Source organism: Pseudomonas sp. MF6755, assembly GCF_016405635.1.
GTDB classification, from domain to species: Bacteria; Pseudomonadota; Gammaproteobacteria; order Pseudomonadales; family Pseudomonadaceae; genus Aquipseudomonas; species Aquipseudomonas haemolytica.
Window position 1 is genome coordinate 170,835 of the sequence record NZ_JAEKDA010000007.1, and the last position, 57,671, is coordinate 228,505.

The following is a 57,671-nucleotide window of genomic DNA, read 5'->3' on the forward strand; positions in this document are numbered from 1 at the left end:
AACTGCTCTTCACACTTTGCCACTACCGCGGCGGTGAACAGCGTCTCCTTGTCGGTGAAATGGCTGTAGACCGTGAGTTTCGATACGCCGGCCGCAAGGGCGACGGCATCCATGCTGGTGTTCGCGTAACCCTTGCTCAAGAACAGGGATTTCGCGGCTTCGAGGATTGCCTGGCGTTTTGCCATGTCCTTGGGACGCCCGGGGCTTGCGGTGTTCACAGGATTGTCGGACATTTTCACCTTTAATACTGGACTGTCGAGTTTGGTATTAATAACATACCGGCCAGTATAATTATTCCTAGCTCTATTTGCGAAAGGTCCTTCAGCATGCGCAGCGCTTTCCTGCCCCTTGCTTTGCCTGTCAGCCTGGTCTTCCTATTGGCCGCCTGCGGCCATGAAGAAGCGACCCAGACCACCGTCCGCCCAGCCATGGTGGTGCAACCGCAGCCCTCGGCACAGGCGGTGGACAGCTATCCCGGCGAGGTGCGTGCCCGTTATGAGCCGGACCTGGCCTTTCGCATTGGCGGCAAAGTCAGCAAGCGCCTGGTGGAGGAGGGTGAGCGGGTCAAGGCCAACCAGCCACTGGCCGAACTCGACCCCCAGGACGTGCGCCTGCAATTGGAGGCCTCCCGCGCCCAAGTGGCCGGGGCCGAGGCCAATTTGAGCCTGGTGCGCGCAGAGCGTGATCGCTACAAAACCCTGATGGACCGTCAGATGGTCAGCCGGTCACAGTACGACAATTCCGAAAACCTCTACCGAGCGGGCGAAGCACGCTTGAAGCAGATCAAGGCCGAGTTCGACGTATCGAGCAACCAGGCCGGCTATGCCGTGCTGCGCGCGCCTCAGGACGGTGTGGTCGCCAAGCGTGCCGTTGAAGTGGGTCAGGTGGTCTCTGCTGGCCAGACGGTGTTCACCCTGGCCACCGACGGCGAGCGCGAAGTACTGATCAGCCTGCCCGAACAAGGCTTTGGCCGCTTCAAGATCGGCCAACCGGTGTCGGTGGAATTGTGGAGCCAGCCGGATCAACGTTTCGCCGGGCGCATCCGTGAGCTGTCACCCGCCGCCGACCCGAAATCACGCACCTTCGCCGCACGCGTGGCCTTCACCGGCGGCAAAGTCCCCGCTGAACTGGGTCAAAGTGCCCGTGTGTTCATACAAGCTGACGGCGTCATTCCTCTCTCGGTGCCGCTGTCTGCCCTCAGTGCCGAGAACGGTGCGTCCTACGTCTGGTGTGTGCAACCGGACAACACGCTTAAGCGTACTCCGGTGCGCATTGGTGCCTTCAGTGAAAAAAACGTGCCGGTACTGGAAGGCTTGGCCGCTACTGACTGGGTGGTTGCCGCGGGCGTGCATGTACTCCATGAGGGCCAGCAAGTACGCCCGGTGGATCGCTCGAACCGTGTCGTGAATCTGGCGGCCAAGGAGTAGTCCCCATGGGTTTCAATCTCTCCGAATGGGCGTTGCGTAATCGCCAGATCGTACTGTTCCTGATGATTCTGCTTGCTGTGGTTGGCACCTTGTCCTACACCAAGCTGGGGCAAAGCGAAGACCCTCCCTTTACCTTCAAGGCCATGGTGATCAAGACCAACTGGCCCGGCGCCACGGCCCAGGAAGTGTCACGCCAGGTTACCGAGCGCATTGAGAAAAAACTGATGGAGACCGGCGAGTACGAGCGCATCGTGTCCTTCTCGCGCCCCGGTGAGTCCCAGGTCACTTTCATGGCTCGCGATTCGATGCCCTCGGCGCGGATTCCTGAACTGTGGTACCAGGTGCGCAAGAAAATCAGCGACATCCGCCAGACCTTGCCACCGGATATCCAGGGGCCGTTTTTCAACGATGAATTCGGCACTACGTTCGGCAATATCTACGCCCTGACGGGTGACGGCTTTGACTATGCGGTGCTCAAGGACTACGCCGACCGCATCCAGATTCAACTGCAACGGGTGCCAGATGTAGGCAAGGTCGAGCTGCTTGGTCTGCAGGACGAGAAGATCTGGATCGAGCTGTCCAACCTCAAGCTCGCCACCCTTGGCCTGCCTTTGGCCGCGGTACAACAGGCGTTACAGGAACAAAATGCCGTCTCGACTGCCGGCTTCTTTGAAACACCCACCGAGCGCGTGCAGTTGCGCGTTTCGGGTAACTTCAAAACCGTGGAGCAGATCCGTGACTTCCCGATTCGCGTGGGTGATCGCACCTTGCGCATCGGTGATGTGGCCGACATCCATCGTGGCTTCAACGACCCGCCGGCACCGCGCATGCGCTACATGGGCGCAGACGCCATCGGCTTGGCTGTGGCCATGCGCGACGGTGGCGACATCCTGGTACTTGGCAAGGCCCTTGAAGGTGAGTTCGCACGCCTGCAGAAGAACCTTCCTGCCGGGATGGAACTGCGCAAGGTGTCGGACCAACCGGCAGCGGTGAAGACCAGCGTCGGCGAATTCGTCCAGGTACTCGCCGAGGCATTGGCGATTGTATTGCTGGTGAGTTTTTTCTCCCTTGGTGTGCGCACCGGCATGGTAGTCGCCCTGGCGATTCCGCTGGTGCTGGCGATGACCTTTGCCACCATGTATTACCTCGGCATCGGCCTGCACAAGATCTCCCTCGGTGCCTTGGTCCTGGCCTTGGGCTTGCTGGTTGACGACGCGATCATCGCCGTTGAAATGATGGCGATCAAAATGGAGCAGGGCTACGACCGTCTCAAGGCCGCGAGCTTCGCCTGGACCAGCACCGCGTTCCCCATGCTCACTGGTACATTGATCACGGCGGCGGGCTTCCTGCCAATTGCCACCGCGCAATCGAGCACTGGCGAATACACCCGCTCGATCTTCCAGGTGGTGACCATCGCCTTGCTGGCTTCCTGGGTGGCCGCCGTGGTGTTCGTACCCTACCTGGGGGAAAAACTCCTGCCGGACTTGGCGAAGATTCATGCCGCCAAGCACGGCACCGATGGCCCGGATCCCTACGGCACGCCGTTCTACCAGCGCGTAAGACGTTTGGTGGAGTGGTGCGTACATCGGCGTAAGACGGTCATCGTCCTGACCCTGCTGTTGTTTATCGGTTCGGTCGCGTTGTTCCGCTTCGTGCCGCAACAGTTCTTCCCGGCGTCCGGGCGCCTTGAGCTGATGGTCGACCTGAAACTGGCCGAAGGCTCCTCCCTGAGCAATACCGCCGAGCAGGTCAAACGCCTGGAGGCGATGCTCAAGGAACACGCTGGCATCGACAACTACGTGGCTTATGTGGGTACCGGCTCGCCGCGATTCTACCTGCCTCTGGACCAGCAATTGCCGGCCGCCAGCTTTGCGCAATTCGTGGTGCTGGCCAAGACCATCGAGCAGCGTGAAAGCCTGCGCACCTGGCTGATCGAAACCCTCAACGAGCAATTCCCTGAGCTGCGCTCGCGGGTCACCCGCCTGGAGAACGGCCCGCCCGTTGGCTACCCGGTGCAGTTCCGCGTGACCGGCGAGCACATTGAAGAAGTACGCGCCCTGGCACGCAAAGTGGCGGCCAAGGTTCGCCAGAACGCCCATGTGGTCAACGTGCACCTGGACTGGGAAGAGCCGAGCAAAATCGTCTACCTGAATATCGACCAGGACCGGGCGCGCGCCCTTGGTGTAAGCACCGCCAACCTGTCGAAATTCCTGCAGAGCTCCCTGACCGGTTCCAGCGTCAGCCAGTACCGGGAGGACAACGAATTGATCGAGATTCTCCTGCGCGGCACTGTTCACGAACGTACCGAGTTGTCGCTGCTGCCGAGCCTGGCCGTGCCCACCGACAACGGCAAAAGTGTGGCGCTGTCGCAGATTGCCACCCTCGAATATGGTTTCGAAGAAGGCATCATCTGGCACCGCAACCGCCTGCCCACGGTGACCGTGCGCGCCGATATCTACGGCAAGGAACAACCGGCAACATTGGTACAGCAAATCCTGCCGACGCTCGCAGATGTGCGTGCTGAACTGCCGGATGGCTACCTGCTTGAAGTCGGTGGCACCGTTGAAGACTCTGCGCGTGGGCAGAACTCGGTGAAGGCCGGCGTGCCGCTGTTTATCGTGGTGGTGCTGACCTTGCTGATGCTGCAACTGCGCAGCTTTTCACGCACGGCAATGGTCTTTCTTACCGCGCCGTTGGGGTTGATCGGCGTCACCTTGTTCCTGCTGGTGTTCCGCCAACCTTTCGGCTTCGTTGCCATGCTCGGCACCATCGCGTTGTCGGGGATGATCATGCGCAACTCGGTGATCCTGGTGGATCAGATCGAACAGGACATCAAGGCCGGCCTTGCGCCGTGGCAGGCGATTATCGAAGCCACCGTCCGGCGCTTTCGCCCGATTGTGCTGACCGCTCTGGCGGCCGTATTGGCGATGATTCCACTGTCGCGCAGCGTGTTCTTCGGGCCCATGGCCGTGGCGATCATGGGCGGGTTGATTGTGGCGACGGCGTTAACGCTTCTGTTCCTGCCCGCCCTGTACGCTGCATGGTTCCGAGTGAAGAAGGGCGTCGCGTAATCGCGTTGCCCACGTTCAGACAACACCTCTTGTTACTTACATGAAGATGCAAAGGCCGTGCGCCACGGCAGGAACGAACTGCGCTGGAACTCCACTTACCTGTGCCTGCCCAGCAGGCACATGGGAAGGGCTCACCCAATCGGTGGTCCGTTTGAAGCAAGTTTTCAGGGAGTTTTTATGTTTCTGTTGTCTGCAATTGCAAGTTTCAAGGGCGCGTTCCTAGGGTCTTTACTCGGCAATCTCCTGACGAGCCAGAAGGGTGATCGTTCGGCCTTTGATAGCCCCGGACACCACCGACCAAGTTCAGGTCACCATCGTCCTGTTCGCCCGGGTTTTTCGCAGACACGGTCAGGCGTTCGTGGCCATCAATATTCCCATCACGCCTACGCTAATGACGATTTACCGCATGTTTATCGTGGGCAGACACCACTCACGTCATTCTACAGATAGGGCGCGGGTCTCCCGCTTACACAAGGACCTTCTTGATTTGCGTGCCGTTTCGTACGCGGGATAGGAACCTTTTTTATCAAAATACCACACAAGGATTACCCGGCCTGAAGCTACTGGCGTATGGAGCACGGTGAGCCGGGTTTTGGTGTCAATCTAATTCGTAAGGAGTGTGTATGATTTTAAATTTACTGACGCTACCGGCACAGGTGATGGGCTCGATGATGGGCTCTATGATGGGGTCGATGATGGGGCACGGTTCTAAACACGGTGGCGGTAGCTGCAACCAGCCCGTCAATGTCAATATCAACAACGACAACAATAACCTCAACAGCAATTCGAGTTCGTCCGTTGCTCAAAACAGCAACGTTTCGTCGGGCCGGCACATTCACTATTGAGTATGTTTGTCAGCGAAAGGTAGTGAGTCGTGAGTACTGGTCATGAGTGTCGGGTACTTAGGCTTGGCAAAAAAAACGCCCTGAATAGAGTCAGGGCGTTTTCAATTTTCAACGTTGCGCTTACCCGCAAGGGTCAGAGGGCGCCAAATACTTTCTTGGCCAGGCTCGTAGCCGCCGCTGCCGGATTCTTGCGAATCGTCTCTTCCTGCTGTGCAATCATCTTGAACAAACCATCCAGCGCCTGTTCGGTCACGTAGTTTTCGACGTTGGCGCTCTTGGCATCCACAGCGCCGAAGGCTGCTGCCTTGCCGGCCAGGGCGTTGTACTGCTGGGCGACGCCGACCTTGTCGGTGGCGGCCTTGACGATGGGCAGGAACTTGGCGCGGATTTCTTCGCGGCTGCTTTTGTTCAGGTATTGGGTGGCGGAGTCCTGGCCACCGCTGAGAATACCCTTGGCATCGGTCACACTCATGTTTTTCACGGCGTTGACCAGGATCGGCTGGGCCTGGGTCACGGCGGTTTCCGCCGCCTTGTTCATGCTGGTTTCCAGCTGCGTGACCTGGTCACCCATACCGAACATTTTCAGTTTGTCGGCGACTTTGCCAAGTTTGCCCGGCAGGCCGATTTTCACGTCCGGGTTGTCGCTGAAACCACCGGGCTTACCCAGTTGTTTCACGGCTATCTGTGCACCTTGGGTCAAGGCATCCTTGAGGCCACCGCTGGCGTCGCCCTGGGACAGGTTGCCAAGATCCAGGGCCATAGCGTTGGCACCGAACAGCAGGCCGGCACACAGGACGGTGAGGCGAATAGATTTGCGGAGCATGGGCGCTTCCTTATGACGTGAAATTATCAGTGTGCGACTGCATCAACCCGCAGGCGCATCGGTTGTGGATCCTGGCCATTGAGCTGCACGGTGTGCCGTTCGGTCGTGATAAACATTAGCTTGCCGTCCAGTTCGATGCGAGCGCTGACCGAGTAGGTGTGGCCAGGTTTGACCTGGGCCGGGTCGTAGCTCAGGTGAAATGGCAGCGGCACCTGGCCTTTGACCGGGCCTTTCTGTTCGGTCAGGGTCACGGCCGGCGCGTCCATCAGGGACACGTCTTGCAGGCTGACGCTCAACGTGGCGGTAGGCGGCAGGGCGATACGTTGCAGGTAGAACACTTCGCCGTCGAGGCTGGCCTTCGGTGTTGGGGTCATCGAGTGGCAGGCTCCGAGCAGGGCGGTCAGGCCCAGGAGGATGATCTTTTTCATGGTGCAGCTCCTTTTCAACGGCGCCGGAATCCGCCCGACGCCTCATTCAATCTAGCGGTTTTCTTCAGGGCTGGCGGCATCCGGTTCGGTCGGTGCCTCGGCTGCGCCATCCACTCGGTGCAAGGCCACCTGGCGGATCGACAGGCGGATATCGGCCGGCAGCACGCGTTTGGCGGCGCCTTCCGCCAGCTCGCCGAGCAGATCGTGATAGCCCAGCTTGCCGGCTTCATCGCGGCGCAGCACATCCTGCTCCAGCAACGTCTGAATAAAATGTCGGAAAAGACTCTTGTCGAAGAATTCCGGGGCATTGAGGCCATGCAGGATCGACAGGCGTTGGGCCATGATCGTGCACAGGTCTTCCAGCTCTTCGGCGCTGATGCTGTTGCGGCCACTGTTGAGCAACAGCGAGATCGCCATGTAGAAGCGTTGCAGGGTCTGGGCGATGCTCTTGGACAGCAGCGTCAACAGCACAAACTGCCGCGAACTTGGCGCCGGGCGCAGGTACACGGCGTTTTCGAAACGCAGCAGGCCTTGTTCGACGAACGCGTCCAGCCATTGATCGACCACCGCGTCCAACTCCTCCAGCGACCAGCGGATAAACAGCTCCGATTGCAGGTACGGGTAGAGCGCACGGGTGTAGCGCAGGATCTGCTCGCGGCTCATCCGCGAGCTGCTCTGGAAGAAGCTCGCCAGCAACGCCGGCAGGGCGAAGATGTGCAGCACGTTGTTGCGGTAGTAGGTCATCAGGACAGCGTTCTGCTCGTCCAGGTAGACAATCTTGCCCAGGGCATCGCTCTGTTCCGACAGCAGCTTCATGTCCTTGACGTGGTTGATCAGCGCCAGACCATCGCCTTCCGGCAGGGTGGTGTGGGGCGAGTAGGGCACGCGGCGTAACAGCGCCAGGTACAGGTCCAACTGGCGCGCCATGGCTTGTTCATCCAGGGCCAGGCGGGTGGTCGACAGCAGAGCCAGGGCCACCAGGTTCACCGGGTTGACCGCCGCGGCTTCGTTCAAGTGCCGCGCCACCTGCTCGCCAAGACGGTTGGTGGTTTCGTTGAGCCAGGCCGGCTTGTAGTTCGGGCCCAGCTCTTGGGCGCGCCAGTCCGGTTGCTCGGCGTCAAGGAATTCGGCCAGCTTGATCGGCTCGCCGAAGTTGACCGCGACCTGGCCAAAGCGCTGTTTGAGCGCGCCGATCACTTTGAAAATATCGAAGATCGATTCTTTCTTCTTGCTCGCGCCACGCAGTTCGCCCAGGTAGGTGCGGCCTTCGAGCACGCGCTCATAGCCGATATACACCGGCACGAACACGATCGGCATGCGCGAGGAGCGCAAGAAACTGCGCAGGGTGATCGCCAGCATCCCGGTTTTCGGTTGCAGCATGCGCCCGGTGCGCGAGCGGCCGCCTTCGACGAAGTACTCCACCGGGAAACCCTTGGTGAACAGGGTGTGCAGGTATTCGTTGAACACCGAGGTGTACAGCGGGTTGCCCTTGAAGGTGCGGCGCATGAAAAACGCACCGCCACGGCGCAGCAGGCTACCGATCACCGGCATGTTGAGGTTGATGCCGGCGGCGATGTGCGGCGGGGTCAGGCCGTTCTTGAACAGCAGGTACGACAGCAGCAGGTAGTCGATATGACTGCGGTGGCAAGGCACGTAGATCACCTCGTAGCCTTGGGCCACCTTCTGCACGCCTTCGATGTTATTGACCTTGATACCGTCGTAGATCTTGTTCCAGAACCAGCTCAGCACCACTTCCAGGAAGCGGATCGCGGTGTAGGTGTAGTCCGAGGCGATCTCGTTGCCATAGCGCAGGGCCTGGGCCTTGGCTTTTTCCGGGGTGATCTTTTCCCGTTCGGCTTCATCCAGGATGGCCTGGCGCACCAAAGGCATATTGACCAGGCCCTTCACCAGGTTGCGCCGGTGGGACAGGTCGGGGCCGATGACCGCGGTCTTCAAGTTACGAAAGTGCACACGCAGGATGCGCTGGGCCATGCGCACGGTGCGTTCGTGGCCTTTATTGTGCTCGATCAATTCACGCAGGTTGATAGGCGCGGAGAATTGCACCCGGGTCTTGCGCCCCAGGATCAGGATGCTCAACAACCGGCGTAGACGCCCGGTGACGGCCCAGCTGTCGGCAAATAGCAGTTTCCAGGGGCTGGACTCGCTTGCAGGGGACTGCCCCCAGAACACGCTGACCGGAATGATTTGTGCATTCTCTTCGGCGTGGTCGGCAAGGGTGTTGACCAGGCGGGTCAGGGTGGGCGGCGCACCGCGCTTGTCCTGGCGGCCGAGCCAGTCTGGATCCGGCGTGAGGTAGAAGAACGCCGCGGGCTCCAGCAACGGCCCTACCGATACCGGCAGCACCGGGCGCGGCAGGCCGGCCTTGGTGCACTCGGCATCGACCACGGCCAACTCGGTGAGGGAGGGTGATTGCAGGACGTAGAAAACCGGCCGGCTGCGGTCCAGGTTAAGGGTTAGGGACGACTGGTTGATCGTCTCGGAGCGAACCCAGAGGTACAACAGTCGGCGCAAGGTGCCAAACACCAGACGGCGGAACGGGGAGCGGGTCATAGGCGAACTGCTTCAAGTGGAAAAAACCGAGCAGGCGCTCGGGCGGGTAGTGTGCCGTATTCGCCGAAAATCGGCAAAAAAGCAGCGATGTAAACTTGAGTTGATGGTTTTTGAGCCTGTCTTATACTCGGCAGTTCAAATAAGCGACTCAACAATAAAAAACCAGTGGGAGTGAACTGATGGCAACGCGCGAAACCGGCAATGTGAAGTGGTTCAACGATGCAAAGGGCTACGGCTTTATCCAGCGTGAAGACGGCAAGGATGTGTTTGTGCACTACCGCGCCATTCGCGGTGACGGCCACCGCTCGCTGGCCGAGGGTCAGCAGGTGGAATACGCCGTGGTGACGGGCGAGAAGGGGTTGCAGGCGGAGGATGTGGTCGGTTTGTAAGTTCAGCACTGAACCCATGTGGTAGGGGGCTTGCTCCCGATGGCGGAGTATCAGGCAATGTATTCAGTGCCTGACACAACGCTATCGGGAGCAAGCCCCCTCCCACATTTGATTGGGTTCGCAATTCAGGATCAGGCAGTTTTCCAGGTGATCTGCTCTTCACCGTCTTCACTGATGCGAATCCAGGTGTCAGCACTTTCCTCACCTTCTTCCTCAACCCACGTCCCCGGCGCGCAGCGCACTTCGACGTTCAGCGCGGCAAACGCGGCGCGGGCGCAGGCGATGTCGTCTTCCCACGGGGTCTGGTCGCTGTCCAGGAACAGGCTGTTCCACTTGCCGACGGCTTTCGGCAGCCAGGTAACCGGCACGCTGCCAGCCTTGCACTTGTAGGTCTGGCCTTGCTGGACCCAGTCAGTGCATTGGCCCAGGGCGGCGCCCAGCCAGGCGGCGATGGCCTTGTAGTCGACGTCGGCGTCTTTCAGGTAAATCTCAATATCGGGTTGGCGCATGGATGTTCCTCGTTGCGGGATTCGAAAATCCATTCGCGGATGCTTGAAAGTCAGTTATTGAAGCACGAAATAATCGTAGCGCATCGACACCGTGACCTGCAGCGGCTCAGGCGCCTCGATCACCTCGCTACGGCGCTCGGCACTGGCACGCCAGCCGTGGGGCGTCATCGCCAGCAGGTTGGCGCGGTCCTTGGGGTCGGCCAGGCTCAGGGTGAATTCCAGGGTTTCACTGTGCGCAAGGCTCATGCCGTCCGGCACCAGGGCCAGGTGTTTGTCGTCGGTGTACTCGCGTACTTCGTCGTACAGGCGCTCGCGCAGCTCCATCAGGTGGCCGCTGGTCGGGCCGACCTTCATCAAGCCGCCGCCGGGGCTGAGCAGGCGCTTGGCCTCTTGCCAGTCCAACGGGCTGAACACGCTCGCGAGGAACTGGCAACTGGCATCGGCCAATGGCACGCGGGCCATGCTGGCAATCAACCAGGTCAGCGCCGGGTTGCGCTTGCATGCGCGCTTGACGGCCTCCTTGGAGATATCCAGGGCATAACCATCGGCCTGGGGCAGGGCGTCGGCGATTTGCGCGGTGTAGTAACCCTCGCCACAACCGATGTCCATCCAGCGCTGCGGTGCGCGTTCGCCAGCCAGTTCGGCCAGGCGCTTGGCTACCGGCGCATAGTGCCCGGCGTTGAGAAAGTCGCGGCGCGCCTCGACCATGGCCAGGTTGTCGCCAGGGTCGCGGCTGTTCTTGTGCTGCACCGGCAACAGGTTCAGGTAACCCTGGCGCGCGCGGTCGAAACGGTGCCCGACCGGGCACGCCACGCCATTGTCCACCGCGTTCAGCGGTGCGCTGCAAATGGGGCAGGCAAGCATCAGGCGAGCAACTTGATCAGGGTCTGGTAATAGATTTCGGTCAACACATCGAGGTCGCTGGCCAGGATGCGCTCGTTGACCTGGTGGATCGTCGCATTGACCGGGCCCAGTTCGACCACTTGTGTGCCCAACGTGGCGATGAAGCGCCCATCGGAGGTACCGCCGCTGGTAGACGCCTTGGTCTCACGCCCGGTGATTGCCTTGATGCTGGCCGACACCGCATCCAGCAGAGCACCCGGCTCGGTGAGGAACGGCAAGCCCGACAGTGCCCACTCCACATGCCAATCCAGGCCATGTTTATCCAGGATTGCCGCAACCCGCTGTTGCAGGCCCTCGACGGTGGACTCGGTGGAGAAGCGGAAGTTGAACACCGCCGTCAGGTCACCGGGGATCACGTTGGTGGCGCCGGTACCGGAATTGAGGTTGGAGATCTGGAAACTGGTCGGCGGGAAGAAGGCGTTGCCGTCATCCCAATGCTCGGCGGCCAGTTCGGCCAGGGCCGGTGCGGCCAGGTGGATCGGGTTTTTCGCCAGGTGCGGGTAGGCCACGTGGCCCTGCACACCACGCACGGTCAAGGTGGCGCCGAGGGAGCCGCGACGGCCGTTCTTGACCACGTCGCCCACCAGAGTCGTGCTCGATGGTTCGCCGACGATGCACCAGTCCAGGCGTTCCTTGCGCGCGGCCAGGCGTTCGATCACCGCCTTGGTGCCGTGGTGCGCCGGGCCTTCTTCGTCGCTGGTGATCAGGAAGGCGACCGAACCCTTGTGGTCCGGGTAGTCGCTGACGAAGCGTTCCGCGGCCACCAGCATCGCCGCCAGGCTGCCTTTCATGTCTGCCGCACCGCGGCCGCAGAGCATGCCGTTTTCATCGATCAACGCATCGAACGGGTCGTTCTGCCAGGCCTGCACCGGGCCGGTGGGTACCACATCGGTGTGACCCGCGAAGCACAGCACCGGGCCTTCGTGCTTGCCGTGGGTGGCCCAGAAATTGTCCACATCGAAGATGCGCATAGGTTCCAGCGCAAAACCGGCGTCGCCCAGGCGCTGCATCATCAGCTTCTGGCAATCGGCGTCGACCGGCGTCACTGAGGGGCGACGGATCAGGTCGATAGCGAGTTGAAGGGTCGGCGAAAGGTCGGCGTGGGCCGTCATGGGAAAACTCCGGAAAGCGTGTGGTAGGCGCAGGACGAATATGAAACACAAAACAATTCAATGTGGGAGCTGGGCTTGCGCCAAGTGTCATAAAACGGCCGTTATCTTATAGCAAAACGGCGGCCAGAGGCCGCCGTTTAGTGCATTGCGCAAGTTTTTACACCGTAGTGACAGGCTCCGCCTTCGCTACCGGTTTGGGCAGCGACGACAGGAACGCCATGATCAGCGCAGCCACGTACGGCAGCGATTGCACCAGCAGCATCACCACCCAGAAGCGTATGTCATTGCTAGGCAGGCCCTGTACCAGGTAGATCCCCAGCGCCGCGCCCCACAACAGCAGCATGATGAACATTTCTTCGCGGGCTTCGGAGATCGCCACCCAGAAGCCGTGGTTATCCGCATTTTTCGGTGTACGAAAGAACGGAATACTGGTGGTGAAGAAGCCATACAACACCGCTTTGGCGATGGTGTGGGACAACGCCAGCCCCGCCAGGGCCGCACAGAACGCATCTTTCAAGTTCACGCCTACCGCGCGACGGTAGAGGAAGATGATTTTGCCGACCTTGAACACAAACAACGCCAAGGGTGGGATGGCGAAAATCAGCAACGGTGGGTCGACCCGGGTCGGCACGATGATCATCGCTGCGGACCACAACAGGGCACCGACGGTGAAGAAAATGTTCATGCCATCCGCCACCCACGGCAACCAGCCGGCGAGGAAGTGGTAACGCTGGCCACGGGTCAGCTCGGTGTCCTTGCCACGTATCAGGCTGGCGGTGTGACGCTTGATGATCTGGATAGCGCCATAGGCCCAGCGGAAACGCTGCTTCTTGAAGTCGATAAAGGTATCGGGCATCAAGCCCTTACCGTAGCTGTCGTGGTAATACGCCGCCGACAGGCCTTTCTCGAACACGCGCAGGCCCAGTTCGGCGTCTTCACAGATGCACCAGTCAGCCCAGCCGAGTTCTTCGAGCACCGAACGACGGGTCATGGTCATGGTGCCGTGCTGGATGATCGCGTCACGGTCGTTGCGGGTGACCATGCCGATATGGAAGAAGCCTTTGTATTCGGCATAGCAGAGCTTCTTGAAGGTGCTTTCGTTCTGGTCGCGATAATCCTGGGGCGACTGCACCACGGCGATTTTCGGGTCGGCGAAGTGCGGCACCATGTGCTTGAGCCAGTTCGGCGATACGCAGTAGTCCGAGTCGATCACCGCGATCACTTCGGCATCCTTGGCGGTGTGCGGGATCAGGTAGTTCAACGCGCCGCCCTTGAAGCCAGCCAGGGGCGCGACGTGGAAGAACTTGAAGCGCGGGCCCAGGGTCTCGCAGTAATCACGCACCGGTTCCCACACTGCCGGGTCCTTGGTGTTGTTGTCGATGATCAGGACTTCGTAGTCCGGGTAATCGAGGGCGGCCAGGGCGTCGAGGGTCTGTTTGACCATCTCTGGCGGCTCGTTGTAGCACGGCACATGGATCGACACTTTCGGGCGGTAGTCCGAGTCGCCTTCCACCGGCAGGAATTCACGCCGGCGCTTGTGAGTCCACACCGCTTCTGCCAGTTCGTGGGCTTCAGTCAGCAAGACGATAAACACGCCAAGGGCGCCGAGTGCCAGCAAGATACCGACGGTCACGCTGAACCATGTGCTGTATTGCTGGCTGTAGTCGTAGCCGATCCAGACCAGCACCGACCCACACAGAAATGCAATAAACGTCAGGAAGGTACGGCCGCGCTGGCGCAGGGCCGAGCCGTCGATCATCAACAGGGTCAGGGACAGCAGCGCAAGCACCACCGAACCAATGGCCAGCACCCGCCACTGCGGGATCGCCACCACCGGTCCTTCAAAGTTGAATTTCTGCTGGCGTGCGGCGTTGAACACCCCCCAATACGCGCCCGCCGAGCCTTCGTCGCTGACCTTCCACGGCTGGTCAAAGGCTTCGATCACGAAGTAGTTGTAACCCTGGCGGTTGAGCTTGTTCACTAGCGTACGCAGGTAAATCGCCTGGTCTGCCGGGGATGATTCATTACCACCGCGCATACGGCCGTTGCTCGGCCAGCCAACTTCCGACAGCAGCAGCGGCTTCTTCGGGAACGCTTTCTTCAGTTCTTTGGCGCGGTCGATTACGTACTGGCCGGCCTTGTCCATGGGAATGAATTCCCAGAACGGCAGGATGTGCGCGGCGATCAGGTCGACGTGATTGGCCAGTTGCGGGTTGTGCTCCCAGATGTGCCATTGCTCGGAGGTGGTCACCGGCACTTTCACGGCGGCGCGTACGCGGTCGAGCAGTACGATCAGGTCTTCGGGGGTGATTTCTTCACGGAACAACGCTTCGTTGCCGACCACTACACGCACAACGCTGCGGGAGTTGTTGGCAATCTCGATGGCGCGCTGGATTTCCCGCTCGTTGCGCTCCAGGTCCGGGCTGATCCAGATCCCCAGCGTCACGCGCAGACCGAATTCTTCGGCCAGCTTGGGGATATCGCCCAGGGTACCGTCGACCGAGTAGGTACGGATGTTGTCCGTCAGCTTGCTCATGATCGCCAGGTCCTGACGCATCTGCTCGTCAGTCGGGAACTGGTTTTTCTGCGGGTACTGGCCTTGCTGGAACGGCGAGTAGGAAAAACCGGAGATCTGTTCAGGCCAGTTGGGGGTCGTGACCGGGCGGTTGATCAGCGCCCAGAAGCCGGTGAACAGCGCGGCAATTGCCAGCACTACTACCAGGTTGAGTCCAAATTTACGCGATGACATAGCTATTTCGGGTTCCAAAAGGTGTGGAACGAAAAGAGGTGCCGGCCTACGCCGAACGGCGCGCATCCTACACTGGCCTTTCACTGAGCGTACAGCAAGCCGAGAAAAACCCGACTTTGGGCAGTGCAACTCGTCGTAAGTTCTCTTACTTGTAGCTTGTAGCTTAAAACTTGTCGCTGCGTAGTCCTATAATGCGCGCCGGTTTTTGGGGTAATGATCATGAGTACAGAAGATCCGCGGTTTGCAGGCGTCGCCCGCTTGTACGGCATTGAAGGCCTGGAGCGCTTGAAGGCGGCCCATGTGGCAATTGTCGGCGTCGGTGGCGTGGGCTCCTGGGCGGCGGAAGCAATGGCCCGTTGCGGGGTGGGCGAGATTTCGCTGTTTGACCTGGACGATGTCTGCGTCAGCAACAGCAACCGCCAGTTGCACGCGCTGGACAGCACCGTGGGCAAGCCCAAGGTCGAAGTGATGGCCGAGCGCCTGCGCGCGATCAACCCCGATTGCACAGTGCATGCAGTGGCGGACTTCGTCACCCGCGACACCATGGCCGAGTACATCACCCCGAACATCGATTGCGTGATCGACTGCATCGACGCGGTCAACGCCAAGGCGGCGCTGATTGCCTGGTGCAAGCGCCGCAAGATCCAGATCATCACCACCGGCGGCGCCGGCGGGCAGATTGACCCGACGCTGATCCAGGTCTGCGACCTGAACCGCACCTTCAATGACCCGCTGGCCTCGAAAGTGCGCTCCACACTGCGGCGTGACTACGGCTTCTCGCGCACGGTGACCCGCCATTACAGCGTGCCCTGCGTGTTTTCAACCGAGCAACTGCGCTACCCCAAGCCCGATGGCAGCATTTGTTTGCAGAAGAGTTTTGTCGGCGATGGGGTGAAGCTTGACTGTGCGGGAGGGTTTGGCGCAGTGATGATGGTGACCGCCACGTTCGGCATGGTGGCGGCGACCAAGGCGGTGGACAAGATTGTGGCTGGAGTGCGCAGGCCTTCGGAGCGGGTCAAGCCCACCTAGATCCCACTGCCGAACACAGATCCAAGTGTGGGAGGGGGCTTGCTCCCGATTACGGTGTGTCAGTCGGCTTATTCAGTGACTGACACTCTGCAATCGGGAGCAAGCCCCCTCCCACATTTAGTTGTGTGTACGGCTTAGTTCGCGCATGCGCTGCAGGACTGCATTCAGGCCATTGCTGCGTGACGGGGAGAGTTGGCGGGACAGCCCCAACTGTGCAAACCAGTCAGGCAGGTCAACCGCCTGCAACTCAGCCGCCGACAACCCGTTGACCCGCGCCAACAACAGCGCTACCAACCCACGAATCATCCGCGCCTCGCTGCTGGCGGCGAACTGCCAATGACCGTCCTGCAAGCGCCCCACCAACCACACCAGGCTTTCGCAGCCTTGTACCAGGTTGGCGTCGACCTTTTCGTCATCCGCCAAGACGGGCAGCCGCTCGCCCCATTGCATCAGCAGGCGGGCGCGCTGTTCCCAGCTGGAGACGGCCTGAAATGCTTCCAGTGCCGCCACTGCGTCAACTGGCAAGCTCATCGCAACATGTCCAGCGCCTGGTCCAACGCTTCAAAAAAGCGCTCCAGGTCATCGGAATCGTTGTACAGCGCCAGGGACACGCGAATCGCCCCGGATAAGTGCATCGCCTTGAGCAGTGGCATCGCGCAATGGTGCCCGGCCCGCACGGCAATGCCTTGTTCGGTCAACAGGTGGGCCAGGTCGGCATTGTGCACGCCGTCCACCACGAAGCTGACCAATGCCACTTGCGGCGAGCCGAGTACGCGTACGCCATTGCGTGCTTTCAGCCCACGCAACAGGTAGTCGTGCAGCGCCGCTTCATGGGCGATGACGGCGGGTTGATCCAGTGAATTCAGGTAGTCCAGGGTCGCGCCCAGACCGATGACGCTGGCAATCGGCGGAGTGCCGGCTTCGAAGCCCAGGGGCGCGGGGCGGAAACTGGCGCTCTGGTAATCCGCCTGTTGCACCATCTCTCCGCCGAACTGCCAGTGGCGCAGGTGATGCAGCATCTCGTTGCGCCCATACAGCACGCCGACGCCGTCCGGGCCGTAGAGTTTATGGCTGGAAAATACATAGAAGTCGCAGCCCAGGGCCTGTACGTCATGGCGGCCATGCACGATGCCCTGGGCGCCATCCACCACAGTGAGGGCGCCATGTGCCTGGGCCATTGCCAGCAAGGCTTCCAGCGGCTGCCAGGCGCCGAGCACATTGGACAACTGGCTCACAGCCAACAGGCGCGTGCGCGGGCCGATCAAGGTGGCCGCAGCTTCAAGATCGATCACACCGTCATCGCCCAAGGGCAATACCACCAGCGAGAGCGCGCGGCGTTTGGCCAGTTGCTGCCAGGGCAGCAGGTTGGCGTGGTGTTCCAGGGCGCTGATGGCAATCTCATCGCCCGCATTGAATAAGTGTTCCAGGCCGTAGGCCAGGAGGTTCAGCGCAGAGGTAGCGCCATGGGTAAACACGATCTGCCCGTTATCACCTGCGTTCAACCACTGCGCGACCTTGCTGCGACTATCTTCAAAGGCCTGGGTCGCATGGGCCCCGGGCAAATGCTGGGCGCGGTGCACATTGGCTGCGCCATTGGCGTAGTAATGGCTGATGGCATCCAACAGGGCTTGGGGTTTTTGCGTGGTGGCGGCGTTGTCCAGATAGGTCTGGTCCTGCCGTTGCAGGGTGGCGATGGCCGGGAAATCGGCGCGCCAGGGGGAGGGCACAAGCATGGTGATCAAGACTCGTATAAGCGAGCCGCCCCGAAGGCGCGGCCCGCTAGTGGCATCGAGTGGCTGCTTAGTTGTGAGCGTGCAGCGCTTCGTTCAGTTCGATGGCCGATTTGTGGGTTTTGCACTCCACGGCACCGGTCTCGGAGTTACGGCGGAACAGCAGGTCCGGTTGACCCGCCAGCTCGCGTGCCTTGACCACCTTGACCAGTTGGTTCTGTTCGTCGAGCAGGGCAACCTTGGTGCCGGCGGTGATGTACAGGCCCGACTCCACGGTGTTGCGGTCGCCCAATGGAATACCGGTACCGGCGTTGGCACCGATCAGGCAGCCTTCGCCCACCTTGATCACGATATTGCCGCCGCCCGACAGGGTGCCCATGGTGGAGCAACCGCCGCCCAGGTCCGAGCCCTTGCCGACGAATACGCCTGCCGATACACGGCCCTCGATCATGCCCGGGCCTTCGGTGCCGGCGTTGAAGTTGATGAAACCTTCGTGCATCACGGTAGTGCCTTCGCCCACGTAGGCGCCCAGGCGGATACGCGCAGCGTCAGCGATACGCACGCCGGCCGGTACCACGTAGTCGGTCATTTTCGGGAACTTGTCCACCGAGAACACTTCCAGCAACTCGCCACGCAGGCGCGCTTCGAGTTGGCGTTCAGCCAGTTCGGCGATGTCGATGGCGCCCTGGCTGGTCCAGGCCACGTTCGGCAATTGCGGGAACACACCCGCCAAGTTCAGGCCGTGGGGCTTGACCAGACGGTGGGACAGCAGGTGCAGCTTGAGGTAGGCCTCAGGTGTGGAGGTCAGTGCGGCGTCTTCGGCCAACAGTGTGGCAACCAGTGGCGTGTGGCTTTCGGCCAGGCGATTCAGCAGCGCGGCTTGGGTGGCGTCGACGTTCTTGAGTGCATCCGCCAGCTGCAGTGCCTGGCTGATGGTGAACGTGATCGCCTGGTTACCTTCGGTGTAACCGAGGATCGGCGCGACGGCGGCCACGATCTCGGCCGACGGGTTGAGCAACGGTTGTGCGTAAAACACTTCCAGCCAAGCACCTTGGCGGTTCTGAGTGCCGACGCCGAAGCCCAGGCTGAACAGGGAATTGGACATGCTTTTACCTCTACAAAAATGGAAGGCTGGCCTACTTGAGAGCCGCCGAATAACTTTCTGGCTTGAAGCCAATCAGGGTTCTGTCACCGAGATCGAGCACCGGGCGCTTGATCATCGAGGGTTGTGCGAGCATCAATTCAATGGCTTTCGACTGATCGAGATCGGCTTTGCGTTCGTCTTCGAGTTTGCGAAAGGTGGTGCCCGCACGGTTCAAAACCACCTGCCAACCGTGCTCGTTGCACCATTGGGTCAAGTGTTCGCGGTCGATACCGGCCGTTTTGTAGTCATGGAACTCATAGCTCACCGCGTGCTCATCGAGCCAGGTGCGCGCCTTTTTCATGGTGTCGCAGGCTTTGATGCCGAAAAGGTGCAAGGTTTTGCTTGAAGCGGTCAAGGAATTGCCCCCCTTTGGACGAATGAAAAATGAAAGATCACGGATTATGCCACGACCAGCAGGTTTCGGCGCCGCTCGTCAGCATCGTGCGACTTTTGTGCAAAAGCCAGCGCGTAACATAAGCGGATAACATAGCCGGGTAATATGGCACTTCAACGGCAAGTTGTTGCCTCAAGTGTGTCGTTGCAAGTCGATTGTCCGGGAAACCCGCGTTATGCAAACCGCCTACACCGTTCTTATCCTGCTGATGCTGGTCAGCGTTTCGCGCCTTGTCGGGCGAGTCATTCCTCTGCCGCTGCCCTTGGTGCAGATTGCCGCCGGCGCCTTGTTGGCCTGGCCCACGCTGGGGCTGCACGTGGCGTTGGACCCGGAGCTGTTCCTGTTTTTGTTCCTGCCTCCGCTGCTGTTTTCCGATGGTTGGCGCATGCCCAAGCGTGAATTGTGGCAATTGCGCGGGCCAATCCTGACGTTGGCGGTGGGGCTGGTGTTGTTCACCGTAGTGGGCGCCGGCTACTTCATTCATTGGATATTACCGACGATCCCGTTACCGGTCGCCTTCGCCCTGGCAGCGGTTTTATCACCGACGGATGCCGTCGCGGTGTCGGCCATTTCCCAGAATCGTTTGCCCAAGCCGCTGATGCATATGCTTCAGGGCGAGGCGTTGATGAATGACGCGTCGGGCCTGGTGACCTTCAAGTTCGCCCTGGCGGCAGCGTTGACCGGCGTATTTTCCCTGGCGGATGCCAGCCTGACTTTTGTGCTGGTTGCCGTGGGTGGTCTGGCGGTGGGCGTGGCGCTGAGCTGGCTGGTGGGACGTTTGCGCGCCTGGATGATCGCGCGGGGCTGGGATGATCCAGCGACCCATGTGGTACTCATGTTATTGCTGCCCTTTGCTGCCTACGTATTGGCTGAACGCCTGGGCGCGTCGGGCATTCTCTCAGCGGTGGCGGCGGGCATGATGCAAAGCTGGCTCGATCTGTTGCCACGCCAGACCAGTACGCGCTTGCTCAACCGCAGTGTCTGGTCGTTGCTGGAGTTTGCCTTCAATGGCCTGATCTTCCTGCTGCTTGGCCTGCAACTGCCGGACATCATCAAGGCCGTGGTCAGCCATGAAACCACGCTGTGGCCCACCCTGTTGTATCGCTGCCTGGACGTGGTGGCGATCTTTCTGGTGCTGGTGGTATTGCGCTTTATCTGGGTGCAGAGCATCTGGCGACTGTCGGGGCTACTGCGCAGGCTGCGTGGGAAAAACGCGTTGACGCTGGTGCCGACTGCCCGTTCCTGCTGGTTACTGACCGTCGGCGGTGTGCGCGGTGCGGTGACCTTGGCGGGTGTCATGTCGGTGCCTTTGCTGCTGGCGCCGGGGCAGGATTTTCCTGAACGCGATCTACTGATCTTTATCGCGGCCGGCGTGATCTTGTTGTCACTGGTTGCCGCCTGTATCGCGCTGCCGCTGTTGTTGCGGGGCGTTGAAAAGAGCCCGGATGAAAAGCGCCACAACGAGGTGCGAGAGGCGTGGAAAAAGACCGCCGTGGCGGCGATTCATGCGCTTGAGGCCGAAGAGCCTGCCGAAGCTGAAACCCCTGACGCCGCCCAGGCTGCATTGGCTACTGAGCTGAAGGCCCGGCTGATGTCGGAATACCGCCATCAACTGGAGGTCTTCAACGATTCGGCAGAAGCCCAGGCGCTGGCGCTGCAACTGGATCAATTGGAGCGCAAGCTGCGGCTCAAGGCCCTGCGTGCACAGCGGCTGGAGCTTTATCGTTTGAGTCGCCAGCATCAGATCGGCGACGACGTACTTCGCGAAGTATTGGCGGACCTGGATATGAGTGAAGCGAACTTGGGAAGTATCAAGTAGTTTGGGTATTGACCATGGCGCGGATGGCGGTGTCTAACAGTTTTCCCAAGGGTGAATTATCCGCTGGATAAAGTGCCTGCATGAAACGCTTGTCTCCCTCGGACAGGTTTGTATTACGTTCGATAGGCTGGCCGTTGCTCAGTCTGGACACGGGGAAGCCGTAGTGCATGATGGATTTCACATCATAGGGGGAGGTTGTTACTTGATCGCGCGGCAAGGTCTGAATGATCGCGATATCCGCCTCCCATGGAAATCTTCCGCGTAATTCAAACTCTTCGTAAATATTGTTTTTATCGAGTTGCAGGGTTCGGTCGGGATGCTGGTGTTCATGTTTCAAGCCTAACCCATGGCCGAACTCATGCTGGATCTGGGCAGCAACTTCTGTCGGCGAACCGTTGAAGCCAATGCTCATGGTGGGTTTAGCGAGTGGGACGTACTTTGCATCGGTGCCTACCTTCGACCATCCCGAGCTGGCGTTGTTGTCTGCAGTTATCCTGAGGTCACCGTGAGGACCGTCAGTAAACTTGAAGTAGAGGTTGGTATAGGGCGCCCATTGGTTAATGTTGTGTTTTACCAGGTCTTTCTGGTCGTTGGTCATGTTCAATAACGCGATATTCAACACCGCATGTTGAGGCCAGGTTTTTTCCCCAAACGCTACGCCGCGTTTATTTCGGCTCAGCAGTGGAAGTGGTTCTTCGAGAGATTGATCAATGGTGGCGTGCAAAGCCTGGTGCGGTACGAAAAGTGGGGAGGTATTGAATAACATCAATTTTCACCAAAGCGTTCAGGGCAGATGCGCTTAGGTGGGGGGCGGTTGAATTTCTGTTCCTGCTGATGAGTTGCAAGATGCATCTGTAACAGCCGCCCCCACGGGGTGGGAGCGGCATGCCCGTCAAGCGCGGCGCTGGATGAAGTCGCGAATCCGTTCCGCGGCTTCCACGCATTCGGCCAACGGCGCAACCAAGGCCATGCGCACACGCCCCGCGCCAGGGTTGAAACCGTCCACTTCCCGCGACAGGTACGAGCCCGGCACCACGGTCACGTGTTCCTCCACGAACAAGTCCCGGCAGAAGGTGGCATCGTCGCCATTCACGTTCGGCCACAAATAAAAACCACCGTCCGGGCTCTGTACATCCAGCACTGGTTTGAGGATGGCTAGCACTGCGTCGAACTTCTCTCGGTACAGGTCACGGTTGGCTTGTACGTGGGCCTCATCCTGCCAGGCGGCGATGCTGGCAAGTTGGGTTTGTACCGGCATCGCGCAGCCGTGGTAAGTGCGATACAGCAGGAATGCCTTGAGAATATCGGCATCGCCGGCCACGAAGCCGGAGCGCAGGCCCGGCAGATTGGAGCGCTTGGACAGGCTGTGGAATACCACGCAACGCTTGAAGTCCTGGCGGCCCAGTTCGACACAAGCACTGAGCAGGCCGGGCGGTGGGGTTTGCTCATCGAAGTAGAGTTCGCTGTAGCACTCGTCGGCGGCGATCACGAAGTCGTATTCGTCGGCCAGGGCAATGAGTTTTTTCAAAGTGTCGACCGGGATCAGCGCGCCAGTCGGGTTGCCTGGGGAACACAGGAACAGGATCTGGCAACGTTTCCAGATATCTGGCGAGACCGCCTCGAAATCCGGGTTGAAGCCATTGGTATCCAGGCACGGCAGGTAGTGCGGCTTGGCCCCGGCCAGGAACGCAGCGCCTTCGTAGATTTGGTAGAACGGGTTCGGGCTTATCACCAGCGCATCGTCGCTGCGATTGACCACGGTTTGGGTAAAGGCGAACAGGGCTTCGCGGGTGCCGTTGACCGGAAGGATATTGCGCGCCGGGTCCAGCCAGCCCTTGGGTACGTTGAAGCGACGTTCACACCAGGCACCGATGGACTCGCGCAGTGCCGGGATGCCCAGGGTGGTCGGGTACACAGCCATCTGGTCGAGGTTGTCAGCCAGCGCCTTGGCCACGAATGCCGGGGATTTGTGCTTCGGCTCGCCAATGGACAGTGCGATCGGGCGTTTGTCCGGGTTTGGCGTGACGCTGCCGAGCAGGGCGCGCAGTTTCTCGAACGGGTAGGGTTGCAGTTGGTTCAGGGCGTTGTTCATCGCAAATCTCGTCAAATTCGGTTGAAAGCATGCGGTCTGTTAGGCAAAGCAATTCAAATGTAGGAGCGGGCTTGCTCGCGAATGCGGTGCATCAGTCAATGTATGTGTGGCTGACACACTGCTTTCGCGAGCAAGCCCGCTCCCACACAAGCCCACTCCACAGTGAAATCAGGTGTTCATATAGTCAGGCGCGACAGCTCGACGCCGGGCTCCTGGGTCACGCTCAATTGCTGGACGATGGCGTCCTGCAAGCGTCGGCACAGCTCCGGGTCGGACAATGGTTGGTTGTCGGCATCGGTAATAAAGAACACGTCTTCCACCCGCTCGCCGAGGGTCGCAATCTTGGCGTTCTGCAATGACAGATCGAACTCCAGGAATATCCCGCCGATGCGTGCCAGCAGCCCTGGGCGATCCGGCGCGCTGAGCTCCAGCACCGTCACCGGGCGCTGGGCGTCGTTGGAAATGGTCACCTGAGGCGCAAAGGCAAAATGCTTGAGCTGGCGCGGCACCCGGCGCTGGATGATGGTTGGATAGTCGTCCGGGTTGCGCAGGGCTTCGGTCAGGCCTTCGCGGATCTTTTTCACTCGCACGGGGTTGTCGCCAATCGAGTCGCCGTCAGTGTCGAGCACGATGTAGGTGTCGAGGGTGAACTGGCTGCTGGAGGTAATGACCCGGGCGTCGTGGATGTTCAGGTTGAGCTGGTCCATGGCTGCCACGGTCACGGCGAAGAAGTCGTGCTGGTCCGGCGCATAGATGAAGATCTGCGTGCCGCCTTCGAATTCGCGCTGGGTGGTTTCCTTGATCAGCACCAGTGGGCCGCCATCGGCTGGTTGCTGCAGGATCGCGTCGCTGTGCCAGGCCACGTCGCCGGCGGTGTGGCGCAGGAAATAATCGTCACCCAGTTGCGACCAGAGTTGTTCGACGTCGTCCGGGTCGTTGCCGCCGCGCACCAGAATATCCAGGGCCGCGCTTTGGGTGCGGCGGATCTGCTCTTCGCGGTCCACCGGGTTCTCCAGGCCACGACGCAGGGCGCGCTTGGTCTCGGTGTACAACTGGCGCAACAGGCTGGCACGCCAGGAGTTCCACAACGTGGGGTTGGTGGCGTTGATGTCGGAGACGGTCAGCACGTACAGGTAGTCGAGACGGGTTTCATCACCGACGATTCCAGCAAAGTCGTGAATCACCTGCGGGTCAGACAAGTCCTTGCGCTGGGCGGTGGTCGACATCACCAGGTGGTTCTGCACCAGCCAGACAATCAGGCTGCTATCCCACTGGGGCAGCTGATGGCGCTGGCAGAAGGCTTCAGCGTCCACCGCGCCGATTTCCGAGTGATCACCATGCCGGCCCTTGCCGATATCGTGATACAGACCTGCCAGGTAGATCAGCTCAGGCTTGGGCAACCTGGCCATCAACTTACTGGCCAGCGGGAATTTCTCTGACACCTGGGTGTACTGCAATTTACGCAGGTGCTTGATCAGGTTCAGGGTGTGGGCATCGACAGTGTAGATGTGGAACAGGTCGTGTTGCATTTGCCCGACGATGAAGCCGAACTCCGGCAGGTAGCGCCCGAGAATGCCGTAGCGGTTCATGCGCCGCAGGTTGCGATGGATGCCGATGCGGCACTTGAACAGTTCGATAAACAGGCTGGTATTGCGGATATCGTTGCGAAAGGCGTCATCGATCAGATGACGGTTTTCCCGCAGCAGGCGGATAGTGTCGGCGCGCACGCCTTTGATTTCCGGCTGCTGGGCCATTAATACGAAGATTTCCAGCATGGCGAACGGGGTGCGGCGGAACACGTTGTCGTTGCGTGCCTCGATATAGCCGTCGTGCAGTTGGAAGCGCGCATTGATCGGCTGCGGCGGCGCTTCGTCTTCGGGGGCCAGGATCACCTCCTCGAAGTGCTGAATGATCAGGTCGCTGAGCTGGGCAATGCTCATGACCACCCGGTAATACTGCTGCATGAAGCTTTCGATGCTGGTCTTCGCATCTTCACCCTCGAAACCCAGCAGGGTGGCGATGGAGCGCTGGTGATCGAACAGCAGGCGGTCTTCGGAGCGCCCGGCGAGCATGTGCAGGGCGTAGCGTACCTTCCACAGGAACTCCTGGGACGAGGCCAGCAGGGCGTTTTCGCTCTCTACGAGGAAGCCTTCACCGGCCAGGGCGCGCAGGTTCAACGTGCCGTATTGGCGGCGCGCCACCCACAAAATCGTCTGGATATCCCGCAACCCGCCAGGGGAGCCTTTGACGTTGGGTTCCAGGTTGTATTCGGTGTCGTTGTACTTGTGGTGTCGCGCCTTCTGTTCGGCGCGCTTGGCCAGGAAAAAATCCTTGCTCGGCCACATGTGTGCGGTGCTGGTGACCTCAAGCATGCGCTGGCGCAGGCGCTCGGGGCCGGCGATGGTACGGCTTTCCATCAGGTTGGTGATGACCGTCAGGTCGGCGCGGGCCTCTTCGGCGCATTCGTCTACCGAGCGTACGCTTTGGCCGACTTCCAGGCCGATGTCCCACAGCAGCGTTAGAAAGCGCTCGATGGAATCGCGAAAGATCTCATGGTCGGCGCCGCCCAGCAGTATCAGCAGGTCGATGTCGGAGTAAGGGTGCAGTTCGCCGCGACCGTAGCCGCCGACGGCCACCAGGGCGATATCGGCGTCTGCACTCCAGCTGAACTGTTCCCAGGCCTTTTGCAGGATGTTATCGACGAACCAGGCACGGTCCTCGATCAGGCGACGGATGTCCCGGCCACTGCGAAACCGCGCGTCGAGCACCTCGCGGGCTTGGCGGATGGCCTTCTTGAAAGCGGCGATGGGGCTCGCTTTCAGTGCCAACTCGGCCTGGAACTGGCCACGGTCGAAGAGTTCGGGATCCACCTGGGGCATCGATCGGCTTTCCTTTTTATCTAATAGTCAGACACAACACAATTTGGGAAAACCAGCACAGCTTTTACGCAGAGACGCGCGGGATCGTGTCGTCGGCGCGCAGGGTGAAGATCTCGTAGCCTGTCTCGGTGACCAGCAGGGTGTGTTCCCACTGGGCCGAAAGCTTGCGGTCCTTGGTGATGGCGGTCCAGCCGTCGCCCAGTACCTTGGTGTCGGCCTTGCCCTGGTTGATCATCGGCTCGATGGTGAAGGTCATGCCGGCCTTGAGTTCCATGCCGGTACCGGCCTTGCCGTAGTGCAGGATCTGCGGTTCTTCGTGAAACACCTTGCCGATGCCGTGGCCGCAGAACTCGCGCACCACCGAGAAGCCGTTCTTTTCAGCGTGCTTCTGGATCACTTCACCGATGTCACCCAGGCGGCAGCCGGGCTTGACGATCTCGATGGCCTTGTACATGCATTCCTGGGTGACCTGGGAGAGGCGCTCGGCCCAGACCGGCACGTTGCCGACGTGGAACATGCGGCTGGTGTCGCCGTGATAACCATCCTTGATCACAGTGACGTCGATATTCAGGGTGTCGCCGTCTTTCAGTGGCTTGTCACCCGGAATCCCGTGGCAGACCACGTGGTTGATCGACGTGCAGATCGACTTGGGGAAGCCTTTGTAGTTCAGGGGGGCAGGGATGGCTTTTTGCACGTCGACGATATAGTCGTGGCAGATACGGTCCAGTGCTTCGGTGGTGACACCTGGCTTGACGTGTTCGGCAATCATTTCCAGCACGTCGGCAGCCAGTTTGCCGGCAACGCGCATGCCTGCGATGTCTTCGGCGGTTTTCAAGGTAACGGTCATACAGGCTCTCTCTAGCGCGACGCGCTGAAATCAATACGGTTCACGGGGGCGCGACAAAGGGTTACAAAATTCGCGCAAGTCCCAAAAAACGCGATTCTAACAGACGATGGCGTCAAATCATGAGCGTCTGGTAATCGCTTCTCTCTATAAGGTAGAGGCATGTTGGCTCTATTCAAGGGCTCAGGCAAAGGCGGCGGGCGGCAAATGTGATTGCGGGTTTCGTTTTTGTCGATGCTGTGGTATAAAATGCGCCGCTTTCCGGGGATACCCCGCAAAGCTTAAATCCACACACGTGTCGACACGATGACCTGGGTGCCGGAGGCCTTGATGCCGCTGGTTGGTCATTGGGATACGTGGAGGCCAAACCCGACTTATTAAGGAACTATCATGTCCCAAGTCAACATGCGCGATATGCTGAAGGCCGGTGTGCACTTCGGTCACCAGACCCGTTACTGGAACCCGAAAATGGGTAAGTACATTTTCGGCGCGCGTAACAAGATTCACATTATCAACCTTGAAAAAACCCTGCCAATGTTCAACGAAGCTCTGACTTTCGTAGAGCGCCTGGCCCAGGGCAAAAACAAGATCCTGTTCGTCGGCACCAAGCGTTCCGCTGGCAAGATCGTTGCTGAAGAAGCAGCACGTTGCGGTTCGCCGTACGTCGATCACCGCTGGTTGGGCGGCATGCTGACCAACTTCAAAACCATCCGTGCTTCCATCAAGCGTCTGCGTGACCTTGAAGTGCAAGCCGAAGACGGTACTTTCGCCAAGCTGACCAAGAAAGAAGCGCTGATGCGCTCCCGTGACCTGGAAAAGCTCGATCGTTCCCTGGGTGGTATCAAGGACATGGGCGGTCTGCCTGACGCACTGTTCGTAATCGACGTTGATCACGAGCGCATCGCGATCACCGAAGCCAACAAGCTGGGCATCCCGGTTATCGGCGTAGTCGATACCAACAGCAGCCCGGAAGGCGTTGACTACATCATCCCAGGCAACGATGACGCAATCCGCGCTATCCAGCTGTACATGGGTTCGATGGCTGACGCTGTAATCCGTGGCCGCAACCACGTTGCTGGTGGTACCGAGCAGTTCGTTGAAGAAGCTCCGGTAGCTGCCGCTGAGTAACTGACGCCCTGGCGTTGACTCAGTAAGCAAAAAGGGGGCTTGGCCCCCTTTTTGCCACCTCGAAAACCATTTGTCGGCAGCGCAGCTACATCATTTGTAACGTGCAGCGGCCTACAACGGATATTCGGGAAGAATTGATCGCCCGTTTGATCGGGTGGAATGGTTGAAAACCTATCCAAGAGGATTTTGAAATGGCAGAGATTACTGCAGCGTTGGTTAAAGAACTGCGTGAGCGTACCGGCGAAGGCATGATGGATTGCAAAAAGGCCTTGACCAAGGCCGGCGGCGACATCGAAAAAGCCATCGACGACATGCGTGCCTCGGGCGCCATCAAGGCTGCCAAGAAAGCCGGCAACGTCGCTGCTGAAGGCGCTATCGCTCTGGTTGAAGACGGTAAAGCCGCCGTTCTGCTGGAAGTGAATTCGCAGACCGACTTCCTCGCTCTGCAAGACGACTTCAAGGCATTCGTTGCTGCCAGCGTCAAGAAAGCATTCGACGAGAAGCTGACCACCGTTGAGCCGCTGATCGAAGCTCAAGAAGCGGATCGCCTGGTACTGGTCGGCAAGGTTGGCGAAAACGTCAACATCCGTCGCCTGACTCGCGTTGAAGGTGATGTTGTTGGTGGCTACCTGCACGGCAACAAGATCGGTGTAGCGGTTGTTCTGAAGGGCGGCGACGTAGAGCTGGCCAAAGACATCGCTATGCACGTTGCTGCAAGCAACCCTGAGTTCCTGCTGCCTTCGGAAGTTTCCGAAGAAGCAATCGAACGCGAAAAAGCTGTGTTCCTGAGCCTGAACGCCGACAAGATCGCCGGCAAGCCAGAAAACATCGTTGAAAACATGATCAAAGGCCGTATCAGCAAGTTCCTGGCTGAAGCGAGCCTGGTTGAACAGGCGTTCGTCAAGAACCCTGAAGTCAAGGTTGGCGAGCTGGCCAAGAAAGCCGGTGCTGAAATCGTTTCCTTCACCTACTACAAAGTAGGCGACGGCATCGAGAAGCCGGTCGACAACTTCGCTGAAGAAGTTGCTGCCCAGCTGGCTGCCGCCAAGCAATAAGACAGTTCCAAACTGTCGCCGAAAGAGGCTGCCCGCTCACGCGCGCAGCCTCTTTTCAAATGGGAAGGCCAATTTTATTTGGTTTCCTCTCGGAACTGGCTTACAAAGCCGTGTTCCGATGGCGCTGTGATAGCGTCCAGCTAGAGTGAACGCAAGCCGTAAACGGCTCGCCAAGAATTTTTAAAAAATACGCCGCAGGAGAGATTCGCAATGGCTCAGCAGGGCAGTGGTTATCAGGCTCGCTATAAACGCATTCTACTCAAGCTCAGCGGCGAGGCCCTGATGGGCTCGGAAGAGTTCGGGATCGACCCCAAGGTGCTTGACCGCATGGCGCTTGAAGTCGGCCAATTGGTCGGTATCGGTGTGCAGGTCGGCCTGGTGATCGGTGGCGGTAACCTGTTCCGCGGTGCAGCACTGAGTGCGGCCGGCATGGATCGAGTCACCGGCGACCACATGGGCATGCTGGCCACTGTGATGAACGCCTTGGCCATGCGCGATGCGCTGGAGCGTGCCAACATCTCGGCCATCGTGATGTCGGCTATTTCCATGGTGGGCGTGACCGATCACTATGATCGCCGCAAAGCCATGCGCCACTTGAACGCCAAGGAAGTGGTGATCTTTGCCGCCGGCACTGGTAACCCGTTCTTTACCACCGACTCGGCTGCGTGCCTGCGCGCTATCGAAATCGATGCCGACGTGGTGCTGAAGGCGACCAAGGTGGATGGCGTATACACTGCAGACCCATTCAAAGACCCGCATGCCGAGAAGTTCGATCATCTGACCTACGATGAAGTGCTGGATCGCAAGCTGGGTGTGATGGACCTGACGGCTATCTGCCTGTGCCGCGACCACAAAATGCCGCTGCGCGTATTTAACATGAACAAGCCCGGCGCCCTGCTGAATATCGTACACGGCGGCGCGGAAGGGACTCTGATCGAGGAAGGCCAACAATGATCAATGAAATCAAGAAAGACGCCCAGGCGCGTATGCAAAAATCCCTGGAATCCCTGAGCCACGCATTTGGCCAGATCCGTACCGGCAAGGCGCACCCGAGCATCCTGGGCAGCGTGATGGTGCCTTACTACGGTTCCGACACCCCGCTGAGTGGCGTGGCCAACGTGACTGTTAAGGATTCGCGCACCCTGCAGGTCGTGGCCTTCGAGCGAAATATGCTCGCGGCGGTCGACAAGGCGATTCAGAGCGCTGGTCTGAACCTCAACCCGACCAACCTGGGTGAGTTGTTGCTGATCTCCATGCCTGCTCTCACCGAAGAAACCCGTAAGGGCTTCACCAAGCAGGCGCGCAGTGCCGCTGAAGATGCGCGCGTTGCCGTGCGTAACATCCGTCGTGACGCGCTGGGTGACTTGAAGAAGCTGGTCAAGGACAAGGAAATCAGCGAAGACGAAGAGCGTCGTGCCGTCGCTGATATCGACAAGCTGACCAAGGACGCCGAAGCGCAGATCACCAAGGCGACCGAAGAAAAAGAAAAGGACCTGATGGCCGTATAAGGGGTCAGGACGCCTTCATGGAAAAGACCAAGCAGACTGTGCCCTCCGTGGTGCCGCGCCATGTCGCGATCATCATGGATGGGAATAATCGCTGGGCGAAAAAACGCTTTATGCCGGGTGTCGCCGGGCATAAAGCGGGTGTTGACGCGGTAAGGGCAGTGATTGAGGTGTGCGCTGAAGCCAAGGTCGAAGTCTTGACCTTGTTCGCGTTCTCCAGCGAGAACTGGCAGCGACCCGCCGATGAAGTCAGTGCCTTGATGGACCTGTTCTTCAAGGCGCTGCGTCGTGAGGCCAAGCGCCTCAATGACAACAACATCAGTCTGCGCATCATTGGTGATCGCTCGCGGTTCCATCCGGAACTGCAAGCGGCCATGCGCGAAGCCGAGGCCATTACTGCAGGCAGTAACCGTTTTGTGTTGCAGATCGCAGCCAACTACGGTGGCCAGTGGGACATTGCCCAAGCCGCGCAGCGCCTTGCCCGCGAAGTGCAAGCCGGTCATCTGCGACCGGACGACATCACGCCCGAACTGTTGCAAACCTGCCTGGTGACCGGCGACCTGCCGTTGCCGGACTTGTGCATTCGTACCGGTGGCGAGCATCGCATCAGCAATTTCCTGCTGTGGCAGATGGCGTACACCGAGTTGTACTTCTCCGACCTGTTCTGGCCGGACTTCAAACACGATGCCATGCGCAATGCGCTGGCCGATTTCGCTTCCCGTCAGCGTCGCTTCGGTAAAACGAGCGAGCAGATCGAAGCTGGAGCCCGGGTTTAAATGCTTAAACAACGAATCATCACGGCACTGATCCTGCTGCCGATTGCCTTGTGCGGTTTCTTCCTGCTCGAAGGTTCCGGCTTTGCGCTGTTCATCGGCCTGGTCGTGACCCTGGGTGCCTGGGAATGGGCGCGCCTGGCGGGTCTGAGCAGCCAATTACCGCGCGTGGCGTATGCCGCAGTGGTCGCGCTGTTGTTGTTCCTGATGTACATCCTGCCGGATATCGCACCCTGGGTACTGGGCGCGGCGGTGCTGTGGTGGGCGTTGGCGACATTCCTGGTGTTGACCTATCCGCGCACCAGCGGCCAATGGTCAAGCGTGGCCTGCAAGCTGGTGATCGGCTTGCTGGTCCTGCTGCCGGCCTGGCAAGGGTTGGTGGAGATCAAGCGTTACCCCATCGGCAACGAATTGATCCTGGCGGTGATGGTGCTGGTGTGGGGCGCAGATATTGGGGCCTACTTCTCGGGCCGTGCCTTTGGCAAGCGCAAGCTGGCGCCGGCAGTCAGCCCAGGCAAGAGCTGGGAAGGCGTATACGGCGGCTTGGCATTGACGCTGCTGATCACATTGGGGGTCGGTGTGGTACGTGACTGGTCGGTAAAAGAGATCTTCCTGGCCTTGCTGGGTACAGCTATTGTCGTGTTCATCTCGGTGGTGGGTGACCTTACCGAGAGCATGTTCAAGCGCCAGGCGGGGATCAAGGACAGCAGTAACCTGCTGCCAGGGCATGGTGGTGTGCTGGATCGTATCGACAGCCTTACTGCTGCGCTGCCGATCTTTGCCGTGCTGCTGTGGATGACTGCTTCGTGAGCCGCCTGCAGCAGGTCACCGTGTTGGGTGCGACCGGCTCGGTCGGGTTGAGTACCCTGGATGTCATCGCCCGTCACCCGGATCGTTATCAAGTTTTCGCCCTGACCGGCTTCACGCGTTTGCGCGAGTTGCTCGCCTTGTGCGTGCGCCACGCACCGCGCTTTGCCGTAGTGCCGGAGGCCGCGGTGGCCCGTGGGCTGCAGGACGATCTGCGGGCTGCCGGGCTGGCCACTCAGGTGTTGGTGGGGGAGGCGGGGTTGTGCCAGGTCTCGGCCGATCCGGACGTGGATACCGTGGTGGCGGCGATTGTCGGTGCAGCGGGCTTGCGTCCGACCCTGGCAGCAGTCGATGCCGGCAAGAAAATCCTGCTGGCCAATAAAGAAGCCCTGGTCATGTCCGGTGCACTCTTTATGCAAGCGGTGCGCAGGAGCGGTGCGGTGCTGCTGCCTCTCGACAGTGAGCACAACGCAATCTTCCAGTGCATGCCCGGTGATTTTGCCCGCGGCTTGAGCCAGGTCGGCGTGCGCCGGATTCTGCTGACGGCGTCTGGTGGTCCATTCCGGCAGACTCCGTTGGCTGAGTTGGAACACGTGTCTCCCGATCAGGCGTGCGCCCACCCGAACTGGTCCATGGGGCGAAAAATCTCCGTGGATTCGGCGAGCATGATGAACAAGGGCCTGGAGCTGATCGAGGCATGCTGGTTGTTCGATGCACGGCCTGACCAGGTTGAGGTGGTGATCCACCCGCAAAGCGTGATCCACTCTCTGGTCGATTATGTGGACGGTTCGGTGTTGGCGCAGTTGGGTAACCCGGATATGCGCACGCCGATTGCGAACGCCTTGGCCTGGCCGGAGCGGATTGATTCCGGCGTTGCGCCATTGGACCTGTTTGCAATTGCGCGACTGGACTTCGAAGCCCCGGACGAGCAGCGCTTTCCATGCCTGCGCCTGGCGCGGCAAACGACCGAAGCGGGTAACAGCGCACCGGCGATGCTCAATGCGGCCAATGAAGTGGCCGTGGCAGCGTTTCTCGAACGGCGCATCCGCTTTCCGCAGATCGCGAGTATCATCGAGGACGTTCTGAATCTTGAGCCCGTTGTGGCGGTGAATGACCTGGGTGCAGTGTTCGAGGCTGATACCAAGGCCCGGGCCCTGGCCGAGCAATGGCTGGGCCGCAACACGCGTTAGGCTGTGGGCAGCTTCGAGCCTTCAGGCATTGGATTGAAATGCGGAGAAATTAGATGAGTGCGCTCTACATGATTGTCGGCACCCTGGTTGCTCTGGGTGTGCTGGTTACCTTCCACGAATTCGGCCACTTCTGGGTGGCGCGTCGTTGCGGCGTCAAGGTATTGCGCTTTTCCGTCGGTTTCGGCATGCCATTGCTGCGCTGGCATGACCGTCGTGGCACCGAGTTCGTGATCGCCGCCATCCCGTTGGGTGGCTACGTCAAGATGCTTGATGAGCGCGAAGGCGAAGTGCCTGCCGACCAATTGGACCAGTCTTTCAATCGCAAGACCGTTCGTCAGCGTATCGCCATCGTGGCGGCGGGCCCGATCGCCAACTTCCTGCTAGCGATAGTGTTCTTCTGGGTCCTGGCCATGATGGGCAGCCAGCAGGTGCGTCCGGTCATTGGTGCGGTCGAGACGGACAGCATCGCGGCCAAGGCTGGCTTGAGCGCCGGCCAGGAAATTGTTTCCATTGATGGCGAGCCAACCACGGGGTGGGGCGCTGTCAACTTGCAGTTGGTGCGTCGCCTGGGTGAAAGCGGCACTGTCAACGTGGTGGTGCGTGACCAGGATTCCAGTGCCGAAACCCCGCGTGCATTGGCCCTGGACCATTGGCTCAAAGGCGCCGATGAGCCTGACCCGATCAAATCCCTGGGTATTCGTCCTTGGCGGCCGGCCTTGCCGCCGGTGCTGGCCGAGCTGGATCCGAAAGGCCCGGCCCAGGCCGCTGGCCTGAAAACCGGTGATCGCCTGCTGGCCCTCGATGGCCAGGCGCTGGGTGACTGGCAGCAAGTGGTCGACCTGGTACGTGTACGTCCTGATACCAAGATTGTGCTGAAAGTTGAGCGCGAGGGTGCTCAAATTGACGTCCCTGTGACCTTGTCGGTTCGAGGGGAAGCCAAGGCGGCTGGGGGTTACCTGGGTGCGGGGGTCAAAGGTGTCGAGTGGCCGCCATCGATGGTGCGAGAGGTCAGTTTCGGGCCTTTGGCAGCAATTGGCGAGGGTGCGAAACGCACTTGGACCATGAGCGTGCTGACCCTCGAATCCCTCAAGAAAATGTTGTTCGGTGAGCTCTCGGTAAAAAACTTGAGTGGACCGATAACCATTGCTAAAGTGGCGGGCGCTTCTGCCCAGTCGGGTGTCGCGGATTTCCTGAATTTCCTGGCTTATCTGAGTATTAGCCTTGGGGTTCTGAATTTGCTGCCTATTCCAGTATTGGATGGGGGGCATCTGTTGTTTTATCTGGTCGAGTGGGTGCGTGGTCGCCCCTTGTCGGATCGGGTGCAGGGTTGGGGGATACAGATCGGTATCAGTTTGGTGGTCGGAGTGATGTTGTTAGCTCTGGTCAACGATCTGGGACGACTGTAACGCTTCGCTGAATTGCGAATCTGCCGCATTTTGCGGCAGTTTGTTTATTGCCAGTTGGAATAAGAAAGGACTTCATGAAACGTCTGCTGCTAACTGCGGTTCTCACCGTATTGATGATCGCCGAAGTTCACGCCGAGTCCTTCACTATCTCCGATATTCGTGTCAACGGCCTCCAGCGGGTTTCCGCCGGTAGCGTCTTTGGTGCCTTGCCGTTGAACGTCGGGGAACAGGCGGATGATCGTCGCCTGGTGGAATCCACTCGTGCGCTGTTCAAAACCGGGTTCTTTCAAGATATCCAGCTGGGTCGCGAAGGCAACGTCCTGGTCATCACGGTCGTCGAGCGACCTTCCGTCGCCAGTATCGCGATCGAAGGTAACAAGGCTATCTCCACTGAAGATCTCATGAAGGGCCTGAAGCAGTCCGGCCTGGCCGAGGGCGAGATCTTCCAGCGCGCTACCCTTGAAGGTGTGCGTAACGAGCTGCAACGCCAGTACGTTGCCCAGGGCCGCTACTCCGCGACCGTGGAAACCGAAGTGATCCCGCAGCCTCGTAACCGTGTTGGCCTCAAGGTCAACATCAACGAAGGCACCGTGGCAGCCATCCAGCATATCAACGTGGTGGGCAACACCAAGTTCGCTGATGACGACCTGATCGACCTGTTCGAACTCAAGACCACCAACTGGTTGTCGTTCTTCAAGAACGATGACAAGTACGCCCGTGAGAAACTCTCCGGTGACCTTGAACGCCTGCGCTCCTACTACCTGGACCGTGGCTACATCAACATGGACATCGCTTCGACCCAGGTGTCCATCACCCCGGACAAGAAGCACGTCTACATCACAGTCAACGTCAACGAAGGCGAGAAGTACAAGGTTCGTGACGTCAAGCTGAGCGGCGACCTCAAAGTCCCTGAAGACCAGGTCAAGTCCCTGTTGCTGGTACAGAAGGACCAGGTGTTCTCGCGCAAGCTGATGACCACGACTTCCGAGCTGATCACCCGTCGCCTGGGTAACGAAGGCTATACCTTCGCCAACGTCAACGGCGTACCGACCCCGAATGATGAAGACCACACCGTGGACATCACCTTCGTCGTCGACCCGGGCAAACGCGCCTACGTAAACCGCATCAACTTCCGTGGCAACACCAAGTCTGCGGACGAAGTGCTGCGTCGTGAAATGCGGCAGATGGAAGGTGGCTGGGCTTCGACCTACCTGATCGACCAGTCCAAGACCCGTCTTGAACGCCTGGGCTTCTTCAAGGAAGTCAACGTCGAAACCCCTGCCGTACCGGGTGTGGATGACCAGGTTGACGTGAACTACGCCGTTGAAGAGCAAGCCTCGGGTTCGATCACCGCCAGCGTCGGTTTCGCACAGAGTGCCGGCCTGATCCTCGGTGGCTCGATCACCCAGAACAACTTCCTCGGTACCGGTAACAAGGTTTCCATCGGCCTGACCCGAAGCGAATACCAGAGCCGCTATAACTTCGGTTATGTCGACCCCTACTGGACTGCTGACGGTGTAAGCCTGGGCTACAACGCCTTCTACCGCACCACCGACTACAAAGACCTCGATGTTGACGTTGCAAGCTATGCGATCGACAGCCTGGGTGTGGGCGCCAACATCGGTTACCCGATCAGCGAGACCTCGCGCCTGACCTTTGGTATTACCGCGCAACAGGATGAGATCAAGACCGGTGTCTACACCGTGGACGAGATTTTCGACTTTACCCGTCGTGAAGGTGACAAGTTCCTGAACTTCAAGGCCTCTGCCGGCTGGTCCGAGTCGACCCTGAACAAAGGTGTGCTGGCGACCCGTGGTCATTCCCAAAGCCTGACTGCGGAAGTCACCACGCCGGGCAGCGACCTGTCGTTCTTCAAGCTCGACTACCGTGGCCAGTTGTTCCAGCCGTTGAGCGATAACTACACCATGCGCCTGCACACAGAGCTGGGTTATGGCGACGGTTATGGTTCGACTGATGGCTTGCCGTTCTATGAAAACTACTATGCTGGTGGTTTCAACTCGGTACGTGGTTTCAAGGACAGCACGTTGGGTCCTCGTGGTACCCCAAGCCGTGGTGTTGACCAAACCGGTAACGTCGGTACTCGCCGGGATGATGACAACGACCCGCTGCCGTTCGGTGGTAACGTGCTGATCCAGGGTGGTGCAGAGATCCTGTTCCCACTGCCATTCGTCAAGGATCAGCGTTCCCTGCGGACCTCGGTCTTCTGGGACGTGGGTAACGTGTTCGACTCCAAGTGTGAGCAGATCAAGAACCCGAGTGGCTTGAAGTCCAATACCCAGTGCAACGACGTGAGCCTCAGCAACCTGGCCAGCTCCGTGGGTGTGGGTGTGACCTGGGTGACTGCGCTGGGCCCGTTGAGCTTTGCTCTGGCCATGCCGATCAAGAAACCGGATAACGCTGAAACCCAGATTTTCCAATTCTCCCTCGGCCAGACGTTCTAAGCGTCTGACCTAAGATAACGACAACGGATTCTGTAGGAGTACATCGTGCGTAAGTTGACTCAATTGGTCCTGCTGGCCACTGTGCTGGTAACCACCCCGGCCTTCGCCGAAATGAAAATCGCCGTCCTGAACTATCAGATGGCCCTGCTGGAATCCGACGCGGCCAAGCGTTACGCCGTGGATGCCGAGAAGAAGTTCGGTCCGCAATTGACCAAGCTCAAGACTTTGGAAAGCAGCGCCAAGGGCATCCAGGATCGTCTGGTAGCCGGTGGCGACAAGATGCAGCAAGGCGAGCGCGAGCGTCTGGAGCTTGAGTTCAAGCAAAAGGCCCGTGACTACCAGTTCCAATCCAAGGAATTGAACGAAGCCAAGGCTGTTGCCGACCGTGAAATGCTCAAGCAGCTCAAGCCTAAGCTTGACAGTGCTGTGGAAGAAGTCATCAAGAAGGGTGCCTTTGACCTGGTGTTCGAGCGTGGCGCCGTAATTGACGTCAAGCCTCAATACGACATCACCCGCCAGGTGATCGAGCGCATGAACCAGCTGAAGTAAACCATGACCGCGACTATCAAGCTCGGCGAGTTGGCCGAGTTCCTGGGGGCCACCTTGCGTGGCTCCAAGGAGAAAGAAATCACTGGGCTAGCCACCTTGCAGGAGGCTGGCCCAGCTCAGTTGAGCTTCCTCGCAAACCCTCAATACCGTAAATACCTGGTCGATTGCCAGGCCGCAGCCGTGTTGCTGAAGGCCGCTGACGCCGAAGGGTTTATCGGGGATGCGCTGGTGGTGGCCGATCCGTATCTGTCGTACGCCAAGGCGTCGCACCTGTTCGATCCCAAGCCGAAAGCGGCTGGCGGTATCCATCCGTCTGCCGTGATCGCCGATGATGCCCAGGTTGACCCTGCGGCCAGCATCGGGGCATTTGCCGTGATCGAGAGTGGTGCGCGTATTGGCGCTGGTGTCACCGTGGGCGCCCACTGCTTTATCGGCGCCCGCTGCGAGATCGGCGCCGATGGCTGGCTTGCCCCGCGGGTGACCCTCTACCACGATGTGCGTATTGGTCAGCGTGTGGTCATTCAGTCAGGTGCTGTGATCGGCGGTGAAGGCTTTGGCTTTGCCAACTCCAAGGGTATCTGGCACAAGATTGCCCAGGTCGGCGGCGTATTGATCGGCGACGACGTGGAAATCGGCGTAAACACCGCTGTTGACCGCGGGGCCCTGGCCGATACCGTGATTGGTAACGGCGTGAAGCTCGATAACCAGATCCAGATCGCCCATAACGTGCAGATTGGCGATCACACCGCCATGGCGGCCTGTGTGGGGATCTCCGGCAGCACCAGGATCGGCAAGCATTGTATGCTTGCCGGTGGCGTTGGGCTGGTGGGGCATATCGACATTTGCGACAACGTCTTCATCACCGGTATGACCATGGTGACCCACTCGATTACCGAGCCCGGGGCCTACTCGTCCGGTACCGCCATGCAACCTGCGGCTGAATGGCGCAAGAGTGCGGCGCGTTTGCGCAAGATCGACGACATGGCACGACGCATCAAACAGCTGGAAAAGCGTGTTGGGGACGTGACCCCTGGCGGTAATGCTTCATCAGAAGGCTGATACCATTTCCATATCAAGTGTGCACAGCCGCTAGACTGCCCCCTTGATTTGCTAGCGGGGCGTGCTTTTAGTTCGCCCGCCCCCAATCTTTATTACAGGCTTCCCCCCGAAATGATGGACATCAACGAGATTCGCGAATACCTGCCTCACCGTTACCCGTTCCTGCTGGTGGACCGGGTAGTGGACCTCAATGTCGAGGAAAAGCGCATTCGTGCCTACAAGAATGTCAGCATCAACGAACCATTCTTCAACGGTCACTTCCCCGCGCATCCAATTATGCCGGGCGTGTTGATCATCGAAGCGATGGCCCAGGCTGCCGGTATCCTTGGTTTCAAAATGCTCGACCTCAAGCCTGCCGATGGCACGCTTTACTATTTCGTGGGCTCCGACAAGCTGCGCTTCCGCAGCCCGGTCACGCCAGGTGACCAGTTGATCCTGGAAGCCAAGTTCATCAGTTGCAAGCGCCAGATCTGGAAGTTCGAATGCCAGGCGTCGGTGGATGGCAAGCCGGTGTGCTCTGCCGAGATCATCTGTGCGGAACGCAAACTATGAGTTTGATTGACCCTCGCGCAATCATCGATCCGTCGGCCGTATTGGCCGACGACGTTGAGGTCGGCCCTTGGTCGATCGTCGGCGCAGGTGTGGAAATCGGCGAGGGGACTGTCATCGGGCCACACGTGATCCTCAAGGGTCCGACCCGCATTGGCAAACACAATCGTATCTACCAGTTTTCCTCGGTAGGCGAAGACACCCCGGACATGAAGTACAAGGGTGAAGAAACACGCCTGGTAATCGGTGACCACAACATCATCCGTGAAGGCGTCACCATTCACCGCGGCACCGTGCAGGATCGCGCGGAAACCACCTTGGGTGACCACAATCTGGTCATGGCCTATGCGCACATCGGTCATGACAGCGTGATCGGCAACCATTGCATCCTGGTCAATAACACCGCGTTGGCTGGCCATGTACATGTTGACGACTGGGCGATCCTGTCCGGTTTCACCCTGGTGCATCAGTACTGCCATATCGGCGCCCACAGCTTTTCCGGCATGGGCACCGCCATCGGCAAGGATGTCCCTGCATTCGTTACGGTGTTCGGCAACCCTGCCGAAGCTCGTAGCATGAACTTCGAGGGCATGCGCCGACGCGGTTTCAGCGAAGATGCAATCCATGCCCTGCGCCGTGCCTACAAGACGGTTTACCGTCAGGGGCTGACGGTTGAGCAGGCCCTGACCGAGCTGACCGAACCCGCGACGCTGTTCCCGGAAGTCGCGGTGTTCCGTGACTCTATCCAGGCATCGACTCGCGGCATCACCCGCTGATCATGGCCAATCTGCGTATTGCGCTCGTGGCCGGTGAAGCTTCCGGCGATATCCTGGGTGCTGGCCTGATGCGGGCCCTCAAGGCCCAGCATCCAGCGGTGGAATTTATCGGGGTCGGTGGCCCATTGATGCAGGCCGAAGGTCTTACTTCCTACTTTCCCATGGAGCGCTTGTCGGTCATGGGCTTGGTGGAGGTCTTGGGGCGTCTGCGTGAACTGCTCGCTCGCCGTAAGCTGCTGATCAAGACGCTGATCGAAGAAGAGCCCGATGTCTTTATTGGGATCGACGCGCCAGACTTCACCCTCAATATCGAACTCAAGTTGCGTCAGGCCGGAATCAAGACCGTGCACTACGTCAGCCCATCCGTGTGGGCATGGCGGCAGAAGCGCGTGCTGAAGATCCGTGAAGGCTGTGACCTGATGTTGACCCTGCTACCGTTCGAAGCCCGGTTCTATGAAGAGAAGGGCGTGCCGGTGCGGTTTGTCGGCCATACCCTGGCCGATGCCATTCCATTGCAAGCTGATCGTGGCGCTGCGCGTGCCGAATTGGGTTTTCCCGATGGCCCGTTGGTGGCGTTGATGCCGGGCAGTCGCGGCGGTGAGGTCGGACGTTTGGGGGCACTGTTTTTTGATGCGGCCGAACGTCTGCAAGCGCAAAAACCGGGTGTACGCTTTGTGCTGCCGTGTGCCAACCCACAACGTCGCGCACAGATCGAAACCCTGCTGGAAGGTCGCAACCTGCCGCTGACCCTGCTCGACGGCCAGTCCCACCTGGCCCTGGCTGCCTGCGATGCGGTGTTGATCGCGTCGGGCACCGCGACCCTGGAGGCCCTGCTGTACAAGCGCCCCATGGTCGTCGCTTATCGCTTGGCGCCACTGACCTTCTGGATTCTCAAGCGTATGGTCAAGAGCCCGTACATTTCCCTGCCCAATCTGCTGGCCCAGCGTCTGTTGGTGCCGGAGTTGTTGCAGGACGATGCAACGCCCGAAGCGCTTGCGCAAACTCTATTACCCTTGATCGACGGCGGCGAAGAGCAGACCCGTGGTTTCGATGACATTCACCGCACCCTGCGTCGCGATGCCTCGAACCAGGCGGCCGACGCCGTGCTGACATTGATCGGCCATAAACAGGAAGCCTTATGACCACGCAAATGGGCCTGGATTTCAGCCTGGTTGCCCAAGCCCATGAGCTGGTGGCCGGCGTTGACGAAGTAGGGCGCGGCCCTTTGTGTGGCGCGGTGGTGACGGCGGCGGTGATCCTTGACCCGAACCGTCCGATCCTGGGCCTCAATGATTCGAAAAAACTCACCGAAGCCCGTCGCGAAAAGCTCTACGACGAAATCTGTGAAAAAGCCCTGAGCTGGCATATCGCCCGTGCAGAAGTCGAGGAAATCGACGAGCTGAACATTCTGCATGCGACCATGCTTGCCATGCAGCGCGCCGTTGAGGGCCTGCATATCACGCCGAAATTGGCGATGATCGATGGCAACCGTTGCCCCAGGCTGGCGATGCCGGCGGAAGCGGTGGTCAAGGGGGATAGCAAGGTGCCTGCCATTGCGGCTGCCTCGATCCTGGCCAAGGTCAGCCGAGACCGCGAAATGGCCGCATTCGAGTTGATCTACCCTGGATACGGCATCGGCGGGCATAAAGGCTACCCGACGCCCGTTCATCTGGAAGCCCTGGCGCGTCTCGGGCCAACCCCGATCCACCGGCGCTCGTTCGCCCCGGTGCGCCAGGCTTACGAGCTGCGCGAGAGCCTCAGCGAGGTGTAGTCGCGAGGCTGATGTTTTGCTCGAGGCCCGGTACAATCCGGGCCTTGTTGTCTCCACGTTTCTAGACAGGATCACTATGCCGGCTTCATTCGTTCATCTGCGCCTGCACACTGAATACTCCCTGGTCGACGGCCTGGTACGGATCAAACCACTGGTCAAAACCCTGGTGGGCATGAACATGCCTGCGGTGGCGGTTACCGATCAGAACAACATGTGCTCCCTGGTCAAGTTCTACAAGAACGCCATGGGCGCCGGCATCAAGCCGATCTGTGGCGCCGACCTGTGGCTGTCCAACAAAGACCCGGATAACCCCCTGAGCCGTATCAGCCTGCTGGCGATGAACGGCGTGGGTTACCGCAACCTTACCGAACTGATTTCCCGTGGCTTTATCGACGGCCAGCGCAACGGCTCGATCATCATCGAGCGCGAGTGGGTTGCGCAAGCCAGCGAAGGCGTGATCATGCTCTCGGCGGCCAAAGAGGGTGAAATCGGTATCGCGCTGCTGGGCGGTAACCCCCAGGAAGCCGAAGTGCTGGCCCGCGAGTGGATGCAGGTTTTTCCGGACCGCTTCTACCTGGAAGTGCAGCGCACCAATCGCCCCAACGATGAAGAGCACCTGCACGCGGCGGTGGCCCTGGCCGACAAGTTGGGTGCGCCGCTGGTGGCGACCAACGATGTGCGCTTTATCAAGAAAGAAGACTTCGAAGCCCACGAGACCCGCGTGTGCATCGGTGAAGGCCGGGCCCTGGATGACCCGCGTCGCTCGAAAAATTACAGCGAAGAGCAGTACCTCAAAAGCGCCGAGGAAATGGCGGAGTTGTTCAGCGACTTGCCCGAGGCCCTGGAAAACTCCGTCGAAATCGCCAAGCGCTGCAATATTGAAGTGAAGCTGGGCAAGCACTTCCTGCCCAACTTCCCGATTCCCGATGGCATGACCATCGATGAGTACTTCCGCAAGGTGTCGTTCGATGGCCTGGAAGAACGCCTCAGCGTCCTGTTGCCCAAGGACACCACCGAAGATTACGAAGCCAAGCGTCAGGTGTATGTCGATCGGTTGAATTTCGAGCTGGATATCATTATTCAGATGGGGTTCCCGGGCTACTTCCTGATCGTAATGGACTTTATCCAGTGGGCCAAAAGCAACGGCGTGCCGGTAGGCCCGGGCCGGGGGTCAGGTGCTGGCTCGCTGGTGGCCTATGTACAGAAGATTACCGACCTTGACCCGCTGGAATATGACCTGCTGTTCGAACGGTTCCTGAACCCGGAACGGGTATCCATGCCCGACTTCGACGTCGACTTCTGCATGGACGGCCGTGATCGGGTCATCGAATACGTGGCCGAGAAATACGGCCGAAACGCTGTAAGCCAGATCATCACCTTCGGTTCGATGGCCGCCAAGGCGGTAATCCGTGACGTGGCGCGGGTGCAGGGCAAGTCCTACGGTCTGGCGGATCGCCTGTCGAAGATGATCCCGTTCGAAGTCGGCATGACCCTGGAAAAAGCCTACGAGCAGGAAGAGATCCTGCGCGACTTCATCAAGGTCGATGAAGAAGCCGCGGAAATCTGGGACATGGCGCGCAAGCTTGAAGGCGTGGTGCGTAACGTCGGTAAACACGCCGGTGGCGTAGTTATCGCCCCAACCAAGCTGACCGACTTTTCGCCGATCTATTGCGATGAAGAAGGCGGCGGCCTGGTTACCCAGTTCGACAAGGACGACGTGGAGGCGGCCGGCCTGGTGAAGTTCGACTTCCTGGGCCTTCGGACCCTGACCATCATCGACTGGGCACTCAAGACCATCAACCGCGACCGCGCCAAGGTCGGCGAAGAACCGCTGGATATTGCGTTTATCCCGCTGGACGACAAACCGACCTACAGCCTGTTGCAAAAAGCCGAAACCACGGCGGTGTTCCAGCTTGAATCCCGGGGCATGAAGGAGCTGATCAAAAAGCTCAAGCCCGACTGCCTGGAAGACTTGATCGCACTGGTGGCCCTGTTCCGTCCGGGCCCGCTGCAATCAGGCATGGTGGATGACTTCATCAACCGTAAGCACGGCCGCGCCGAACTGGCTTACCCGCACTCCGACTACCAGTACGAGGGCCTGAAGCCCGTATTGGCACCGACCTACGGCATCATCCTGTATCAGGAACAGGTGATGCAGATTGCCCAGGTGATGGCTGGCTACACCCTTGGTGGTGCGGATATGCTGCGTCGCGCCATGGGTAAGAAAAAGCCCGAGGAAATGGCCAAGCAGCGTGGCGGTTTCATTGAGGGCTGTGCGACTAACAATATCGACGCCGACCTGGCGGGTAATATTTTCGACCTGGTGGAGAAATTCGCCGGTTATGGCTTCAACAAATCCCACTCCGCCGCCTACGGCCTGGTGTCGTACCAGACCGCCTGGCTGAAAGCCCACTATCCGGCGCCGTTCATGGCCGCGGTACTCTCGGCGGATATGCACAACACCGACAAGGTCGTGACCTTGATCGAGGAAGTGCGCACCATGAAACTGCGCCTCGACGCGCCGGACGTGAACGCCTCGGAGTTCAAGTTCACGGTGAACGACGAAGGCCGCATCATCTATGGCCTCGGCGCGATCAAGGGCGTGGGCGAAGGCCCGGTGGAAGCCATCACCGAGGCGCGCCAGGACGGGCCGTTCAAGGATCTGTTCGACTTCTGTGCCCGGGTTGACCTCAAGCGCATCAACAAGCGCACCCTCGATGGCTTGATTCGCAGCGGCGCACTCGACCGGCTCGGCCCGTATTTCCATGATGAACCGAAGGCTTACCAGGCCAATATCGACCGCAACCGCGCGGTGTTGCTCACCGCCATGGAAGAGGCGATCAAGGCCGCCGAACAGACCGCCCGGACCCATGACAGCGGCCACGCCGACCTGTTTGGCGGGTTGTTCGTCGAAGAAGATGCGGATGTCTACGCCAACCATCGCAAGGCCAAGGAACTGACCCTCAAGGAACGCCTCAAGGGTGAGAAAGACACCTTGGGTCTTTACCTCACCGGTCACCCGATTGACGAGTACGAAGGCGAGATCCGGCGGTTTGCCCGCCAGCGCATCATCGACCTGAAGCCGGCGCGGGATACCCAGACCGTCGCCGGCATGATCATCGCCCTGCGGGTGATGAAAAATAAGAAGGGCGACAAGATGGGCTTTATCACCCTGGATGACCGCTCGGGGCGTATCGAGGCTTCGCTGTTTGCCGACGCCTTCCACTCTGCCCAGTCGCTGCTGCAGACCGACGCCATGGTGGTGGTGGAAGGGGAGGTCAGCAACGACGATTTCTCCGGCGGCCTGCGCCTGCGCATCAAGCGGGTGATGAGCATGGAAGATGCCCGCACCAACCTGGCCGAAAGCCTGCGCTTGAAGGTCAAGACCGAAGCGCTCAAGGGCGATCAGCTACGCTGGTTGGGTGACCTGCTCAAACGCCACCGTGGCGCATGCCCGGTGACCATGGAGTACACCGGCAGTGAAGCCAAGGCCATGTTGCAGTTTGGCGAGACGTGGCGAATTGATCCTGCTGATGGCTTGATTCAAGCTTTGCGTGACCAGTTCGGGCGAGACAACGTCTTCCTCCAATACCGCTGAACGGTCAGAACGCCTGACCTCGGCTAAACATTTAATCTCGACCTAAACGCGCCTCTCCCTTAAGGTAGGGCGCGAATAGACAACCGGCTGGCCAGGCACCCCTTGGCCGTCGACCCAAGACGGACGCTTATGAACCCGAATTTTCTTGATTTCGAACAGCCGATCGCTGACCTGCAAGCCAAGATCGAAGAACTGCGCCTGGTCGGCAATGACAATTCGCTGAACATCGGCGATGAGATCGCTCGCCTGCAAGACAAGAGCAGTACGCTCACCGAAGACATCTTCGGCAAGCTGACCAGCTGGCAGATCGCGCGCCTGGCTCGCCACCCGCGCCGTCCGTACACCCTGGACTACATCGAGCATATCTTTACCGAGTTCGACGAGTTGCACGGCGACCGCCACTTCTCCGACGACGCGGCCATCGTGGGCGGTATTGCTCGCCTGGACGACCAGCCGGTGATGGTGATCGGTCACCAGAAAGGCCGTGAAGTGCGCGAGAAAGTACGCCGCAACTTCGGCATGCCGCGTCCGGAAGGCTACCGCAAGGCTTGCCGCCTGATGGAAATGGCCGAACGCTTCAAGATGCCGATCCTGACCTTCATCGACACCCCAGGTGCCTACCCAGGCATCGACGCCGAAGAGCGTAACCAGAGTGAAGCGATTGCCTGGAACCTGCGCGTCATGGCCCGCCTGAAAACCCCGATCATTGCCACCGTAATCGGCGAAGGTGGTTCCGGTGGTGCACTGGCCATTGGTGTCTGCGACCAGTTGAACATGCTGCAGTACTCGACCTACGCGGTGATCTCGCCGGAAGGTTGCGCCTCGATCCTGTGGAAAACCGCCGAAAAAGCGCCGGATGCTGCTGAAGCCATGGGTATCACTGCCGATCGCCTCAAAGGCCTGGGTATTGTGGATAAAGTTATCGCCGAACCACTGGGCGGCGCTCACCGTGATCCGGCTGCAGCTGCCGCGACCATCCGTGCTGAGCTGGGCTCGCAACTGGCGATGCTCAAGAAGCTGGATAGCGAAGCGCTACTGGCCCGTCGTTACGAGCGCCTGATGAGCTACGGTCTCTAAAGTCGACGCCGTAACTCAATGTGGGAGGGGGCTTGCTCCCGATAGCAGTGGATCAGTCACCCGATGCAGTGACTGACACTCAGCAATCGGGAGTAAGCCCCCTCCCACATTTGCTTTGTGTATGCTCGGCCCACGTATTCCAGATTTGCGGCGGTGACATCTGATGAAACCGGCTCTACCCGCCAGACTCCTGAAAACCTTGGCCCCTTGGCGCAATGCCCCCGCCTGGCATATCGCATTCTCCGGTGGCCTCGATTCCACCGTGCTGCTGCACCTTCTGGCTTCCCTGGCAAACACCGAAACCCTGCCGCCCATCAGCGCTGTGCATGTCCATCATGGGCTGCAAGCGGCCGCTGACGCCTGGCCCAGTCATTGCCAAGCGTTATGTGACAGCCTGGGCATACCTTTGCAGGTTTTGCGTGTACAGGTGCAACCCGGTGCCAGCCTGGAGCGGGCTGCGCGTAACGCACGTTACCAGGCGTTTACCGAGGTGATCGGGGCGGGGGAGGTGCTGCTCACCGCCCAGCATCGCGACGATCAAGCCGAAACCCTGCTGTTCCGCCTGTTGCGCGGCGCCGGAGTGCGTGGGCTGGCGGCAATGCCCGAGTGTCGCCGGTTGGCGACGGGGTACGTGGTGCGGCCATTGCTGGCGGTTTCCCGCGGAGCACTGCAAGCCTACGCCCACGAACACCAATTGAAGTGGATTGAAGACCCTTCGAACGCCGATCCACGGTTCTCGCGCAATTACCTGCGTCACCAGGTCTTTCCAACGCTGACGCAGCGCTGGCCCCAGGCAGTCTCAAGCCTGGCGCGCACTGCCGAGCACCTGAGTGAAGCCCAGGGCCTGCTCGATGAGCTGGCGCACATGGACCTGATCGCTGCGGATCAGCCTTCAGCGTTTCCCTGGTTGCCTTTACCCTCCTTGACTCTTGCTCCGTTGCGCGATCTTTCCGATGCCCGCCAGCGCAACGCCCTGCGGCATTGGCTGACTCCGCTGACTCGATTGCCTGACAGCGACCACTGGGCCAGTTGGTATGCCCTGCGCGATGCCAAAGGCGACGCACAGCCAGTGTGGTGCCTGGCCGACGGCCAATTGCATCGCTGCGGTGAGCGGATCTGGTGGTTGCCTACAGCATGGTCGGAGTTTTCTGACGTACCGGTGAGCTGGCCGGATCCGCAAAAGCCACTAGAGTTACCTGGCAATGGTCAGCTGAGCTTCAGCCGCAATACCCCCGAAGGTTCATTGGTGATCCGTTATCGCCAGGGCGGCGAAATCGTCGAAGTGCCAGGCCGCGGCCGGCGCGACTTGAAGCGCCTGCTGAATGAAAGTGGTTTGCCGGGCTTCGTCCGTGGCAGATTGCCGCTGGTCTATCGGGGCGAGCAATTGCTGGCTGTCCCAACCGTCGCGGGGGCATGGGCCGGCTCAATGGATGACGGGCAATTACATTGGTTGCCACAGACCTGCGATCAAGGTTTGAGCTGATAGAGCCTTTCCGGTAGACTACGCTCCCTTCTTGATACAACTTCTGTGGATTCGACTGAATTGCAGCAGTTGCCGATTACCAAGCAGTCTTTGCTGGGCGATTCCAAAAAATGTGTAGCGATCAACGTACCGGTGTTTCATTGCTGGTCTGTCACAACGCGGCGGTTTTTTTGAAAGGTGCACTGTGATTAATGCAGGTGATCGGGGGCTTCGGCCTTCCTTCGCTTTCCCCGGCGGCTCGGACCGCTTTAACGCAGACTTCTAGGGTTTTTCATGACGCGCTACATATTCGTCACGGGCGGTGTTGTTTCTTCATTGGGGAAAGGCATTGCCTCCGCTTCATTGGCGGCCATCCTGGAGGCGCGGGGACTTAAGGTCACCATGCTCAAGCTGGACCCGTACATCAACGTTGACCCGGGCACCATGAGCCCGTTCCAGCACGGTGAAGTGTTCGTCACCCACGACGGCGCCGAGACCGACCTGGACCTGGGCCACTACGAGCGGTTCATCCGCACGACCATGACCCAGAACAACAACTTCACCACCGGCCGTGTCTACGAGCACGTGCTGCGCAAGGAGCGTCGTGGTGACTACCTGGGTGCAACCATCCAGGTGATCCCGCACATCACCGACGAAATCAAGCGCCGCATCATCAAGGGTGCAGGCGATGCCGACGTGGCGATGGTCGAGATCGGTGGCACCGTGGGTGACATCGAATCCCAACCGTTCCTCGAAGCCATCCGCCAGCTGCGTTTCGAAGTCGGCGCCAAGCGCGCGATGCTGATGCACCTGACGCTGGTGCCGTACATCGCCACCGCCGGCGAAACCAAGACCAAGCCCACCCAGCACTCGGTCAAGGAGCTGCGTTCCATCGGCTTGCAGCCGGACGTGCTGGTGTGCCGCTCCGATCACCCGATCGACATTTCCTCGCGCCGCAAGATCGCGCAATTCACCAACGTTGAAGAACGTGCGGTGATTGCCCTGGAAGACGCCGATACCATCTACAAGATCCCGGGCATCCTGCATTCGCAGGGGCTGGATGATTTTGTGGTCGAGCGTTTCGGCCTGCAGTGCAATGGCGCGGACCTGTCCGAGTGGGAAGCGGTGGTCGATGCCAAGCTCAACCCTGAGCATGAAGTCACTATCGCCATGGTCGGCAAGTACATGGAGCTGCTGGATGCGTACAAGTCGCTGATCGAAGCGATGAGCCACGCCGGCATCAGCAACCGTACCAAGGTCAACCTGCGCTACATCGATTCCGAAGACATCGAGAACCAGGGCACCGCGCTGCTCGAAGGTGTCGACGCGATCCTCGTTCCAGGCGGTTTCGGCCTGCGTGGCGTGGAAGGCAAGATCACCGCGGTGCAATATGCCCGTGAAAACAAGGTGCCGTACCTGGGTATCTGCCTGGGCATGCAAGTGGCCGTCATCGAGTTCGCGCGTAACGTGCTGGGCTGGAAAGACGCCAACTCCACCGAGTTCGATCACACCAGCGGCCACCCGGTCGTGGGCCTGATCACCGAGTGGGAAGACGCCACCGGCGCTGTTGAAACCCGTACCGAAACTTCCGACCTGGGCGGCACCATGCGCCTTGGCGCACAGGATTGCCTGCTGGAAGCCGGTTCGCTGGTACACGACTGCTACGGCAAGGATGTGATCGTCGAGCGTCACCGTCACCGCTACGAAGTGAACAACAATCTGCTGCCGCAGATCAAAGAAGCCGGCCTGAAAATCTCCGGTCGCTCCGGTGATGGCAAGCTGGTTGAAGTGGTCGAGGCTCCGGATCATCCGTGGTTCGTGGCCTGCCAGTTCCACCCTGAGTTCACCTCGACGCCGCGCGACGGTCACCCGTTGTTCAGCGGTTTCGTCAAAGCAGCACTGACGCAACATCAGAAGAAGGCGTAAACCTGATGGCCCAGAAGATCATTCGCGTAGGCGACATCGAGATTGCCAACGACAAGCCCATGGTGCTGTTCGGCGGCATGAACGTGCTGGAAAGTCGCGACATGGCAATGCAGGTCTGTGAAGAGTACGTGCGGGTCACCCAGAAACTGGGTATCCCTTATGTGTTCAAGGCCAGCTTCGACAAGGCCAACCGTTCGTCCGTGACCTCCTATCGCGGCCCGGGCCTTGAAGAAGGCATGCGGATCTTCCAGGACATCAAGCAAGCCTTCGGCGTGCCGATCATCACCGACGTCCACGAGCCTGAACAGGCTGCCGTGGTCGCCGAGGTGTGCGACATCATCCAGCTGCCGGCCTTCCTGTCACGCCAGACCGACCTCGTGGTCGCCATGGCCAAGACCGGCGCTGTGATCAATATCAAGAAAGCCCAGTTCCTCGCGCCCCAGGAAATGAAACACATCCTGAGCAAGTGTGTGGAGGCGGGTAACGACCAGTTGATCCTCTGTGAGCGTGGTTCGAGCTTCGGCTACAACAACCTCGTGGTGGACATGCTCGGTTTCGGCATCATGAAGCAGTTCGAATACCCGGTGTTCTTCGACGTGACCCACGCGCTGCAAATGCCCGGTGGTCGCTCGGACTCTGCTGGCGGGCGGCGTGCCCAGGTGACCGACCTGGCCAAGGCGGGCATGAGCCAGTCCCTGGCTGGCCTGTTCCTCGAAGCGCACCCGGATCCGGACAACGCCAAGTGCGACGGCCCATGCGCCCTGCGCCTGGACAAGCTGGAGCCATTCCTGGCCCAACTCAAGCAGTTGGACGAGCTGGTCAAGAGTTTTCCGACAGTAGAGACCGCGTAACTGCCATTTCTCCGGTAAAGTATCCCACGCTAAATGCTCAGGTCCTTGGGCCTGAGCCTTGTCGTCTGCAAGCCTGCCCCGTTGTTCCACCCTTGCGGTCGGTCAAAAGATTTCCTTCAGCTGCGTCGTTTTCGTCAACTTTGGAGTGTTTACAACAATGGCAAAAATCGTCGACATCAAAGGTCGTGAAGTTCTCGACTCCCGTGGCAACCCCACCGTCGAAGCCGACGTGCTTCTCGATAACGGCATCATCGGCAGCGCCTGCGCGCCGTCCGGTGCTTCCACCGGTTCGCGCGAAGCGCTGGAACTGCGTGATGGCGACAAGAGCCGTTACCTGGGCAAGGGTGTACTCAAGGCTGTAGCCAACATCAACGGTCCGATTCGTGACCTGTTGCTGGGCAAGGACCCGCTGGACCAGAAAGCCCTGGACCACGCGATGATCAAGCTCGATGGCACCGAAAACAAAGGCAGCCTGGGCGCCAACGCGATCCTCGCCGTCTCCCTGGCTGCTGCCAAGGCCGCTGCCCAGGACCAGGACCTGCCGTTGTACGCGCACATTGCCAACCTGAACGGCACTCCAGGCGTGTACTCGATGCCGGTTCCGATGATGAACATCATCAACGGTGGCGAGCACGCTGATAACAACGTCGACATCCAGGAATTCATGGTGCAGCCGGTGGGCGCCAAGTCCTTCTCCGAAGGCCTGCGCATGGGTACCGAGATTTTCCATCACCTCAAGGCTGTACTGAAGGCCCGTGGCCTGAGCACCGCAGTAGGTGACGAAGGTGGTTTCGCACCGAACCTGGCCTCCAACGAAGATGCACTGAAAGTGATCTCCGAAGCCGTGGCCAACGCTGGCTACAAACTGGGCACCGACGTGACCCTGGCTTTGGACTGCGCTGCCAGCGAGTTCTACGAAGACGGCAAGTACAACCTGTCCGGCGAAGGCCAGGTGTTCAACTCCGAAGGTTTCGCTGAATACCTCAAGGGCCTGACCCAGCGCTACCCGATCATCTCGATCGAAGACGGCCTGGACGAGTCCGACTGGGATGGTTGGCAAATCCTCACCGACAAGATCGGCGAGAAAATCCAGCTTGTGGGTGACGACCTGTTCGTGACCAATACCAAGATCCTGAAAGAAGGCATCGACAAGAAGATCGCCAACTCGATCCTGATCAAGTTCAACCAGATCGGCACCCTGACCGAAACCCTTGAAGCCATCCAGATGGCCAAGGCTGCGGGCTACACCGCCGTGATCTCCCACCGCTCCGGCGAAACCGAAGACTCCACCATTGCCGACCTGGCCGTGGGTACTTCGGCGGGCCAGATCAAGACCGGTTCCCTGTGCCGTTCTGATCGCGTTTCCAAGTACAACCAATTGCTGCGCATCGAAGAGCAATTGGCAGGTAAAGCCAAGTACAACGGTCGCGGTGAGTTTCGCGGTTAATCAGTAAATGGTAAAAAGTCGGCGGATTGCGTCAGAAATCTCACGAAAGTATGAATTTCGGCGCTAATCTGCTGACTGACAAGCACAAGCCTGGTTTTTCCAGGCTTCGTGCTATCAGTTGCTGCAAAAGGTTTGCATGACTGTCTTTTTTCACTGGATACCCGGATTTCGATGCGCAGTCCCAATTGGTTGTTCCTCGTCTTGCTCTTGTTGCTGGCTGGCCTGCAGTACCGCCTATGGGTCGGTAATGGCAGCTTTGCGCAGGTGGAAGAGCTGACCCAGCAAATTGCCGACCAGCGTGCCGAAAACGAACGCCTGCTGGAGCGCAACCGCGTCCTGGATGCCGAAGTGCTTGAGCTGAAAAAAGGTACGGAGACCGTTGAAGAGCGGGCTCGCCATGAGTTGGGCATGGTCAAGGAGGGCGAAACCCTCTACCAGTTGGCCCAATGAATAATGCTTTACCGGCCTTTTGGGCCGTGATTCCTGCCGCGGGCGTCGGTGCCCGTATGGCCGCGGACCGTCCCAAGCAATACCTGCAATTGGGCGGGCGCACTATTCTCGAACACAGCCTCGGCTGTTTTCTCGACCATCCAGCGCTCAAGGGCCTGGTGGTCAGTCTTGCAGATGATGATCCTTATTGGCCCACCTTGGCGTGCGCCACTGACCCACGTATCCAGCGTGCGGATGGTGGTTCGGAACGCTCCGGCTCGGTGCTCAATGCACTGCTGCACCTCAACGCCCTGGGCGCCAGTGATGACGACTGGGTGTTGGTGCACGATGCTGCGCGGCCTAACTTGAGCCGCGATGACCTCGACAAGCTCCTGGCGGAATTGGCCGATGATCCAGTGGGCGGCTTGCTGGCGGTACCCGCCCGCGACACCCTCAAGCGTGTCGACAAGCATGGCCGCGTGGTTGAAACCGTTGACCGCAGCCTGATCTGGCAGGCTTACACGCCGCAGATGTTCCGCTTGGGTGCCTTGCACCGCGCCTTGGCCGACAGCCTGGTAGCGGACGCCGTGATCACCGACGAAGCTTCGGCCATGGAATGGTCTGGCCAGGCGCCGCGGCTGATTGAAGGGCGTGCGGATAATATCAAGGTGACCCGCCCTGAAGATTTGGAGTGGTTGCGGTTGCGGTGGGCGAACCGCGGGTAGGCAGTTAAACAGCGTCGACTTCATCGCAGGCAAGCCAGCTCCCACCTTTAACCGCGTTTACCCTGTAGGCATGCGGTCAATGTGGGAGAGGCTGGCACAAACAGCCATTGATTACCGGCTGTACTCCGGCCGCTCAGCCAACCCCTCCTTCAAGTAATCCACCAACTTCCTGACCTTCGGTGACAAATGCCGTTGCTGTGGATACAGCGCCCACACCGCGGTATTGGGCGGTTGGTGGGCCTCGAGCAACGACACCAGCGTGCCTTTGTGCAAATGTTCCAGCACGTAATAGTCCGGCAGTTGGCATAAACCAACGCCTTGCAGCGCTGCGTCCAGCACCGCTTGCCCACTGTTGCAGCGCCAGTTGCCCTGCACACGCTGGGAAAACTCCCGCCCATCCTGGGCCAGTTGCCAGATATCCGAGCTGCCGATCAGGCAGTTATGCCGGCTCAGCTCCGACAAACTATGCGGCCGACCATAGCGTTTGAGGTAGGAGGGCGACGCGCACAGGTACATGCGCCGAGGCGCCAGGCGGCTGGCGACCATGCGCGAGTCTTGCAGGCGCCCCAGGCGGATGGCCAGGTCGAGGCCTTCATGGACCAGGTCCAGCGGGCGATTGGTCAGCTCGATATCCACGCGCAATTGCGGATAGAGCGCCATGAACCGCGTGACCAAAGGCACGATAAAACGTTCGCCGTACGCCACGGCGCAGGTCATGCGCAACATGCCCTTGGGTTCGCTGGTGAGGTCGCCCACCGCACGCAAGGCTTCTTCACGACCGTCCTGCAGGCGTTGGCAGTGTTGCAGGAACGTCTGGCCCGCTTCGGTCAATGTGACCTTTCGCGTACTGCGGTACAGCAATCGGGTTTGCAGGCGTTCTTCCAGGCGCGCCACCTGCCGGCTGATGTGGGAGGACGATACCCCCAGCCGCTCGGCCGCTGCTGTGAATTGGCTGCATTCGGCGACCGCGACAAACTCATCGATGCCTTCCCAGCGGTTCTCCAGCATGTTGATTGTCCCCATATAGCAATAATGTTTTGCTTTTGCCCGGATTATTCATCACCTGGCTATGTTTTACACTGACGGTCTTAGTTTTCAACCCGATGGAGAAACCCGGATGATCAAGTCCCGTGCCGCCGTAGCCTTCGAAGCCAAGAAGCCCCTTGAGATTGTTGAAGTGGATGTCGCCATGCCCAAGGCCGGCGAGGTGCTGTTGCGGGTGGTTGCGTCCGGCGTGTGCCATACCGACGCTTACACGTTGTCGGGCGCAGACCCGGAAGGCATTTTCCCTTCGATCCTTGGCCACGAAGGTGGCGCAGTGGTGGAAGCCATCGGCGAGGGCGTGACCTCGGTAGCCGTCGGCGACCATGTGATCCCGCTGTACACCCCGGAATGTGGCAAGTGCAAATTCTGCCTGTCGGGCAAGACCAACCTGTGCCAGGCCATTCGTTCCACCCAGGGCAAGGGCTTGATGCCGGATGGCACCACGCGTTTCTCCTACAAAGGTCAGCCGATCTTCCACTACATGGGCACGTCGACGTTCTCCGAGTACACCGTGCTGCCGGAAATCTCCGTGGCCAGGATTCCTAAAGAAGCGCCGCTGGAGAAAGTCTGCCTGCTCGGTTGCGGCGTCACCACCGGCATTGGCGCGGTGATCAACACCGCCAAGGTCAAGCCAGGCGACACCGTAGCGATCTTCGGTCTCGGTGGCATTGGCCTGTCGGCGGTGATCGGTGCGGTCAAGGCCAAGGCCGGCCGCATCATCGCCATTGATATCAACCCGGCCAAGTTCGAAATCGCCAAGCAACTGGGCGCCACCGATTGCATCAACCCGAAAGACTACGATCGCCCAATCCAGGACGTGATTGTCGACCTGACCGATGGCGGCGTGGATTTTTCCTTCGAGTGCATCGGCAATGTGCAACTGATGCGTGCGGCCCTTGAGTGCTGCCACAAAGGCTGGGGCGAATCGGTGATCATCGGTGTTGCCGGTGCTGGCCAGGAGATCGCCACGCGTCCGTTCCAACTGGTCACCGGACGCGTCTGGCGCGGTTCGGCGTTTGGTGGCGTGCGTGGTCGTACGGAGTTGCCAAGCTATGTGGAAATGGCCCAGACCGGCGAAATTCCACTGGATACCTTCATCACCCACACCATGGGTCTGGAAGATATCAACAAAGCGTTTGACCTGATGCATGAAGGCAAGAGCATTCGTACCGTCATTCACTTCTGAGGTTGGCCATGAGTCTGGAAAACCTGTCATGCCAGAAGAGCTTCGGCGGCTGGCATAAACGCTACAAGCATAATTCCGATGTGCTCGGTTGCGACATGACCTTCGCCGTCTACCTGCCGCCGCAAGCGGAGCAGGGCGGCAAGTTGCCGGTGCTGTACTGGCTGTCCGGCTTGACCTGCACCGATGAGAACTTCATGCAGAAGGCCGCAGCCCAGCGCATGGCTGCCGAGCTGGGCTTGATCATCGTGGCGCCGGACACCAGCCCCCGTGGCCCTGGTGTGCCGGACGATCCGGATAACGCCTGGGACTTCGGCCTCGGTGCCGGTTTCTATCTGAATGCCACCCAGGAGCCCTGGGCCAAGCACTATCGGATGCATGACTACGTGGTGCAGGAATTACCGGCATTGGTGGAGGCGCATTTCCCTGCGTCGGATAAACGTGGCATCAGCGGTCACTCCATGGGCGGGCACGGCGCGCTGGTCTGTGCGTTGCGCAACCCTGGGCGTTACCAGTCGGTATCGGCGTTTTCGCCGATCAACAATCCGATGGACTGCCCCTGGGGTCAGAAAGCCTTTTCCCGTTACCTGGGCGAAGAGCGTTCGAAGTGGCGTGAGTGGGACGCCTGCGTACTGATCAGCGAAGCCTCGGAAAAGCTGCCGCTGCTGGTGGATCAGGGGGATCGCGACGATTTTCTCACGGTTCAGCTCAAGCCTGAGGCCCTGATGCAAGCGGCCAAGGCAGCCGGCCACCCGCTGGAACTGCGCCTGCAGCCCGGCTATGACCACAGCTACTTCTTTATCGCCAGCTTCATCGAAGACCATTTGCGACATCATGGTCGTGCTTTGCTCGGTTAATGTGCGGCAAAAGTAGGTAGAATCACGCCCTGAATTAAATCGGGGCGTTTTTTTATGCGTATTGGCCACGGCTACGATGTGCACCGTTTCGCTGAAGGCGATTTCATCACCTTGGGCGGCGTGCGCATTGCACACCACCATGGGTTGCTGGCTCATTCCGACGGCGACGTTGTCTTGCATGCCTTGAGCGATGCGTTGCTCGGTGCGGCGGCATTGGGGGACATCGGCAAGCACTTTCCGGATACCGATCCCACCTTCAAAGGTGCGGACAGCCGTGTGTTGTTGCGCCATGTGGTCGGCTTGATCCATGCCAAAGGCTGGAGGGTCGGTAACGTCGATAACACCATCGTGGCCCAGGCGCCGAAAATGGCCCCGCATATCGAAGCGATGCGTGCGCTGATTGCCGCAGACCTGCAAATTGAATTGGATCAAGTCAACGTGAAAGCCACCACCACCGAAAAGCTAGGGTTTACCGGTCGTGAAGAGGGCATCGCGGTGCACTCCGTCGCCTTGTTGCTGCGCGCATGAACGACCTGCAACTGCTGGGCCCACGGGCCTACGGCGAGGCCCTGGGCAGCGCAGTGCTGAAGGCTACGGCCGAAGACTTCCAGGTTGATGAAGTGCTGGACATCCCGCTGACCGGCGAGGGCGAGCACCTGTGGCTGTGGGTGGAAAAGCGCGGCTTGAATACCGAAGAGGCTGCACGGCGTATCGCCAAGGCCGCCGGTGTGCCGTTGCGCACCGTCAGCTATGCCGGGCTCAAGGACCGCCAGGCCCTGACCCGGCAATGGTTCAGCGTGCAACTGCCCGGCAAGGCCGACCCGGACATGAGCGGTGCGGAAAACGATACCCTCAAGATCCTGAAAACCGCCCGTCATAAGCGCAAGTTGCAGCGTGGCGCCCATTCGGCCAACGGCTTCACCTTGCGCCTGACCCAGCTGGCCGGCGACACCGCCGCCATCGACGCGCGTTTGCAGTTGATCGCTCAGCACGGCATACCCAATTATTTCGGCGCCCAGCGTTTCGGCCACAACGGCGGTAATGTGGTGGATGCCCGCGAGTGGGCGGCGCGCAAGGCCCTGCCGGAGCAGCGCAATGTGCGCTCGCGACTGTTGTCTACCGCCCGCAGCTACTTGTTCAATAAAGTGCTGGCGGCGCGTGTCGCCGACGGTTCCTGGCAGCGCGCCCAAGTGGGTGACCTGCTGGCTTTTACTGACAGTCGCAGTTTTTTTTCGGCCGGGGAGGCTGAATGCAGCGACCCGCGCCTGGCGATCCTGGACCTGC

At 59.6% G+C, this 57,671-nt stretch carries 50 protein-coding genes (2 of these 50 cut by a window edge); 33 read left to right on the plus strand and 17 right to left on the minus strand.

Annotated features, from left to right (window positions below; translation table 11 throughout):
• A protein-coding gene (locus tag JFT66_RS11100; protein ID WP_198859264.1) for a TetR/AcrR family transcriptional regulator crosses the window boundary here: on the minus strand, nt 1-233 show its 5' portion. Its footprint begins 403 nt before the window's first position; 233 of the gene's 636 nt are visible here — the first part of the coding sequence; it begins with the start codon at nt 231-233; its stop codon lies beyond the left edge, outside the window.
• A 93-nt stretch (nt 234-326) separates the two neighbouring features.
• Here JFT66_RS11100 and JFT66_RS11105 point away from each other — a divergent pair, with 93 nt between their 5' ends.
• From JFT66_RS11105 to JFT66_RS11115, 3 genes are all read left to right on the plus strand, one after another.
• Entirely contained in the window at nt 327-1,427 is a 1,101-nt protein-coding gene (locus JFT66_RS11105; protein WP_034118431.1) for an efflux RND transporter periplasmic adaptor subunit, read from the plus strand.
• Nucleotides 1,428-1,432: 5 nt separating this feature from the next.
• The gene (locus tag JFT66_RS11110; protein ID WP_034118432.1) at nt 1,433-4,498 is read left to right on the plus strand and encodes an efflux RND transporter permease subunit; all 3,066 of its coding nucleotides are present in this window, start codon (nt 1,433-1,435) and stop codon (nt 4,496-4,498) included.
• Nucleotides 4,499-5,121: 623 nt separating this feature from the next.
• Nucleotides 5,122-5,343 (plus strand): hypothetical protein, encoded by a 222-nt coding sequence (locus JFT66_RS11115; protein ID WP_034118434.1) that lies wholly within the window; start codon nt 5,122-5,124, stop codon nt 5,341-5,343.
• 133 nt (nt 5,344-5,476) lie between these two features.
• On the opposite strand, the gene JFT66_RS11120 is transcribed toward JFT66_RS11115, so the two are convergent.
• The 3 genes from JFT66_RS11120 to plsB are packed head-to-tail and all read right to left on the minus strand — an operon-like array spanning nt 5,477 to nt 9,165.
• The gene (locus JFT66_RS11120) at nt 5,477-6,166 is read right to left on the minus strand and encodes a DUF4197 domain-containing protein (RefSeq protein WP_198859265.1); all 690 of its coding nucleotides are present in this window, start codon (nt 6,164-6,166) and stop codon (nt 5,477-5,479) included.
• Nucleotides 6,167-6,192: 26 nt separating this feature from the next.
• Nucleotides 6,193-6,594, minus strand: coding sequence for a YbaY family lipoprotein (locus tag JFT66_RS11125; protein ID WP_198859266.1), 402 nt, complete (start codon nt 6,592-6,594; stop codon nt 6,193-6,195).
• A gap of 51 nt (nt 6,595-6,645) precedes the next feature.
• Nucleotides 6,646-9,165 (minus strand): glycerol-3-phosphate 1-O-acyltransferase PlsB, encoded by a 2,520-nt coding sequence (gene plsB / locus JFT66_RS11130; protein ID WP_034118437.1) that lies wholly within the window; start codon nt 9,163-9,165, stop codon nt 6,646-6,648.
• Between the two features lie 179 nt (nt 9,166-9,344).
• Here plsB and JFT66_RS11135 point away from each other — a divergent pair, with 179 nt between their 5' ends.
• Complete coding sequence (locus tag JFT66_RS11135) at nt 9,345-9,554, plus strand: cold-shock protein (RefSeq protein WP_032891681.1); 210 nt, start codon at nt 9,345-9,347, stop codon at nt 9,552-9,554.
• Between the two features lie 131 nt (nt 9,555-9,685).
• Here JFT66_RS11135 and JFT66_RS11140 read toward each other — a convergent pair whose 3' ends face one another.
• The 4 genes from JFT66_RS11140 to JFT66_RS11155 form a co-directional block, all read right to left on the minus strand.
• Entirely contained in the window at nt 9,686-10,063 is a 378-nt protein-coding gene (locus tag JFT66_RS11140) for a hypothetical protein (RefSeq protein ID WP_034118438.1), read from the minus strand.
• Nucleotides 10,064-10,117: 54 nt separating this feature from the next.
• Nucleotides 10,118-10,927, minus strand: coding sequence for a putative RNA methyltransferase (locus JFT66_RS11145; RefSeq protein WP_198859267.1), 810 nt, complete (start codon nt 10,925-10,927; stop codon nt 10,118-10,120).
• Nucleotides 10,927-12,078, minus strand: a complete 1,152-nt coding sequence (gene dapE, locus JFT66_RS11150) for a succinyl-diaminopimelate desuccinylase (protein WP_034118440.1) — start codon at nt 12,076-12,078, stop codon at nt 10,927-10,929. Before dapE ends, JFT66_RS11145 begins: the two co-directional genes overlap by 1 nt.
• A 157-nt stretch (nt 12,079-12,235) precedes the next feature.
• Complete coding sequence (locus JFT66_RS11155) at nt 12,236-14,827, minus strand: glycosyltransferase (protein ID WP_034118441.1); 2,592 nt, start codon at nt 14,825-14,827, stop codon at nt 12,236-12,238.
• Between the two features lie 219 nt (nt 14,828-15,046).
• On the opposite strand from JFT66_RS11155, the gene tcdA reads away from it, so the two are divergent.
• Nucleotides 15,047-15,856 carry a tRNA cyclic N6-threonylcarbamoyladenosine(37) synthase TcdA gene (gene tcdA, locus JFT66_RS11160; protein WP_046036662.1) on the plus strand — a complete coding sequence of 270 codons (810 nt, stop codon included), beginning with the start codon at nt 15,047-15,049 and terminating at the stop codon, nt 15,854-15,856.
• Nucleotides 15,857-15,973: 117 nt separating this feature from the next.
• On the opposite strand, the gene JFT66_RS11165 is transcribed toward tcdA, so the two are convergent.
• The 4 genes from JFT66_RS11165 to JFT66_RS11180 all read right to left on the minus strand — a co-directional run bounded on the left by JFT66_RS11165 (nt 15,974) and on the right by JFT66_RS11180 (nt 19,085).
• Nucleotides 15,974-16,387 (minus strand): SufE family protein, encoded by a 414-nt coding sequence (locus JFT66_RS11165; RefSeq protein WP_198859268.1) that lies wholly within the window; start codon nt 16,385-16,387, stop codon nt 15,974-15,976.
• A complete protein-coding gene (locus JFT66_RS11170; protein WP_034118444.1) occupies nt 16,384-17,589 on the minus strand; it encodes an aminotransferase class V-fold PLP-dependent enzyme in 1,206 nt (401 codons plus the stop codon). The genes JFT66_RS11165 and JFT66_RS11170 overlap by 4 nt, the downstream gene beginning before the upstream one ends.
• 67 nt (nt 17,590-17,656) lie before the next feature.
• Complete coding sequence (gene dapD, locus JFT66_RS11175) at nt 17,657-18,691, minus strand: 2,3,4,5-tetrahydropyridine-2,6-dicarboxylate N-succinyltransferase (protein ID WP_034118445.1); 1,035 nt, start codon at nt 18,689-18,691, stop codon at nt 17,657-17,659.
• A gap of 31 nt (nt 18,692-18,722) precedes the next feature.
• Nucleotides 18,723-19,085 (minus strand): ArsC family reductase, encoded by a 363-nt coding sequence (locus tag JFT66_RS11180; protein WP_017529704.1) that lies wholly within the window; start codon nt 19,083-19,085, stop codon nt 18,723-18,725.
• Between the two features lie 214 nt (nt 19,086-19,299).
• On the opposite strand from JFT66_RS11180, the gene JFT66_RS11185 reads away from it, so the two are divergent.
• On the plus strand, nt 19,300-20,943 hold the full coding sequence (locus JFT66_RS11185; RefSeq protein ID WP_034118446.1) for a Na+/H+ antiporter: 1,644 nt from the start codon (nt 19,300-19,302) through the stop codon (nt 20,941-20,943).
• On the opposite strand, the gene JFT66_RS11190 is transcribed toward JFT66_RS11185, so the two are convergent.
• The 4 genes from JFT66_RS11190 to map all read right to left on the minus strand — a co-directional run bounded on the left by JFT66_RS11190 (nt 20,936) and on the right by map (nt 26,761).
• A complete protein-coding gene (locus tag JFT66_RS11190; RefSeq protein ID WP_198859269.1) occupies nt 20,936-21,709 on the minus strand; it encodes a M12 family metallopeptidase in 774 nt (257 codons plus the stop codon). The two genes, JFT66_RS11185 and JFT66_RS11190, sit on opposite strands and share 8 nt — an antisense overlap.
• Nucleotides 21,710-21,835: 126 nt before the next feature.
• Entirely contained in the window at nt 21,836-23,035 is a 1,200-nt protein-coding gene (gene dapC / locus JFT66_RS11195; protein ID WP_153870358.1) for a succinyldiaminopimelate transaminase, read from the minus strand.
• 176 nt (nt 23,036-23,211) lie between these two features.
• Nucleotides 23,212-25,914 (minus strand): [protein-PII] uridylyltransferase, encoded by a 2,703-nt coding sequence (locus tag JFT66_RS11200; RefSeq protein WP_198859270.1) that lies wholly within the window; start codon nt 25,912-25,914, stop codon nt 23,212-23,214.
• Nucleotides 25,915-25,978: 64 nt separating this feature from the next.
• Entirely contained in the window at nt 25,979-26,761 is a 783-nt protein-coding gene (map, locus tag JFT66_RS11205; protein ID WP_034118449.1) for a type I methionyl aminopeptidase, read from the minus strand.
• Nucleotides 26,762-27,148: 387 nt separating this feature from the next.
• On the opposite strand from map, the gene rpsB reads away from it, so the two are divergent.
• The 23 genes from rpsB (at nt 27,149) to ispD (ending at nt 53,303) form a co-directional block, all read left to right on the plus strand.
• Entirely contained in the window at nt 27,149-27,886 is a 738-nt protein-coding gene (gene rpsB, locus JFT66_RS11210; RefSeq protein ID WP_003189158.1) for a 30S ribosomal protein S2, read from the plus strand.
• A gap of 191 nt (nt 27,887-28,077) precedes the next feature.
• Complete coding sequence (gene tsf / locus JFT66_RS11215; protein WP_153870360.1) at nt 28,078-28,941, plus strand: translation elongation factor Ts; 864 nt, start codon at nt 28,078-28,080, stop codon at nt 28,939-28,941.
• A gap of 210 nt (nt 28,942-29,151) precedes the next feature.
• Nucleotides 29,152-29,895, plus strand: coding sequence for a UMP kinase (gene pyrH / locus JFT66_RS11220; RefSeq protein ID WP_003172271.1), 744 nt, complete (start codon nt 29,152-29,154; stop codon nt 29,893-29,895).
• Nucleotides 29,892-30,449 carry a ribosome recycling factor gene (gene frr / locus JFT66_RS11225; RefSeq protein ID WP_003189163.1) on the plus strand — a complete coding sequence of 186 codons (558 nt, stop codon included), beginning with the start codon at nt 29,892-29,894 and terminating at the stop codon, nt 30,447-30,449. Before pyrH ends, frr begins: the two co-directional genes overlap by 4 nt.
• A gap of 17 nt (nt 30,450-30,466) precedes the next feature.
• A complete protein-coding gene (gene uppS, locus JFT66_RS11230; protein ID WP_034118451.1) occupies nt 30,467-31,222 on the plus strand; it encodes a polyprenyl diphosphate synthase in 756 nt (251 codons plus the stop codon).
• Entirely contained in the window at nt 31,223-32,029 is an 807-nt protein-coding gene (locus tag JFT66_RS11235) for a phosphatidate cytidylyltransferase (protein WP_034118452.1), read from the plus strand.
• Nucleotides 32,026-33,216 carry a 1-deoxy-D-xylulose-5-phosphate reductoisomerase gene (gene ispC / locus JFT66_RS11240; protein WP_198859271.1) on the plus strand — a complete coding sequence of 397 codons (1,191 nt, stop codon included), beginning with the start codon at nt 32,026-32,028 and terminating at the stop codon, nt 33,214-33,216. Before JFT66_RS11235 ends, ispC begins: the two co-directional genes overlap by 4 nt.
• Before the next feature lie 53 nt (nt 33,217-33,269).
• Entirely contained in the window at nt 33,270-34,622 is a 1,353-nt protein-coding gene (gene rseP / locus JFT66_RS11245) for a sigma E protease regulator RseP (protein ID WP_034118454.1), read from the plus strand.
• A 74-nt stretch (nt 34,623-34,696) separates the two neighbouring features.
• A complete protein-coding gene (gene bamA / locus JFT66_RS11250; RefSeq protein WP_078820469.1) occupies nt 34,697-37,084 on the plus strand; it encodes an outer membrane protein assembly factor BamA in 2,388 nt (795 codons plus the stop codon).
• A gap of 45 nt (nt 37,085-37,129) precedes the next feature.
• On the plus strand, nt 37,130-37,633 hold the full coding sequence (locus JFT66_RS11255) for an OmpH family outer membrane protein (RefSeq protein ID WP_003189173.1): 504 nt from the start codon (nt 37,130-37,132) through the stop codon (nt 37,631-37,633).
• A gap of 3 nt (nt 37,634-37,636) precedes the next feature.
• Nucleotides 37,637-38,692 (plus strand): UDP-3-O-(3-hydroxymyristoyl)glucosamine N-acyltransferase, encoded by a 1,056-nt coding sequence (lpxD, locus tag JFT66_RS11260; protein ID WP_198859272.1) that lies wholly within the window; start codon nt 37,637-37,639, stop codon nt 38,690-38,692.
• A gap of 111 nt (nt 38,693-38,803) precedes the next feature.
• A complete protein-coding gene (gene fabZ / locus JFT66_RS11265) occupies nt 38,804-39,244 on the plus strand; it encodes a 3-hydroxyacyl-ACP dehydratase FabZ (RefSeq protein ID WP_034118457.1) in 441 nt (146 codons plus the stop codon).
• Complete coding sequence (gene lpxA / locus JFT66_RS11270) at nt 39,241-40,017, plus strand: acyl-ACP--UDP-N-acetylglucosamine O-acyltransferase (protein ID WP_034118458.1); 777 nt, start codon at nt 39,241-39,243, stop codon at nt 40,015-40,017. The genes fabZ and lpxA overlap by 4 nt, the downstream gene beginning before the upstream one ends.
• A 2-nt stretch (nt 40,018-40,019) precedes the next feature.
• Nucleotides 40,020-41,159, plus strand: coding sequence for a lipid-A-disaccharide synthase (gene lpxB, locus JFT66_RS11275; protein ID WP_198859273.1), 1,140 nt, complete (start codon nt 40,020-40,022; stop codon nt 41,157-41,159).
• Nucleotides 41,156-41,788, plus strand: a complete 633-nt coding sequence (gene rnhB / locus JFT66_RS11280) for a ribonuclease HII (RefSeq protein ID WP_034118460.1) — start codon at nt 41,156-41,158, stop codon at nt 41,786-41,788. The genes lpxB and rnhB overlap by 4 nt, the downstream gene beginning before the upstream one ends.
• A 76-nt stretch (nt 41,789-41,864) precedes the next feature.
• Entirely contained in the window at nt 41,865-45,386 is a 3,522-nt protein-coding gene (dnaE, locus tag JFT66_RS11285) for a DNA polymerase III subunit alpha (protein WP_034118461.1), read from the plus strand.
• A gap of 129 nt (nt 45,387-45,515) precedes the next feature.
• Nucleotides 45,516-46,463: an acetyl-CoA carboxylase carboxyltransferase subunit alpha gene (locus tag JFT66_RS11290; protein WP_034118462.1), complete on the plus strand. Its 948-nt coding sequence runs from the start codon at nt 45,516-45,518 to the stop codon at nt 46,461-46,463.
• Nucleotides 46,464-46,626: 163 nt separating this feature from the next.
• A complete protein-coding gene (gene tilS / locus JFT66_RS11295) occupies nt 46,627-47,946 on the plus strand; it encodes a tRNA lysidine(34) synthetase TilS (RefSeq protein ID WP_198859274.1) in 1,320 nt (439 codons plus the stop codon).
• A 273-nt stretch (nt 47,947-48,219) separates the two neighbouring features.
• On the plus strand, nt 48,220-49,851 hold the full coding sequence (locus JFT66_RS11300) for a CTP synthase (RefSeq protein WP_034118464.1): 1,632 nt from the start codon (nt 48,220-48,222) through the stop codon (nt 49,849-49,851).
• Nucleotides 49,852-49,856: 5 nt separating this feature from the next.
• Nucleotides 49,857-50,702: a 3-deoxy-8-phosphooctulonate synthase gene (gene kdsA / locus JFT66_RS11305; protein WP_003189190.1), complete on the plus strand. Its 846-nt coding sequence runs from the start codon at nt 49,857-49,859 to the stop codon at nt 50,700-50,702.
• A gap of 157 nt (nt 50,703-50,859) precedes the next feature.
• Nucleotides 50,860-52,149 carry a phosphopyruvate hydratase gene (gene eno, locus JFT66_RS11310; RefSeq protein WP_034118465.1) on the plus strand — a complete coding sequence of 430 codons (1,290 nt, stop codon included), beginning with the start codon at nt 50,860-50,862 and terminating at the stop codon, nt 52,147-52,149.
• Between the two features lie 171 nt (nt 52,150-52,320).
• Nucleotides 52,321-52,599 (plus strand): cell division protein FtsB, encoded by a 279-nt coding sequence (gene ftsB, locus JFT66_RS11315; protein ID WP_003189195.1) that lies wholly within the window; start codon nt 52,321-52,323, stop codon nt 52,597-52,599.
• A complete protein-coding gene (gene ispD, locus JFT66_RS11320) occupies nt 52,596-53,303 on the plus strand; it encodes a 2-C-methyl-D-erythritol 4-phosphate cytidylyltransferase (RefSeq protein ID WP_153837621.1) in 708 nt (235 codons plus the stop codon). The genes ftsB and ispD overlap by 4 nt, the downstream gene beginning before the upstream one ends.
• A gap of 111 nt (nt 53,304-53,414) precedes the next feature.
• Here ispD and JFT66_RS11325 read toward each other — a convergent pair whose 3' ends face one another.
• Nucleotides 53,415-54,311, minus strand: coding sequence for a LysR substrate-binding domain-containing protein (locus JFT66_RS11325; protein WP_034118468.1), 897 nt, complete (start codon nt 54,309-54,311; stop codon nt 53,415-53,417).
• A 109-nt stretch (nt 54,312-54,420) separates the two neighbouring features.
• Here JFT66_RS11325 and JFT66_RS11330 point away from each other — a divergent pair, with 109 nt between their 5' ends.
• The 4 genes in view from JFT66_RS11330 to truD are tightly spaced (at most 54 nt apart) and all read left to right on the plus strand, a layout consistent with a single transcriptional unit that may run on beyond the window.
• Nucleotides 54,421-55,533, plus strand: a complete 1,113-nt coding sequence (locus JFT66_RS11330; RefSeq protein ID WP_034118469.1) for an S-(hydroxymethyl)glutathione dehydrogenase/class III alcohol dehydrogenase — start codon at nt 54,421-54,423, stop codon at nt 55,531-55,533.
• A 2-nt stretch (nt 55,534-55,535) separates the two neighbouring features.
• Entirely contained in the window at nt 55,536-56,387 is an 852-nt protein-coding gene (gene fghA, locus JFT66_RS11335; protein ID WP_198859275.1) for an S-formylglutathione hydrolase, read from the plus strand.
• Nucleotides 56,388-56,441: 54 nt separating this feature from the next.
• On the plus strand, nt 56,442-56,915 hold the full coding sequence (gene ispF / locus JFT66_RS11340; RefSeq protein WP_034118472.1) for a 2-C-methyl-D-erythritol 2,4-cyclodiphosphate synthase: 474 nt from the start codon (nt 56,442-56,444) through the stop codon (nt 56,913-56,915).
• Nucleotides 56,912-57,671 carry the 5' portion of a tRNA pseudouridine(13) synthase TruD gene (truD, locus tag JFT66_RS11345; RefSeq protein ID WP_198859276.1) on the plus strand. Its footprint extends 299 nt past the window's final position, so 760 of the gene's 1,059 nt are visible here — the first part of the coding sequence; the start codon lies at nt 56,912-56,914; its stop codon lies beyond the right edge, outside the window. The genes ispF and truD overlap by 4 nt, the downstream gene beginning before the upstream one ends.

Bases quoted from the DNA above. Each gene is read 5' to 3' on its own strand.
- bamA (WP_078820469.1), top strand. From the start codon at position 34,697: ATGAAACGTCTGCTGCTAACTGCGGTTCTCACCGTATTGATGATCGCC.
- pyrH (WP_003172271.1), top strand. From the start codon at position 29,152: ATGGCTCAGCAGGGCAGTGGTTATCAGGCTCGCTATAAACGCATTCTA.
- dapE (WP_034118440.1), bottom strand. From the start codon at position 12,078: ATGACGGCCCACGCCGACCTTTCGCCGACCCTTCAACTCGCTATCGAC.
- kdsA (WP_003189190.1), top strand. From the start codon at position 49,857: ATGGCCCAGAAGATCATTCGCGTAGGCGACATCGAGATTGCCAACGAC.
- rseP (WP_034118454.1), top strand. From the start codon at position 33,270: ATGAGTGCGCTCTACATGATTGTCGGCACCCTGGTTGCTCTGGGTGTG.
- ispD (WP_153837621.1), top strand. From the start codon at position 52,596: ATGAATAATGCTTTACCGGCCTTTTGGGCCGTGATTCCTGCCGCGGGC.
- dnaE (WP_034118461.1), top strand. From the start codon at position 41,865: ATGCCGGCTTCATTCGTTCATCTGCGCCTGCACACTGAATACTCCCTG.
- JFT66_RS11135 (WP_032891681.1), top strand. From the start codon at position 9,345: ATGGCAACGCGCGAAACCGGCAATGTGAAGTGGTTCAACGATGCAAAG.
- JFT66_RS11165 (WP_198859268.1), bottom strand. From the start codon at position 16,387: ATGAGCTTGCCAGTTGACGCAGTGGCGGCACTGGAAGCATTTCAGGCC.
- tilS (WP_198859274.1), top strand. From the start codon at position 46,627: ATGAAACCGGCTCTACCCGCCAGACTCCTGAAAACCTTGGCCCCTTGG.
- map (WP_034118449.1), bottom strand. From the start codon at position 26,761: ATGACCGTTACCTTGAAAACCGCCGAAGACATCGCAGGCATGCGCGTT.
- JFT66_RS11115 (WP_034118434.1), top strand. From the start codon at position 5,122: ATGATTTTAAATTTACTGACGCTACCGGCACAGGTGATGGGCTCGATG.
- rpsB (WP_003189158.1), top strand. From the start codon at position 27,149: ATGTCCCAAGTCAACATGCGCGATATGCTGAAGGCCGGTGTGCACTTC.
- JFT66_RS11185 (WP_034118446.1), top strand. From the start codon at position 19,300: ATGCAAACCGCCTACACCGTTCTTATCCTGCTGATGCTGGTCAGCGTT.
- tsf (WP_153870360.1), top strand. From the start codon at position 28,078: ATGGCAGAGATTACTGCAGCGTTGGTTAAAGAACTGCGTGAGCGTACC.
- dapD (WP_034118445.1), bottom strand. From the start codon at position 18,691: ATGTCCAATTCCCTGTTCAGCCTGGGCTTCGGCGTCGGCACTCAGAAC.
- dapC (WP_153870358.1), bottom strand. From the start codon at position 23,035: ATGAACAACGCCCTGAACCAACTGCAACCCTACCCGTTCGAGAAACTG.
- ftsB (WP_003189195.1), top strand. From the start codon at position 52,321: ATGCGCAGTCCCAATTGGTTGTTCCTCGTCTTGCTCTTGTTGCTGGCT.
- JFT66_RS11155 (WP_034118441.1), bottom strand. From the start codon at position 14,827: ATGTCATCGCGTAAATTTGGACTCAACCTGGTAGTAGTGCTGGCAATT.
- JFT66_RS11325 (WP_034118468.1), bottom strand. From the start codon at position 54,311: ATGCTGGAGAACCGCTGGGAAGGCATCGATGAGTTTGTCGCGGTCGCC.
- JFT66_RS11170 (WP_034118444.1), bottom strand. From the start codon at position 17,589: ATGCTTGTGCCCTCCCCCTGGCGCGCCGATTTCCCGGCCATCGCCACC.
- JFT66_RS11125 (WP_198859266.1), bottom strand. From the start codon at position 6,594: ATGAAAAAGATCATCCTCCTGGGCCTGACCGCCCTGCTCGGAGCCTGC.
- JFT66_RS11200 (WP_198859270.1), bottom strand. From the start codon at position 25,914: ATGCCCCAGGTGGATCCCGAACTCTTCGACCGTGGCCAGTTCCAGGCC.
- lpxD (WP_198859272.1), top strand. From the start codon at position 37,637: ATGACCGCGACTATCAAGCTCGGCGAGTTGGCCGAGTTCCTGGGGGCC.
- plsB (WP_034118437.1), bottom strand. From the start codon at position 9,165: ATGACCCGCTCCCCGTTCCGCCGTCTGGTGTTTGGCACCTTGCGCCGA.
- eno (WP_034118465.1), top strand. From the start codon at position 50,860: ATGGCAAAAATCGTCGACATCAAAGGTCGTGAAGTTCTCGACTCCCGT.
- frr (WP_003189163.1), top strand. From the start codon at position 29,892: ATGATCAATGAAATCAAGAAAGACGCCCAGGCGCGTATGCAAAAATCC.
- rnhB (WP_034118460.1), top strand. From the start codon at position 41,156: ATGACCACGCAAATGGGCCTGGATTTCAGCCTGGTTGCCCAAGCCCAT.
- JFT66_RS11110 (WP_034118432.1), top strand. From the start codon at position 1,433: ATGGGTTTCAATCTCTCCGAATGGGCGTTGCGTAATCGCCAGATCGTA.
- uppS (WP_034118451.1), top strand. From the start codon at position 30,467: ATGGAAAAGACCAAGCAGACTGTGCCCTCCGTGGTGCCGCGCCATGTC.
- tcdA (WP_046036662.1), top strand. From the start codon at position 15,047: ATGAGTACAGAAGATCCGCGGTTTGCAGGCGTCGCCCGCTTGTACGGC.
- ispF (WP_034118472.1), top strand. From the start codon at position 56,442: ATGCGTATTGGCCACGGCTACGATGTGCACCGTTTCGCTGAAGGCGAT.
- JFT66_RS11190 (WP_198859269.1), bottom strand. From the start codon at position 21,709: ATGTTATTCAATACCTCCCCACTTTTCGTACCGCACCAGGCTTTGCAC.
- fabZ (WP_034118457.1), top strand. From the start codon at position 38,804: ATGATGGACATCAACGAGATTCGCGAATACCTGCCTCACCGTTACCCG.
- lpxA (WP_034118458.1), top strand. From the start codon at position 39,241: ATGAGTTTGATTGACCCTCGCGCAATCATCGATCCGTCGGCCGTATTG.
- JFT66_RS11330 (WP_034118469.1), top strand. From the start codon at position 54,421: ATGATCAAGTCCCGTGCCGCCGTAGCCTTCGAAGCCAAGAAGCCCCTT.
- JFT66_RS11290 (WP_034118462.1), top strand. From the start codon at position 45,516: ATGAACCCGAATTTTCTTGATTTCGAACAGCCGATCGCTGACCTGCAA.
- JFT66_RS11145 (WP_198859267.1), bottom strand. From the start codon at position 10,927: ATGCTTGCCTGCCCCATTTGCAGCGCACCGCTGAACGCGGTGGACAAT.
- lpxB (WP_198859273.1), top strand. From the start codon at position 40,020: ATGGCCAATCTGCGTATTGCGCTCGTGGCCGGTGAAGCTTCCGGCGAT.
- JFT66_RS11300 (WP_034118464.1), top strand. From the start codon at position 48,220: ATGACGCGCTACATATTCGTCACGGGCGGTGTTGTTTCTTCATTGGGG.
- JFT66_RS11140 (WP_034118438.1), bottom strand. From the start codon at position 10,063: ATGCGCCAACCCGATATTGAGATTTACCTGAAAGACGCCGACGTCGAC.
- JFT66_RS11105 (WP_034118431.1), top strand. From the start codon at position 327: ATGCGCAGCGCTTTCCTGCCCCTTGCTTTGCCTGTCAGCCTGGTCTTC.
- JFT66_RS11235 (WP_034118452.1), top strand. From the start codon at position 31,223: ATGCTTAAACAACGAATCATCACGGCACTGATCCTGCTGCCGATTGCC.
- JFT66_RS11120 (WP_198859265.1), bottom strand. From the start codon at position 6,166: ATGCTCCGCAAATCTATTCGCCTCACCGTCCTGTGTGCCGGCCTGCTG.